The organism is Devosia sp. J20-27 (genome assembly GCF_055808595.1).
Genome location: NZ_CM147875.1, coordinates 2105532 through 2160306 on the forward strand (window position 1 = coordinate 2105532; position 54775 = coordinate 2160306).

Sequence of the window (54775 nt, forward strand, 5' to 3'; positions counted from 1 at the left end):
CCGGACTTCGACCTCATAGCTGGTTTCCACGCCGGTGCCGACGATCTCGCCGTCGCCCTGCACGGCATGGCAGTCACCCAGGAAGAACAGTGCACCCTCGGTGGCGACAGGGAACCACACGGTCGCCCCCGGTCCGAAGCCGCGATAGTCCATGTTGCCGCCATTCTCGGCGCTGGTGGCGGTCGAAAAAGCCTGACCGAGCGCCGGGGCAACGCCGAAACAGCCGATCATCGGTTCGAGCTGCAGCACGAAATTTTCGAGCCCCGCCGGCGCGTTCTGCAACTGCACGGTTCCGGCCTGCCGGTCGATCGCCCATGTCACCTTGTCGCGCGGCGGCAGCGTACCCACCGCCTCGGGATCGACGACGTTGCCGGCCAGCGAGCCGCGGGTCCAGCCAGTGGCCCGGTTGGGCGTCATGCGGACGATCTCTACCTTGAGGGCGTCGCCGGGCTCAGCGCCCTCGACAAAGATCGGGCCGTTCATCGGGTTGGGGCCGTGCGCGCGCTGCACGCCGTCCTTGTCGGCGCCATTGGCGTCGAGCGTCTCGGTGATGACGGTATCGCCCGAGGCGATGCGGAGGGCGGGGGGCACCGTGCCAAGCACGTTGTACCAGGTGTCGGGGAGAAAGCTGTGCGTTGTCATGGGCGAGATTAGTGACCCGGCACGATGGGCTTGGCAAGGGCACCGGGGTCGCCCGGCGTCCACCTACAGCTGCTGCAGCCAGTCGGCATAGGCGCTGTCGTGCCGTCCTTCAAAGTTGTCCATGCCGGGCTTTGTCAGCAGACCGCGCCGCGGCGGGATGAAGGAATGGATGCGGCGGCGGGGCGGTCCCTCGCGCCATTGCAGGTTGAAGGCGCAGAGTTTGGGGAAGAATTCCATGGTGTCGTAGGGCAGGTGGTCGTGCACCCACCAGGCCAGCGCCTCCCAGTGCCCGGTGCGCTCGTAATAGGGCAGGGCGGCGTGCACGACGATCGAGGCGGTAGCGCCCATGCGGCCTTCGGCATCGCGCCGGTCCCAGATATGGCCGGCGTAATTCTTCTCGTTCTGCGCGCAGTTCAGATCGTGCGTATTGCCGTAGTCGTTCACCGCGGCGCTGCGGAAGGCCGAGCGGATGGAGATGCGGCCGAAACGCTGCCACAGCGGTTCCAGCAGCTCCTCGCAGAGCTTCCTGCCGGCGGCGATGGCGAGATCGGGATCGTCGGGGATGCCGTAGAGGCTGGCGATCTCGGAGTGCAGGAAGTCACGCAGGAAGAAGTTTGCGCTGAGGCGCGTCCGGCCCAGGTCTTCGAGCCCTCGCATGGTTGTCGGCCGGCGCATCGGTTGCTCCTTGGTGCAAAACGCGAAAACGCGCTAACAATGCCGCCGAAGGCGCTGGGGTGCCACCCGTTTCCCACTGGAGCTGAAGTTGAAGATCTGGATCGCTGCCGTCACACTGGCCCTCGGCCTCGGGGCGTCGTCGTCGCAGGCCCAGGATGCCGGCGATGTCATCGGGCGCATCACCTCGCTGTTCGGCGATGCCGAGCCGTTCGTGACGGCTTACGAGGTGATCACCGAGTCCGTGGCCATGGAGGACGCCGAAACGCTGGCCGAGTACTTCCCCTATGGCGAACCGATCATGGTCAATGGCGAGCCGACCGTGCTCGAAAGCGAATTCGACCTCTACGAGCGCTATGACCAGTTGCTCACGCCGGCCATAGCGGCCGCCGTCGCCGGGCAGCCGTTCGAGACCCTCTTTGCCAATAGTGACGGCGTGATGTTCGGCGATGGAGCGATGTGGATATCGGCCGTCTGTCTCGACGACGCCTGCGAGGCGACCGACGTCAAAATCATCGCGCTCAACGAGCCGTGAGGAAAAGCGCCTGATGCTGCATGTTCTCTTCCTCGTCGCCATCACCGCCGAAGCCATGACGGCGGCGCTGGCGGCCGGGCGGCGCAAGATGGACTGGTTCGGGGTCTGCGTGCTGGCCTGTGTCACGGCGCTTGGTGGCGGCACGCTGCGCGACACCCTGCTGGGCCACTATCCGCTGACCTGGGTCGCCGATCCGTGGCTGCTGCTGATCTGCTGCGGCGCGGCGCTGTACACCATTGCGGCGGCGCGACTGATGGCGGCACTGCGCTGGCCGTTCCTGCTGCTCGATGCGCTGGGACTGGTGGTCTTCACCATCATCGGCTGCAACGTGGCGCTGGAAATGGGGCAGTCACCGATCATCGTCATCGTTGCCGGCATGATCACCGGCATCGCGGGCGGCATCCTGCGCGATGTGCTCTGCAATGACGTGCCGCTGGTGTTTTCGAGCGAGCTCTATGCCACCGTCTCGATCGTCACCGCCGGCATCTACTATGCCGGGCTGACCTTCGGCTTCCCGCAGGACTTCGTCATCGTCGCTGCCGCGTCGATCGGCTTTGCGCTGCGCGTGGTGGCGATCGTCTTCAAGCTCGAAATGCCGAAATTCGTCTACGACAAGGACTTGCGCTAGCGCCGGATCGGGGCGGGGATGGCTTTGGAAATGTCGGCGGCGGCCTTGATGACGGCAAGGCGGATGTCCTCCATGCGGTCCGGTTCGGTGCCGGCGAGAAACGGTACCGACAGCGCGGCAACCATGAGGTCGCGGCTGTCGAATATCGGCGCGGCATAGGCCTGCACGCTGGGAACGCCCTCGCCGCGGTCGAAGGCCCAGCCCTGCTTGCGGATGCGCGTCAGTTCGGCGCGCAGCTTCCTCGGATCGGTCAGGGTGCGCGACGTCAGGGCGGGCATCGGGCGGGCCAGCCAGTCGCGACGCGCATCGTCGGACAGAAAGGCCAGCAGCAGCTTGCCGGCGGCGCCCGCGTGCGCCAGAAGGCGCTGGCCGGGTGTCACCGACAGGGCGTATTCGCGGCGGCCGCTGGCGGCGGCCAGCACCAGCGTGCCGTCCTTGTCGAGCACCGACAGCTTGGCCCCCTCCTCGAGCTGCGCCGACAGCTGGTCGAGCAGCGGCTGGGCGATCGCCACCAGGTCGACATCGCTGGCGCCGGTGGCGACATGAGCGGCCAGCGTCAGCAGGCGGCTGCCGAGCTGGTAGGTGCCGCTGTCGGTGCGGTGTACCATGTCGTGCACTTGCAGGGTGTTGAGGATGCGATAGATGGTCGTCCGTGGCAGCTTGAGCGCCGCCACCAGATCGCGAATGGTGGCACCTGCCTCGCGGCGCTCGAGCTGGACCAGCACGTCCATCATGCGGTCTATCACCGGGATCCGGTGCTTGCTCGCGGCATCGGCAGTCGTCGCCATCCTCGATGACCTCGTTGACAGTGTCGGGGAGTCATCCCTACCATAACACCCTGAACAAGTTAAATTCAGATGTGAATAGCCGGTCAACCGGCACGGGAGACCTCTGAACGCCAGATATCGGATCGTTGCGGTGGCAGGGCGCGCTCGCGTCACGGCCAGCGCAGGGTCTTTATTGGCGGCCGCAGCCGATCCCGGAAAAGGAGACGTTCATGGCGCGCATAGCCTATCTCACCGCAATCGAGTTCGGACCCGGCTGCCTCGCCACGCTTGGCGATGCGACTGCCGAACTGGGCATGCACAAGCCGCTGCTGGTCGCCGACAAGGGCGTCATGGCCGCAGGTCTTGCCGACAAGGCGCTGGCGCTGCTGCCCGCGGGGACGCCGGTGTTTCTCGATACGCCGCCCAATCCGAGCGAGAGCGCGGTGAAGGCGGCGCTCGAGCTCTACCGGAGTGCGGGCTGCGACGGCGTGGTGGCGCTTGGCGGCGGGTCGCCGATCGATCTGGCCAAGGGCGTGGCGCTGCTGGCGACGCATGAGGGTACGCTGGAGAGCTTTGCCGTCATCTATGGCGGGCTCGACCGCATCACCGCCAAGGTGGCGCCGCTGATCGCCATTCCGACCACGGCCGGCACCGGAGCGGAGGTCGGGCGCGCCGCGTTGCTGACGCTGGACGATGGCCGCAAGCTCGGCATCATCTCGCCGCATCTGATCCCCAAGCGCGCCATCTGCGACCCCGAACTGACGCTCGGGCTGCCGCCCATGCTGACCGCAGCGACCGGCCTCGACGCGCTCAGCCACTGCATCGAGACATTTTCCTCGCCGCGGCTCAATCCGCCGGCCGATGCCATCGCGCTCGACGGCGCCGGACGCATCTGGCGCAATCTCGAAAAAGCCACCTCGAACGGCAGCGATATCGAGGCGCGCAGCGAGATGATGATGGGCGCCGTCATGGGTGGCCTCTCCTTCCAGAAAGGCCTCGGGGCGGTGCATTCGCTGAGCCACGCCCTCGGCGGCCTGCAGGACCTCAAGCTCCATCACGGGACGCTCAACGCCATCCTGATGCCGCTGGTGGTGCGGTTCAACGCCGGCGAGCTTGGCGAGGCAAGGATGACCCGCCTCAAGTCGGCTATGGGCCTGGCTGCAAACGCCATGCTGGCCGATGAACTCGATGCCCTCAACCGGCGCCTTGGCATCCCCAGGGGACTGGCCGAACTCGGTGTGACGCCTGATCATTTCGACTGGGTGATCGAACGCGCCCTTGCCGACCACAGCCACGCCACCAACCCGCGTGTTCCGAGTGCCGGCGACTACCGGGCCCTGCTGGTCGAGGCCATGGCATAGCCGTGTCGCGCCTGGCACGGTGCGATGACGCCACCGGACGGACGGTTTATTCCTTTCGGGGCTGGCGAGCGGAAGAATTTGAAGACGACACGGTCGAATCGATGCCGATTGTGGCAACTATCGTGGCACTGATCGTGGCGTTGCTGTTTCTGCCCGATATGGTGTTGTGGCTGCCGCGACCGCCCTTTGGCCGGCAGGCGGTCGAATTGGGAGAATAGGCAATGAAGCAAACCTGGCGCTGGTTCGGACCGGCAGATCTGGCAACCATCGATGACATCGTGCAGGCCGGCGTGGAGGGTGTCGTCACGGCCCTGCATCACGTGCCCAACGGCACGGTGTGGAGCGCCGAGGAGATCGCCAAGCGGCAGGATCTGGTGCGTCACCGCAGGGACGGTGCCGCCTCCGGAATCGAGTGGGACGTCATCGAGAGCCTGCCGGTGTCGGAAGACATCAAGAAGCAGAAGAACGAGTGGCGCACCCACATCGCCAACTACAAGACCAGCCTCGAGAACGTCGCCGCTGCCGGCATCGAGGTGATCTGCTACAATTTCATGCCGGTGCTCGACTGGACGCGCACGGCGCTGCGCTGGCAGCTGCCCAATGGCGGCTCGTGCATGCGCTTCGACATCAACGACTTTGCCGCCTTCGACATCCACATCCTGCAGCGTGCCGGCGCCGAGGGCGACTATACCAACGCCATCACCGACGAGGCGGCGCGGCGCTTTGCGGCGCTGGACGAGGACGGCAAGAAGCAACTGGCGCGCAATGTCACGATGGGGCTGCCGGGCTCGACCGAGAGCATGACCCTCGACGACGTGCGGGCACACCTGGCCGAATACGGCCACATCTCCGCCGAGCAGCTGCGCAAGCATTTCATTGATTTCCTCTCCGAGGTGGTGCCGGTGGCCGAGGATCTTGGTCTGCGGCTCTGCTGTCACCCGGACGATCCGCCGTTCTCTCTGCTCGGCCTGCCGCGCATCATGTCGACTGCTGCCGACTACAAGACCATCCTCGACGCCGTCGACAGCCCCGCCAACGGCATGACGCTCTGCTCGGGCTCGCTCGGCGCACGGCCGGACAATGACCTGCCGGCGATGATGCGCGAATTCGGCCCGAAGGTGCATTTCCTCCACCTGCGCAACGTCAAGCGCGATACGGCCGACGCCGTGGGCTCGTTCTTCGAGGCCGAGCATCTGGGTGGTGACACCGACATGGTCGCGCTGATTGCCGCCATCGTCGCCGAAGAGCGTCGCCGCAAGGATGCAGGCCGCGCCGACTGGCAGATCCCGATGCGGCCCGATCATGGCCAGGACATCCTTGATGACCTCAACCGCCGCTCGCAGCCGGGCTATCCGACCATCGGCCGGCTCAAGGGACTGGCCGAGTTGCGCGGTGTGATGACGGCGCTGGAGCACAGCCAGTTCGGGCTGCGCTGATGCCGATCCGCTTCGGACTGGTCGGCGGCGGCTGGCGCGCCGAGTTCTTCACCCGCGTGGCGCGCGAACTGCCGGAGACCTTCGAACTGGCGGGGGTGGTGCAGCGCGATTTCGCCAAGGCGCAGGGATTTGCGGCAAAGTGGGGGGCGCCGGCGTTCGAGAGCTATGCCGGGTTCAAGGATGCGGGCGTCGATTTCGTCGTCGTCTCGGTCAAGGCCGAGGCGCATCTCGATATTCTCACCGCCTTGCACAAGCTGGGGCTGCCGGTGCTCTGCGAAACCCCGGCGGCGCTCGATCTCGATACCATGATCGCCATCTGGAATCTGGTCGAGCAGGGCTTCAAGCTGCACATCGCCGAGCAGTACCTGTTCCAGCCCCTGCACGCGACGCGGCTCAGGCTGATCGCGGACGGCGCCCTTGGCCAGGTGAACTCGACCCGAGTCTCGGTGGCCCACGGCTATCATGGCGTCAGCCTGATGCGGCATTTCCTCGGCATCGGTTTTGAGGACGCGACTATTCGCGGCAAGAGCTTTGCCGCCCGCGCGCTGGAAGGGCCGAGCCGCTTCGGCTGGCCCGACAGCGAGCGCTTTGTCGCCACCGAACAATTGCTTGGCGAGTTCGATTTCGGCGACCGGCTGGGGCTCTTCGATTTCACTAATGTGCAATACCGCTCGCCGGTGCATTCGATGCACGTGCTGGTGCGCGGCGATCGCGGCGAACTCTCGGATTTCGAACTGCGCACCATGCCGATCTACGGGCAGCCGGTGACGCGGCCGATCACCCGGGCCGACAGCGGCCGCTACAGCGATCTCTACGGCTATGCCATCAAATCGATGTCCTGCGGCGACGACGTGATGTGGACCAATCCCTATCCGCAGGCGCGGCTGATGGACGACGAGATCGCCATCGCCGTTGCCATGCAGAAGATGACGGGCGAGGGGCCCTATCCATTCGCCTGGGGGGCGCAGGACCAGTATCTGGCGCTGCTCATGGCCGAGGCGGCACGCACCGGCGAAACCATCCGGTCGCAGCGCCAGCCCTGGGCTCAGTCCTCGAGCAGGTAGCCGCCCTTGCGCCCCGGCAGGGGCTGCGTGCCGACAATCTTGGCGATGGCCGTGCCGCGCGGCGCGTATTTCGAGCGGGCCCGGCTGAGGATGAAGCCGTCAGTACCGGCGAGGATCGGCGTGCGGGCCATGAAGGCTCCCGGCCCGTCGAGGGCGATCAGATCGGCAATCGGCTGGCCTTCGCGGACCTGTTCGCCCAGTTCGACGTGGTAGGCGACAAGTCCGGGCGCCGTGGTCCGCACCACTTCGGTTGCGTCGAACGGCGTCGCCGTCGGCGAGGCCGCCGGGCGGCCACCCGGATCATCGTCGATGAGATTGCGTTCGCAGAGGAAGCCGTAGAGCCGCCGCGCATCGTCGGCGCCGAACTGGTCGAAGGTATCGGCCTGGCCGCGATATTCCAGGGTCGCCGTGGCGCTGGCCATCGGCACGGGCTTGCCGGGATTGGTCATGGCCAGCTTGCGGTAGAGCTGCGGCAGCACCTCGTCGAACGAGCCGCCGCCGCTGTCGGCTGCGGTCAGTGTCGCCGCAGCGCCCATCCAGTCGGCCAGGTCCTGCAGTTCGGGCATCAGTTCGGGCGAGGTGAAGATATGCAGCAGCGAGTCGTCGTCGCAATGCAGGTCGAGGACGAACTCGGCGTCGTGCGCTTCCCGCAGGATCAGCAGGCGCAGCTGCTCGGCGGCGCTGCGCGGCTCCTGCGCGTCGATCCACTGCGCCACCGTGCGGCGGATCAGTGCCACGTTGAAGCGCTCGTCGTCCGACAGGCGTCCGGCCAGTTGCGTGCGGATCAGGGTGAACAGGTCGGGCCAGCGGCGATTGTAGTTGATGCCCGAATTGGGATCGTAGCGGCCGATGTGATGACGGAACGCGACATTGCCCATGCCCAGCGGATTGACCACCGGCATGACGGTGAACTTGGCCCGCAGCAGATTGCGTTCGTCGGCCAGCCGAAGCTTGGGCAGCAGATGGTGCAGCACCATGGTGCCGGGCAGTTCGTCGGCGTGCAGGGCGGCCTGCAGGTGCACCTTTTCGGGCGCGTCCTCGGGACCGATGACGTAGTAGTTGAACTCCGTGCTCTCGCCCGGGGTGTCACCGCGCAGGCGGACCGTCTTCAACTCAAAGCTCATCTGGTCACCCACCGTTGCAGCCCGAACCTGAGTGGCACGGCACCGGGCATGTGCCGCGTCAGATGGCGGTACACGAGTCCGAAGACGAAGAAAATGCAGAGCGATATGACGAGGAAGAACAGCGCCGCCACCGAGAAATGCAGGAAGGCGTTGTAGTCCTTCTCGAACAGCTCGCCGGCCATGTTCATGAGGTCTTTCTGGTCGTCGATCACCGGCAGGGTGAAATAGACCAGCGCCGTGGCGTGGAACAGAAACACCACTTCATTGGTGTAGGCCGGCCAGGCGATGCGGATCAGGTGCGGCCAGACCACGGAGCGAAACTGCTGGCTGCGGCTCATGCCATAGGCGCGGGCCGCCTCGACCTCGCCGGAGGGCACGGCACGAAGCGCTCCGTAGAAGATCTCGGCGGTATAGGCGGTGGTGTTGAGACAGAGAATGGCCGGCCCCAGGAACAGTGGGTGCAGCACGAAGCCATCGATGCCCAGCGGTTTCCAGAGGCTCAGGTTGAAGGCCAGCGCCAGCGAATAGAACATAAAGAGCTGGATGAAAAAGGGCGAGCCGCGGAAGGCGTAGATATAGCCGCGGCAGAGGTTGGACAGCACCGGGTTGGGGGAAGCCTTGCCCAGGGCCATGAACACGGCGAGCACGAAGCCGACGGGGATCGAGGCGAAGGCGAGATAGATATTGAACAGCGCCGGTCGCGCCAGGATGCCGATGTCATCGAGAATGGGCGAGAGAAAATCCATCACGCGGTTCCCGTCACGGCCATGCCGCGGCTGGACCATCTGCTCAAGGCGGCAAACACCTTTTCGGAAAGGAAGGTCAGCGCGATGTAGAAGATCAGCAGCACCAGATAATAGCCCCAGCGCCAGTCGCCATGCACCAGGCCGGCGGCGCGGCTGAAATTGGGGGCGCCAAGCCGGTCGGCCCACTGCACGATATCGGCGATCTGCAGCAGCGACAGCAGCGATGTCGCCTTGATGATCAGCATCCAGACATTGGACAGACCGGGCAGGGCGTAGATCCACATCTGCCGGATATGCACGCGCCAGAGCAACTGGGTGCGCGAGAACCCGAAGGCCCGGGCGGCCTCCAGCTGGCCGCGCGGCACCGCATTCATGGCGCCGGCAATGACGTTGGCGGCGAAAGCGCCATAGACGATCCCCAGCGAGACGCAGGCCAGTACCAGGTATTCGGGTGTGCCGAGAAACCAGTTGGCGGCGTCGCAGGGTGGCCATTGCCCGAGATTGTCGGCCAGCGTTTCCGGCGTGCACACCGACTGGGCCCGGATCAGTTCGACCAGCTGCTCGAACGCCAGCGGGAAAAACAGGAAGAACAGAACGTCGGGGACGCCACGCACCATGTTGATATAGAGCCCGCCGGCGAGGCGGGCGGGGCCGAAGCGGGAGTTCCTGAGGGCGGCACCGGCCAGGCCCATCAGCAATGCGGCCAGCCCGCCGAACAGCGCAGCCGTCAGCGTGTACTGGACACTGGCGAACCAGGCGAGGTGCTTGCCGTTGGTAAAATAGCCGAGCCAGAACAGCAGGTCGTCGCCAATTCCGTCCTTCATCCATTGAGGCAGGAATTCGAGCATGAAGCGGGGGTCCGGATACGGCTGGGGCAGGCCGCTGTGGCCTGCCCCGAAGGAATGATCAGCCCGGGAAGAACGGACCGGCGCCCTTTTCGGGGAACCACTTGGTGATCAGCGCGTCGAGCGAGCCATCGGCCTTCATCGACTTGATTGCGGCATTGATCTTGGTCTCGAGCTCATCGTCGGCCTTGCGCAGCCCGATGGCGACGCCGCCGCCGATGGGGACCTGCGGTCCGTCTGCCTTCAGGGCGCCGCCCGAGCCGGCGACAGTCTCGCCGATATAGCCGGAATCGGCGAGGATGATGTCGACATTGCCGGCGCTGAGGTCGGCCAGGGCTTGGTCGGCGCTCTCGAACGACAGCACGGTGTTGCCGTCGCTGAGGTTCTCATTGACGTAGGCGGCCTGGATCGTGGCACCCTGCACGCCGATCTTGAGCCCCTTGAGGTTGTCGAAATCGATGGTGCTGCTGGCCAGCGTCATGAAGGTCGACGGATCGGCCGGCGAATAGGGCTCGGAGAAGTCGATGGTCTGCTGGCGCTCCTCGGTCACCGACATGCCGGCGACGATGGCATCGTAGTTGCCCGCGATCAGGTTGGGGATGATCGAGTCCCACTCGTTGGTCAGGAAGGTGCATTCGAGCTCGGCGCGCTTGCAGACCTCGTTGCCGACGTCGATGTCGAAGCCGGCCGGCTTGCCGCTGTCATCAAGGAAGTTCCAGGGTGCGTAGGCGCCCTCGGTGGCGAGGCGAACCGTCTCGGCATTCGCGCCGGTGGCAAGCAGTGAGAAGGCCGCTGCCGCGAGTATTAGCTTGTTCATCGGGGTCTCCTGGTTGCCGTGTGCTGCACGGCATTGATATGTCCCGCCTTCGGCCGGACTTGCCACCCAAGCTAGCGATTATTACCGTTTGGTCAATAATCGGCTGCGGCCGCTGCGTGCCGGGGCGAAGCATCAATCCGGCTTGCCGGCGCTGAGAAACTGCTGCAGGCGCAAGCTTTTGGTCGCGCCGAAGACTTCGTCCACCGTGCCCTGTTCCTCGATGCGCCCCTGGTGCAGGAAAATCACCTGGTCGGCGATCGATCGGACCAGCCCCATGTCGTGGGTCACCAGCAGCATCGACCGGCCTTCGTCGGCCAAAAGCTTGATGACGCGCACCACCTCGACCTGCAGTTCCGGGTCGAGCGCGGAGGTCGGCTCGTCGAACAGCATGACCTTGGGGTTGATGCAGAGGGCCCGGGCAATGGCGGCGCGCTGCTGCTGGCCGCCCGACAGCTGGCCGGGATAGGCGTCGGCCTTGTCGAGAATGCCGACCTTGTCGAGCATCTGCAGCGCCTCGGCCTTGACCTCGTCGCGTTCGCGGCCCTGCACCCGGATCGGCGCCTCCATGACATTGTCGAGCACACACATGTGGCTCCACAGGTTGAACGACTGGAACACCATGCCCAGCCCGGAGCGGATGCGGCGGATTTGGCGTTCGTCGGCAATGTGGCGGTGCCCCGGCTTGCCGGCGAGCCGGATCTCTTCGCCGGCGATCCTGACCGAACCGCTGTCGGGGATTTCGAGCATGTTGATGCAGCGCAGCAGCGTCGACTTGCCCGAGCCGGACGAGCCGATCAGCACCAGCACCTGTCCCTGGCCGGCCGACACGGAAACGCCCTTGAGCACTTCCACCGGCCCGAAGGACTTGTGAAGGTCTTCGATCTCGATGATGGGGGTGCCGGCCGTACGGGCGACCGGCTCGGCGACGTCCAAGCTGTTCATCGCGCAAACAAACCATAGCGCGGGCGCTTGGCAAGCAGAAATGTCGGCCGGGGCGGTCCCCGGCCGGCAATCCGTTGTGGGCTCAGGCGGCGGTGCGAGAGTTCTCGTCGAAGAACAGCGCCTGGCTGATCAGGGCCTTGACCATGTCGGGGTTGAACGGCTTGGTCACGAGGAAGGTCGGCTCCGGGCGTTCGCCGGTCAGCAGGCGCTCCGGGAAGGCGGTGATGAAGATAACCGGGATGGGCTGGTCGGCGAGGATGTGATTGACCGCGTCGATGCCCGAGGACCCGTCGGCCAGCTGGATATCGGCCAGGATCATCTTGGGCTGCGTGCGTTCAAACAGCGCCACGGCTTCCTTGTGGGTGCGGGCGACGCCGGTGACCCGGTGGCCGAGGCTCTCCACCAGCTGCTCGATATCCATGGCGATCAGCGGCTCGTCCTCGATGATCATCACATCGGTGGCCACATGGCTGGAAATTTCGCGGGATGCTTCATCGAGCAGAGACGAGAATTCGCTTGTCGACACGTCGAGAATTTCGGCCGCTTCCTCCTGCGAGAAGCCTTCAACGGCGACAAGGAGGAAGGCCTGGCGCGGACGCGGCGCGAGGTTGGTCAGATTGGCGGCGGCACGCTTTTCCCAGGAGAAGCTGGAATTGGGCTCCGGAATACTGACAGCGGAGGAGGTGAACAGGCTGGAAAACAGCTTGTAGAGCGCAATGCGATCGCTGCTGGCCTCTGGAAAGATGGAGAGATCTGCGATCAACGCTTCCAGAGTGGCGGCCACATACGCATCACCCGATGTCTGGGAGCCGGTCGTCGCCCGCGAAAAGCGACGCAGATAGGGAAGATGCGGGGCGATCCGCATGGACAAAGTCATTCGACAACTCCTGTGACGCTTGTAGTAGCGCAGGACAAAACGGGGCATCTGCGAATAAGTTCCGAGCCTCGGGAACTTTTCTTGCAGACGTGCATTGGGGGACTGCGGCAGGATACACGGTGGGGTGTCAATTCCGGCAGCAGAAGGCGACGCAATGCGAGATAAAACCGATATGAATGAAATGAGCAGGCCCAGGAAGAGGCAAAATGACGACGGGCTTGGCCCAACCTCGGACATCGGAGCACGGCTGCGGGCGCTGTTCGGTGCCGTGCAGGACGAACCCGTGCCGGATCGTCTGCTCGACCTGCTGGAAAAACTCGACCAGGCGGAATCCAAATCCTCTTCGAAGGGGGACTAGCCCATGGGCGAAACCAGTCCGGCCAAGCAGAAGGCACCTGCTACTGAATCCAGTGCTTTCAAGCGCGAATTGCTTGCTACACTCCCCAGCCTGCGCGCCTTTGCCGTTTCGCTATCGCGGAAACAGGACAAGGCCGACGACCTCGTCCAGGATACCGTCATGAAGGCCTGGGCCAAGCAGTCCAGCTTCGAGATGGGCACCAATATCAAAGCCTGGCTCTTCACCATCCTGCGTAACGAGTTCTACAGCCAGATGCGCAAGCGTGGCCGGGAAATCCAGGACAGCGATGGCGCCTTTACCGAACGCCTGTCGATCCACCCCAGCCAGTATGGCGTGATGGACCTGGCCGATTTCAAGAAGGCGCTCGACGGTCTGCCCGACGATCAGCGCGAAGCCGTGATCCTGATCGGCGCCTCCGGCTTTTCCTATGAAGAAGCGGCCGAGATCTGTGATTGTGCCATCGGCACGATGAAGAGCCGTGTCAGCCGTGCCCGCACCCGTCTCCAGGAAGTCCTCAAGGTGTCCGGCGAGGGAGACTACGGTCCCGATGCCGTCTCCTCGCAGGTGACGACAGGACCGCATATCTAGCGCCGTCCGGCCGTATTCTGGCCCATCATCGCGGCTAGATATGGCGATGCAGAGCGTCCTGCCGATCGGAGCGCGGAAATCTGGTTCGAGTGAATAGGCCAATGACCGAAGTCGCCAGTGATCTCGGTGTGCTTGCCGCCCCGCGACGAGGAATCGGACGCAGGCTGAGCGTGATCCTGTGCCTGGCGCTCGTGCTGGGCGCAGGCACGGCGTCGCTGTTCCTCGTGCGCGGTGTCGACGGGCAGCTGGACGACATCTCCAATGTCTACGACGTGCGCCGCCAGGCGCACGAACTGATTCTGGCCATCGTCGATGCCGAAACCGGCCAGCGCGGGTTCCTGCTGACCCAGGACCCGCAATATCTGATGCCCTATCAGACGGCCAGCGCGACGATCGATGCGACCTATCGGGGTCTGCTCGACCGGGTCGCCGGCAGTGCCGAACAGACTGCGGCCATCGAGGCGCTTGCCGAGCCCATCGCTCGCAAGCGGGACGAGATGGCCACCACCATCGAACTGGTCGGCGACGGCAAACTCGGCGACGCACTAAGCCTGATTCGCACCGACGAGGGGCAGGACCTGATCACCAATCTGCGGTTCTCGCTGCGCAGCTTCATAGCGGCCGAGGATGCCAAGCTGGTCGAGCGCAATGGCATCGTGCAGTCCTACCGGCAATGGCTGGTGGCGGCCATTCTTGCGGCCCTCGCCAGTGCCGTTGCCCTCACCTATGTGCTGTTTGCCCGCACGCAACGGCAGTTCAGCAGCCTCAGGCGAGTCAGCTCGGCACTGCAGTCGCAGAAGGAAGAGCTGGAGGTGCATGTCCGGCAGCGAACGGCAGAGGTCGAGGAAGCGCGCGCGCATGCCGAGCGCGAGCGCGCCCGCGTCGAGACCCTGCTGCAGGATACCAATCACCGCATCGGCAATTCGCTCGCAACTGTGTCCTCGCTGCTCGGGCTGCAGGTGGCCCGCAGCAAATCGGAAGAGGTCCGTATGGCGCTGGATGCGGCGCAGGGACGGGTCCATGCCATTGCCTCATCGCATCGCCGTCTGCGGCTCGGGGCGGACCTCGAGACCATCAATGCAGACGAATTCCTCGAGTCCGTGCTGGAAGACCTGCGCACCACGCATGCGGTCGGCCGCGATGTGACGTTCAACGGCGCCTTCGAGCCGGTCGTCATCCAGGCGCGCGACGCAACCACTATCGGCATCGTGCTGGGCGAGCTGATCACCAATGCGCTCAAGCACGCTTTTCCGAACAATGGTGCCGGCACGATCTGGGCTAGCCTCGGGCACAACGACGACGGCGTCACGGTTCTCTCTGTCGAAGACGATGGCAAGGGCCTCGCCGCGGATGTCGACAAGGTCGATTCCGGTCTGGGCGCGATGATCGTCAAGCAGCTGGCGCGACAGTTCGGTGGTGAGCCCAGCTACGAGCCGCGACCCGGCGGCGGTACCAGGGTCTCTGTGACGCTGCCGGGGCTGGCGCCGTCCCGCGATCATCGCGACTAGGTCTTCCCAAAAGCCAACCGGCTTGGCTCGCGTACGAACCAGGCCGGGGCAGGGAGGCGGCGAGGGTTACTCGACCTAGATGTAGCCGAGCAGGACCAGAATGATCACGATCACGAGCACGGTGCCCAGGATACCTGAGGGGAATACACCCCAGGAGCGTGAATAGGGCCATGACGGGATGGCGCCGATCAGAAGCAGGATGAGGATGATGATGAGGATCGTGCCCATGGGGAGGTCCTTGATATTGGAGTGGCGGTGGAGCGACTAGAGAATGGCAAAGACGAGCGTGGCGGCCACGGCGAGGATGGCGACCGCAGGCACCACAGCGCCGAACAGGGCGTTGTAATGGGTCTTGCCGTCATAACCTTCAGGAACCCAGGCCATGGCCGACCGGCTGGCATGTTCGAGATTGGCGATATCGACGTGGGTCATCATTTCTTGATCTCCTGTGGCCGGTCACGGAGACTGTCGGCCAGTGAACGTCCGCGCGTCGTTGCGCTGATCCAATAATGCCGGGCGCGACATTTTGGTTCCGTGACACAGGCGGGAGATAACGGGCTATTCGACGAGGACGACGTCGACCGATTGCTTGGTCTTGTGGTCGCCACTGGTCCGCAGCACGCCGATGATGGGCGAGATGTCGGAATAGTCGCGACCATGGCCGATGGTGATGTGGTCGGCACCGGCGCGCATGGCGTTGGTGGGGTCGAACTCGAGCCAGCCCTGGTGCTTGCCGCACCAGACGCGCACCCAGGCATGCATGGCGTCGGCGCCTTCGAGCCGAGGCTCGCCCTTGGGCGGAATGGTGCGCAGAAAGCCGGACACATAGCCGGCCGGAATGCCGACGCCGCGCAGGCCGGCGACCATCACATGCACGAAATCCTGGCAGACGCCGCGCTTGAGGTTGAACGCCTCGATCGGTGAGGTGTCGACCTTGGTGGCGTCCTTGTCATAGGTAAAGTCGCGGTGGATCGCGAGACAGAAGTCCATTGCCGCTGCCTGCACCGAATTGGTGCGAGCCACGCTCTCGTGTGCATAGGCGGAAATCGGCCGGCTGAGCGGCACGCGTGGCGATGGTGCCAGGAAATGGTGCGGCGACTGCGCGTCGAGTGACCACAACCCGGCGATCTCGGCCCGCAGGCCATCGAGGGTGGGGGACAGGTCCGCCGGCTTGTCCAGATCCTCGACCTGCACGCGGGCGGTCAGCCGTACGTCCAGATGATCGTGATAGTCGTCATAGGCAATGGTGGTGACGTTGTTCTCGAAGAAATCGGTGAAGGTCGTCTCCAGCTTGGGGCGCGGATCGAACGTCAGCGACGAGGCGATGACCCGCTGCACGCCGGGGAGCGAGATCGGCGAGACGCGCACGAGGTGGCGGTCGCCATGCACGGAAGCGTCGTAGTCGTAGTGCAGCTCCAGTCTCACATCGTAGAGCATGCAGGTTTGCCCTTCACACGAAATAGCTTGCGGCGATGAGGTCGGCGAGGCGGCTGATGCCGACCGCCAGCGCGTCGAGCTTTTCGGTCGTCAGTTGCTCCGGTTCGACAATGCGCAGGTCAGTATAAAGTTCGAGGGCGGCCTTGGACGCGGCCGACAGGTGCCCATCGGTAACGCCGCCGGGCAGCTGCTCGATCTGCTCGCGCAACTCGGCAATCTGGAACCGCACCGAGCGCGGATTGAGCGGGTCGAGCACCAGCAGGTCGACATAGGAATTGCTACCGGCGCTGACCGAGTAGCGGCGCCGATGCGTCATGACGCTGTCGCCGATCTCGAGCAGCATGTCGAGCGCTCCGTCCGGCGCATCGGCACGGGTGAACCAGCTGACGATGTTGGCCAGTTGCAGACCGCGCTCGAGGCGGCGGCCGATCTCGAGGAAGCGCCAGCCGGCAAAGCGGTACATATTCTCGTGGACCAGACCCGAGAAGCCGGCCAGCTTGCGCAGCAGCACGGTCATCGCGCGCGTCGCATCGTCGCCCGGCTGCACACGGGCCGCGAAGTTGCGCGAGGTCTTGCGCAGGTCGGCAAGGGCCAGCCAGCCATCGGGCGAGAAGCGGTCGCGGATCTGGCTGGCGCTGTGTACGGCGCTGTCGATGGCCATCAGCAGGCCTGCCGGCATGCCTTCGGCCGGATCGACCCCCAGCGTTTCGAGATAATCGCGCGTATGGGTCAGGATCGGCAGGTCAGGGTTGGAGAGCTCGGCCAGCCGGGCATTGTAGGCGCGCAGGATGCGCACCGTGCCTTCGCAGCGCTCGGCATAGCGGCCGAGCCAGATGAGATTGTCGGCGGCGCGGCTCGGCAGGCTGCCGGCGCTGTTGCGGACCAGCCGTTCGCCTTCCTGCGGCAGCAGGGAAACGCGCTCCACCGGCTTGTCGCTGACCACCCAGACGTCGGCGGCCTGGCCGCCGCGCTGCATGGCAATGGCGGCGGTATCAGTGGTCGAGCCGACGCGGGCGAAGCCGCCGGGCATGATGATCCAGCCGTCGGCGGTGCGGGCGGCATAGACGCGCAGCGTGATTGGCCGCGGTTCGAGGCGGCCGTCGATATGCACCGGCGCGGTCGAGAGCCGCACCGGCTCCTGGCCCACGAGGCTGGCGCCTTCGGTCTCGATGCGGTGGATCATGGCGGCGCGCTCGTCCGGGCTCAGGGTCGAGCCGAGGAAGGTCGCCTTGTGATCGTCGATGGCGAGGCCCGTAGCAAAGGCGGGTCCGATCATCAGCTCGTCGAAATGTTCGGTGACGTGACGGCGCTCGGTGGTCTGCCCGCACCACCAGGTGGCAATGGTAGGCAAGGCAAGCGTCTCGCCCAGCAGCTCGCGCGACAGTCGCGGCAGGAAGGCGTTGAGGGCGCGAGTCTCGAGGATGCCCGAGCCCAGCGCATTGACCATCGAAATCGAGCCCTGGCGCAGCGCATCGGTCAGCCCGGGGGTGCCGATGCGGCTGTCCGACCGCAATTCGAGCGGGTCGGCAAAGCTGGCATCGAGACGCCGCCACAGGACGCTGATCGGCTTGAGGCCTGCCACGGTCCGCACCATGACCGTGCCGTTCTCGACCACAAGGTCCTCGCCCTCGAGCAGCATGAAGCCGAGATAGCGGGCGATATAGGCGTGCTCGAAATAGGTTTCGTTGTGCTGGCCGGGCGTCAGGATGCCGACCCGGCCGCCCTCGCGGTTGGCCTGGGCGTTCAGCGTATCGCGAAAGTCGCGGAAGAAGCCCGCCAGCCGGTGCACATTCATGCTGGCATAGATATCGGACAGGGCCCGGGTGGTGGCGACGCGGTTCTCCAGCGCGAAGCCGGCACCGGACGGTGCCTGCGTCCGGTCGCCCAGCACCCACCAGCCGCCATCCGGGCCACGCCCAAGTTCAAAGGCACAAAACGACAGGAAGTGGCCGCTGGCCGGTTTCACCCCGACCAGCGGACGCAGGAATTCGGCATTGCGGGCAATCAGTTCGGGCGGCAGCAGGCCGCGGCGCACCAGATCGCTCTTGCCGTAGATATCGGCGACGATCAGTTCGAGCAGTTCGGCGCGCTGCGTCAGGCCGGCGGTGATCTTGCTCCAGTCGGCCTCGCCGATGACCAGCGGCACATGGGCCAGCGGCCATGCGCGCTCCTTGCCTTCGGCGCCGTCATATTTGCGGTAGAACACCCCGGCATCGCGCAGATACTGGTCGGCGCGCTCGAAGCGTCTGCCCAGTTCCTCGGCGCCAAGGGCGTCGAACGCGGTGATCAGCTTGCGCCAGGCGGGCTTGACCTGTCCGTCGGGGGCGATCATCTCGTCGGGAATGCCGGGCAAAAGCGAATAGCCGGCGATGAGGCTTGGCCCCGCCGGTTTCCTGTTCTCCAGGCGTTCCTTGCGCTTTTCCATTGTCCCCGACGCTATCTCATGCCGGGGCAGTCGGACCGATTTCCCGAAGCAGAGTCAACAACATCTGTCCCATTGCAGGGCGGCGTTGCAAGCCCGGAACGGTCGGCAATGCACCAGAAACGCCGCGTCACGCCGGCTTGCCGGCCTCGAAGACGATCGCCTGGAGCCGCATGACGCCCGGATTGCTGCCGAATTCGGCGCGATAGGCGGTTACCAGCGCCTCGAAAACGGTTTCCGGATCGACGCCGCCGCGGTTCCGGATCTGGTCGATCAGCGGGCTGCCATAGACGATGCCGCGCGCCAGAATCGCGGGATCGGGGATGGGTTTGTCGATATGGAGCAGGCTGGCGCGAAAATCGCGGAAGCCCGCCGCCAGCAGGGCCTCCTTGGCCGGATCGATCTGGTGAAAGGAAAACGGTACCTGCTGGAACTGCGGCGGATCGGTCTTGAAAAAGCTCGTCGTCACCTCGTGCGAGATACGCCCGAAGGCATTGTGGCGATGCGAGTCCCAGGCGTTGAAGAGATACCGTCCGCCGGGGCTAAGGACCCGGAAGACCTCGGCAAAGGACTTGCCCTTGTCGGGAAAGAACATCACCCCGCACTGGCAGACGACGGCATCGAAACTGCCGTCTTCGAACGGCAGGGCCATGGCGTCCGCCGGTTGCAGCGTGACCTCTTCGCCACTGCTGAACTTGCGGGCCGCCACGGCCAGCATGGGCGGGTTGATGTCGGTGGCCGTGAGCCGGGTGGCAGCGGGCAGGGCATCACGCAGCGCGCGGGTGACGATGCCGGTGCCGGCGGCGATTTCGAGGACCCGCGCCGGGTTGCCGGCCGCGGTGCGGGCGGCGAGGTCGGCGGCGGTGTCGACGAAGATCATCGGGCCGAGGCCGCGATCGTACTGCTCGGGAATGCTTCCGACAAAGTCAGCGTCATTACCCATCGTCGCACCTCCGATGCAGAGGCTGCACCATATCCCTCTGCCGGGCCGCAGCAAGCGGTCTCTTTGCAGAGGCGATGGCGGCAGGCCTGCCGCCATCGGGTCGTTCAGAGCGGCATGCGCAGGTCCAGCGTCAGCGGGAACTCGCCCGACATCTCCTCGGGCGGCGGCACGAAACTGCCGGCGGTATGGCCATTGGGGATGAAACGGGCCAGGCGCCGCGCCTCGGCCTCGTTGCCGTTGACCGGGAAGGTCTCGTAGTTGCGGCCGCCCGGATGGGCCGTATGGTAGACGCAGCCGCCGATCGAGCGGGCCGACCAGGTGTCGTAGATATCGAACACCAGCGGCGCGTTCACCGGCAGGCGCGGATGCATGCCCGAGGCGGGCTGCCAGGCCTTGTAGCGGACGCCGGCCACGGCCGTTCCAGCCGTCTCGGTCATCTTCAAGGGCACCTTGCGGCCGTTGCAGGTGACCAGATAGCGGTCGGGGTTGAGGCCTTCCAGCTTGACCTGAAGCCGCTCGACCGATGAGTCGACAAAGCGCACGGTGCCACCGATGGCTCCCTGTTCGCCCATCACATGCCAGGGCTCGAGCGCCTGATTGAGCGTCAGCTTCATGCCGCCATATTCGACTTCGCCGCAGAACGGGAAGCGGAACTCGAGCTGCGCCGCGAACCACTCGGGATCGAGGTTGAAGCCGTGCAGGCGCAGGTCGTCGAGCACGTCGAGGAAGTCGGCCCACACATAGTGCGGCAGCATGAACCGGTCATGCAGCGTGGTGCCCCAGCGGATGAACTTGCCGTCCTTGTGCTCGGCCCAGTAGCGGGCGATGAGTGCCCGAACCAGCAATTGCTGAGCCAGGTTCATGCGCGAGTCGGGCGGCATCTCGAAGCCGCGGAACTCGACGAGACCCAGCCGTCCGGTCGGGCCGTCGGGCGAATAGAGCTTGTCGATGCAGATTTCCGAGCGGTGCGTATTGCCGGTGACGTCAACAAGCAGGTTACGGAACAGCCGGTCGACCAGCCAGGGCGTCGGCGTGTCGCTGCTGCCCGGCGGCGGCACCTGCTTGATAGCGATCTCCAGCTCGTAGAGGCTGTCGTGCCGGGCTTCATCGAAGCGCGGCGCCTGCGATGTCGGGCCGATGAACAAACCAGAGAACAGGTAGGACATCGAGGGATGGTGCTGCCAGTGCAGCACGAGACTCTTGAGCAGGTCGGGGCGGCGCAGGAAGGGGCTGTCGCTCGGGGTCGAGCCGCCGACCACGACGTGGTTGCCGCCGCCGGTGCCGACATGCTTGCCGTCGATCATGAACTTGTCGGCGCCCAGCCGGCATAGCCGGGCTTCCTCATAGACGGCCGTCGAGGTGGCGACGCAATCCGCCCAACTGGCGGCCGGGTGGATGTTGACCTCGATAACGCCCGGGTCGGGCGCCACGCGGATGACGTTGAGCCGGTGGTCGGCCGGCGGCGCATAGCCCTCGACATGGATCGGCAGGTTGACGGCCTTGGCCGCTTCCTCTGCCGCAGCGATCAGTTCGAGATAGTCCTCGAGCGCCTCGACCGGCGGCAGGAAGACGCAGAGATGGCCGTCGCGCACTTCGGCGGTGACCGCCGTCCGGACCTCGCCCTCGATCTCGGAGATCACCTGCTCGTTGCGTTCCTGCTGCTCGGTCGGATCAGCGGTAAAGGACGCAGCCTCCAGTTCACGCTCGGCCACGCCCGGCGTCCTGTTGGCGAGCGCCTCGGGATCGGGCAGCGGCCCACGGGGCGCCAGCGGGTCCATCGGCACCACGTGCGGATAGGCCGTGCCTTTGAGATGTTTCAAGGCGCTCAGCGGCAGGCGATAGCCGGCCGGCGAGTCCCCGGGCGACAGGAACAGCTTGCCGCGTCGGGTCTTCCACTTCTCGGTGACCCAGCCGGAGCTGCTTGCCCGGGAGTTCCAGCGCTGCACCGGCAGCACATAGCCCGTCGGCTTGGTCAGCCCGCGCTCGAACACCGTCTTCATGCGCGAGCGCGCTTCGGCGTCTTCCAGCTCGGAGTTTGCCGGGTCGACGTTCTCGGGCAGCTTGGCTTCCTTGAGCAGCCACTCGCCGGGGTCTTCGTAGGCGGCGTCGATGGTGTCGGTGCCGACCCCCAGCTTGCTGGCAATGGCGCCGAGCAGGGTCTTTGCATCATCGCCCGTCGCGTCGGTCTGCTGGTGCTCGCGGGCAATCAGCTTTTCATCGCGCCAGATCGGCTTGCCGTCGGCGCGCCAGTAGAGCGAAAAGGTCCAGCGTGGCAGCGTCTCGCCCGGGTACCATTTGCCCTGGCCGTAATGCAGCAGGCCGCCGGGGGCGAAGCGGTCGCGCAGGCGGCGGATCAGGGCGTCGGCCTTTTCCCGTTTGGTCGGACCGACGGCGTCGGTATTCCACTCGCCGCTTTCGAAATCGTCGATGGAAACGAATGTCGGTTCGCCGCCCATGGTGAGCCGCACGTCGCCCTCTTCGAGCGCCTTGTCGACCTCTGCGCCAAGCGCGTTCAGCCGGTCCCAGCTCTCGTCGGAGAACGGCTTGGTGATGCGCGGATGTTCGGCGACCCGCGTCACCTTCATGTCGAAATCGAAATCGACATTGGCGAAGCTGGCAAAGCCGGAGATCGGGGCGGCGTTGCGGTAATGCGGGGTGGCGGCCAGCGGCACGTGGCTTTCGCCGGTCAGCAGGCCAGATGTGGGATCGAGGCCGATCCAGCCGGCGCCGGGCAGGTAGACCTCGCACCAGGCGTGCAGGTCGGTGAAATCGACCGAAGTGCCCGACGGGCCATCGAGCGAGGCGAGGTCGGGCTTGAGCTGGATCAGGTAACCGGAAACGAAGCGGGCGGCAAAACCCAGGTGGCGCAGCGCCTGCACGAGCAACCAGCTGGAGTCGCGGCAGCTGCCCTGCGCCTTGCCGAGCGTTTCCTCGGGCTCGAAGACCCCGGTTTCCAGCCGGACGATATAGCCGACTTCCTGCTGGACGCGGGCATTGAGCGCGGTGACGAAGTTCACCGTGTTCATCGGCGTACGATCAACGCCATCGAGGAATTTCTGCAGCAGCGGACCGGCGGGCTCGGGCCGGCGGTAGATCACGAGGTCCTCGCGCAGTTCCTCGGGGTACTCGAAGGGCCAGATTTCGGCCCGTTCCTCGACGAAGAAGTCGAAGGGATTGTAGACCGTCATGTCGGCGACGAGGTCGACCTCGATCTTGAGCTCGTGCACGGGCTCGGGGAAGACGAAGCGCGACAGGTAGTTGCCGTAGGGGTCTTGCTGGACGTTTACGAAGTGGTTTTCGGGAAAGACCTTGAGCGAGTAGCTCAGGACCTTGGTCTTGGAGTGGGGCGCCGGCTGCAGACGGATGATCTGGGGTTGCAGGACGACCGGCCGGTCATACTTGTAGTGCGTCAGGTGATAGACGGCAGCTTTGATTGACATGCGGTCTGGCGCTCACTCGTTCACTGGAAGGGACGTGGTGAGGAACGATAGCACAGATGCTTGACGCGGCTACGCCTTGTCTGCGCAATGCCGCTGTGCGCGGACTCAGGTAACTTTTGATGATCGTTCTTCGGGCTTTGGCGCGGTTTGTCGTCACTGTGGCGGTGGTCATCTACACGCTGCTCGACGAGTTGCTGTTTCCGCTGGTCCGGCCACTGCTGCGCTGGCTGGGCGCGCTGCAGCTGTTTCAGCGGTTGGGCGTCCTGATCGCCCGGTTGCCGCCCTATCTGGTGCTGGTGTTGCTGGCGGTGCCGTTCGTCATCATCGAGCCGGCCAAGGTCTTTGCCGTCTACTGGACGGCTACCGGCCACGTTCTCGCCGGGCCGGTGCTGCTGGGCGTGGCGCATGTCGTTTCACTGCTGACCTGCGAGCGCATCTATCACGTCGGCCACGGCCAGCTGATGCAGATCGGCTGGTTCAGGCGCTTGATGACCTGGCTGTTCGGCCTGCGCGACAGGGCGCTGGCCTGGGCCCGCGCGACGAAGTTCTGGCAATCTGCCGCTGCAATGATCGGCGCAGTGCGCGCCTGGTTTCGCGGCTTTATCGCCTCGCTGCGCTAGAGCTTGTTGAGGCGGTTCTGCTCGAGCAGGAATTCCTCGCATTCCTCCAGCGTGGCGGAGAAGTCGTATTTCTCGTTGCCGTAGACGATCTTGAAGTCCTCGTCGCGCAGCATGTAGCCGCCATGTTCCTCGATCTTGGGGTTGCGCTTCTGCGCGATCAGGAGGCTCAGGTTGTAGGGCCGGCATAGCCGTCTGACCTGCCGCTCGCGTGCTGCCTGTGTATGTGCCCTGCTGCTCATTAAATGATCCCGCTCGAAACTCTGCTGGTCCCGCCCCTATAGCGATTGAGCGGCCGGGCTGCCAATGCTTAAGTGCGGCATGGCCTTCACCCTCCGGCAACTCCAGTATTTCATCGCCGCCGCGGAAGAGGGAACCATTTCCGGCGCTGCGCATAGCCTGTCGATCAGCCAGTCGGCCGTGACCGAGGCGATCAAGGATCTGGAAAAGGATCTGGGTGTGGCGCTGTTCGAGCGGCACCGCCGCGGCCTGACCATCACCCACAAGGGCCATCAGTTCTACCGGCACGCCAACCGCATTCTCGCCAGCGTTTCCGATGCGCGCCAGAGTTTCGGGCCGGAGCAGGCCGCTGCCCCCGGGTCGCTGCATCTGGGTGTCACGTCGCTGGTGGCCGGCTATGTGCTCTCCGACCTGCTGGCGCGCTACCGGCGGGCCTATCCCAATATCAATGTCTCGGCGATCGAGGACAATGGAGACTATCTTGAGCACCTGCTGGTGGGCGGCGAACTCGATGTCGCCGTGATGGTGATCTCCAACCTGCGCGACCGCGTGGCGTTGCAGGCCGAAATCTTCGAAACCTCACCCTACCGGCTGTGGCTGCCGCTCGGCCACCGGCTGGCCGATGCCGACATCATCTCGGTGTCCGACATTGTCCCCGAGCCGCTGATCATGCTGACGGTCGACGAAACCGAGGAGAACACCGGCAAGCTGCTCTCGGCCTTCTCTGCCCGTCCCAATGTTGCCTTCCGGACCCGCTCTGTGGAAGCGGTGCGCAGCCTGGTTGCCACTGGCGCCGGCATCGCGCTGCTGCCCGATCTCGTCTACCGCCCCTGGTCGCTGGAAGGCGACCGGATCGAGAGCCGCGATATTTCCGGGGCGCTGCCGGTAGTGCAGGTCGGCATGGTGTGGCGCCGCGGCAGCCAGCTGACGCAGGCGGCCCGCGACTTCATCGGACTGGCGCAGGGGCAGCACGGGCGGTGATCAGGCCCGCGTGGTGAGCCGGTCGAACCACGCGGGCGTGCGCTAGCCTATCCGTGGTTGATCATCACGTGGCGGACGGCGGTGTAGTCTTCCAGCGCGTAGATCGACATGTCCTTGCCATAGCCGGACTGCTTGAGCCCGCCATGCGGCATCTCGTTGACCAGCATGAAATGCGTGTTGATCCAGGTGCAGCCGTATTGCAGCCGGGCCGCCGTCTGCATGGCCTTGTCGATGTCCTTGGTCCAGACCGACGAGGCGAGGCCGTAATCGCTGTCATTGGCCCAGGCGATGGCCTCCTCGGGGTCGGTGAAGCGGGTGACCGACACCACCGGCCCGAATACCTCGCGGCGGACGATCTCGTCTTCCTGCAGCGCGCCGGCGATCACCGTCGGCTCATAGTAAAAGCCCTTGTCGCCGGACATATGGCCGCCGGTGGCGATCTTAATATGGGGCAGTTCGGAGGCCCGCTCGACAAAGCTGGCGACGCGGTCGCGCTGCCGCCGCGAGATCAGCGGGCCGATCTCGTTGGCCGTGTCGTCCTGCTGGTTGAAGCGGATGCTGCCCACGGCAGAGGCGAGGTCGGCAACCAGCTTGTCGTGGATCTTCGGGCCGGCATAGATGCGGCAGGCAGCAGTGCAGTCCTGCCCGGCATTGTAGAAGCCGAAGGCCCGCAATCCGTCGACTACCGCCTGCAGGTCGGCATCGTCATAGACGATGACCGGCGCCTTGCCGCCCAGTTCGAGATGCGTACGCTTGACTGACTTGGCCGCCGCCTGCAGCACCTTCTTGCCGGTGGCGACGTCGCCGGTGATCGAGATCATGTTGATCTTGGGGTGGTTGATCAGCGCGTTGCCGACGCTGTCGCCGCGGCCGAGAATGACGTTGACCACGCCCTCGGGCAGGATGTCGGCGAAGACCTTGGCCAGCTTGAGCGAGGTCAGCGGCGTCTGTTCGGAGGGCTTGAACACCACGGTGTTGCCGCCGGCGATGGCAGGGGCCAGCTTCCAGGCCATCATCATCAGCGGATAGTTCCACGGCGCGATCGAGCCGACGATGCCGATCGGGTCGCGGCGGATCATCGAGGTGTGGCCGGGAAGATACTCGCCGGCCACGGCGCCATGCATGTTGCGCACCGCGCCGGCAAAGAAGCGCCAGCAGTCGACAATGGCCGGGATTTCGTCATTGAGCACGGCATTGATCGGCTTGCCGCAGTTGAGTGCCTCGAGCGCCGCAAAGCCCTCGGCATCGTCCTCGATGGCCTGGGCGATGCGCAGCAGATAGGTCGAGCGCTGTGCCGGGGTGGTGCGCGACCAGGTGGCAAAGGCCTTTTCGGCAGCCAGCACCGCCGCATCGATCTGGCCGAGCGAGGCCTCGGCGATGGCCTCGATCAGCGCACCGGTGCGCGGGTTCAGCACCTCTTCGGCCGTTTCGGTGCCCGCTTCGAAGCGCGAGCCGATCAGCATCTGGGTATTCATGGTTTCTCTCTCCCGGAACTACTTGCCCATGCCGGCTGTGGACTGTTCCCCGCCGCGCGTCAGGTAGAAGGCGGCAAGGATCGGCAGGAAGGTAACGATGACGACAACCATCGCCACGACGTTGGTGACAGGCCGCTGGCGCGGCCGGATGAGTTCTTCCAGCATCCAGATCGGCAGCGTCTGCTGCTGACCGGCGGTGAAGGTGGTGACGATCACTTCGTCGAAACTGAGCGCGAAGGCGAGCATGCCGCCCGCCAGCAGCGCCGTGCCCAGGTTGGGCAGGATGACGTGGCGGAAGGTCTGGAAGCCGTCAGCGCCGAGATCCATGGCGGCCTCGACCAGCGAGCCGTGCAGGCGCCGGAAGCGCGCCACGGCATTGTTGTAGACCACCACCACGCAGAAGGTGGCGTGCCCGAGAATGATGGTCCAGAACGAGAACGGAATGTCCATCAGGTTGAAGGCCGAGCGCAGCGAGATGCCGGTAATGATGCCGGGCAGGGCGATGGGCAGGATGACCAGTAGCGAGATGGTCTCGCGGCCGAAGAATTTGGTCCCCGATACCGCCGCGGCGCAGAGCGTCCCCAGCACCAGCGCGATGGCAGTCGACACCGATGCCACCTGCACCGAGAGCGTCAGCGCCTGCCAGACATCGGGCCGGTTCCAGGCCGCCGCGAACCAGTTGAGCGTCAGCCCCGGCGGCGGCCATTGGTAGGTGCGGTCCTCGGTCGAGAAGGCATAGAGGAAGATCAGCGCCAGCGGCGCCAGCATGAACACGAAGCCGGCGAACGCCGCGACCTTGAGGCCAAGCGGGGCCTTCTGATCAGAGTGCATCGGTGCACCCCTCGTTCCGGTGCCGGACGCTCAGGCCTATCGCCTCCCTCCCCTGAGGGGGGAGGGATTGAGGGAGGGCGCGGCGCGGTTTGTCACTGTCGGACCCCCACCCCCCACCCCTCCCCTGAGGGGGGAGGGGGGCGCGACTGCGAGCTCTGTAGATGTCAAAGCGCATCGAAAGCCCCCGCGCGTTTGGCGAGCCAGAGATAGATGCCCATGATCAGGATCGGCACCACGGTAAAGGCCGCCGCCAGCGGGATGTTGCCGGCGGTGCCCTGGTGCGAGTAGACGGCCTGGCCGATGAAGAACTGCGAATTGCCGACGATCTGCGGGATGATGTAGTCGCCCAGGGTCAGCGAGAAGGTGAAGATCGAGCCGGCGATGATGCCGGGCAGGGCCAGCGGAAAGATCACTTTCCAGAAGGTCTGGCGCGGCGTGGCGCCGAGATCGGCCGAGGCGTCGATCAGGTTGACGGGGACGCGCTCGATCGAGGCCTGGATGGGCAGGATCATGAAGGGCATCCAGACATAAAGAAAGACGATGAAGGTGCCGGTGTAGCTGATCGACAGCGAGTTGCCGCCGATCACCGGCAGTGCCAGCCAGGCCTCGAGCAGCCAGGTCAGGCTCAGCTTGTCGAAAATCCAGTTGAGGATGCCTTCCTTGGCGAGGATCAGCTTCCAGGCATAGACCTTGACCAGGTAGCTGGCCCAGAGCGGCAGCATGATGCCCAGGTAGAACAGCGCCTTCCATTTGCCCCGCGCATAGCGCGCCGCCATATAGGCGATGGGGAAGGCGATCACCGCCGAGGCCAGGGTGACAACGGTCGCCATCGACACGGTGCGCACGATGATATCGAGGTTCTGGGCGCGGAACAGTTCGCCATAGGTCTTGAGCGTGAACTCGTGCCTGATCAGCCCCGAGAACTCGTCGATCGAGAAAAAGCTCTGGACCAGCAACGCCAGAAGCGAGCCGACATAGACGACGCCCAGCCAGAGCAGGGCGGGCAGCAGCATCAGGAAGATCAGCAGCCCCGGCCGGCGCCAGAAATGATCCGACAGCGCGCCGAGCCAGCCGCGCCGGTTGGCCAGGATGGCGCCGCCGCTTTCGGCCGTGGCTGTCACTCTCCCGACTCCATGAGATGGATGGCGTCCTTGGCAAAGCCGATGGTGACACGATCTCCCTGTTCCGGGACCTCACCCTGCGCCGGCAGCACGGCCGTGAGCCGCAGGTCCTTGAGATCGATGACCAGCCGGGTGGTCGAGCCCATATAGCTGCGGGAGGTCACCGTGCCGGTCAGTGCCGAGGCGCCGCCATTGCCACCGGCGCGGATGACGTGCAGCGCTTCGGGCCGCAGGCTCGCCCATTTCGACACGCCCAGCACGTTGTGCACGAATTCGGGCGGCAGGACATTGGACGAGCCGACAAAGTCGGCAACGAAGCGGGTGCGCGGCTGGCGGTAGATCTGTTCGGGCGTGCCGACCTGCATGATGCCGCCGGCATTGAACACCGCGACACGGTCGGCCATCGACAGCGCCTCACCCTGGTCGTGGGTGACGAAGATGAAGGTGATGCCCAGTTCCTTCTGCAGCACCTTGAGTTCGTCCTGCATCTGCTCGCGCAGCTTCAGGTCGAGCGCGCCGAGCGGTTCGTCGAGCAGCAGCACCTTGGGCCGGTTGACGATGGCGCGGGCCAGCGCCACGCGCTGCCGCTGGCCGCCGGACAATTGCCCCGGCCGGCGGTCGCCATAGCCGGAGAGCTTGACCATTTCGAGCGCCGCCTCGGCGGCCTGGTAGCGCTCGTCCTTGGCGACCTTGCGCAGCATCAGCGAGAAGGCAACATTGTCGCGCACATTCAGATGCGGGAACAGCGCATAGTCCTGGAACACGGTGTTGACGTTGCGCCGGTAGGGCGGCACGCCATCAACGGTTTCCCCGAAAATCTCGATATGCCCGGCGGTCGGCTGCTCGAAGCCGGCGATCAGGCGCAGGCAGGTGGTCTTGCCGGAACCCGAGGGGCCGAGCATGGCGAAGAACTCGCCGGCATGCACCTCGAGGTCGACGGCATCCATGGCCTTGACCGGCCCGAAATGGCGCGAAACGCCCTGCAGTGAAACGGCGGCGGTCATTGGCGTGCAACCCGGCGAGTGAGGTCTCCCTCCCCGTGACGGGGAGGGAGCAGGAAGCGGGCGTCAGCGCCCGCCGATGACGCCGACGTAGTCGGAGACCCAGCGATAATACGGCACGCATTCGCCGCTGGCACACTGGCTGGTCGGGGTGCGCCAGAAGCGGATCTGGTCGAAATTGTCGCCGCCATTGGCCGCGCAACCGGCATCGGTCAGCAGTTCGTTGCCGGTACAGGCTGCCGGCACGGACGGCACGGTGCCGAACCAGGCCGAAACGTCGCCCTGGACCTTGGGCGACAGCGAATGCTCCATCCACATATAGGCGCAATTGGGATGCTTGCTGTCGGTGCTGAGCATGGTGGTATCGGCCCAGCCGGTGATGCCTTCCTCGGGGAAGACTAAGTCCACCGGGGCGCCTTCGGCCTTCAGCACGTTGACCATGAACGGCCACGATGACGAAGCGACGATGCCTTCATTCTTGAAATCGTCCATCTGGATGAAGGCGTCGTGCCAGTAGCGGCCGACCAGGGTGCGCTGTACGCGCAGCAGATCAAGCGCAGCGGCGTACTGTTCCTCGTTGAGGGCGTAGGGGTCGGTAATGCCGAGTTCCGGCTTGTGCGCCATCAGATAGAGGGCGGCGTCGGCGACATAGATCGGGCCGTCATAGGCCTGAATGCGACCGCTGTTGGATTGCCCGTCGGGCAGAGTCATTTCCTCGAAGACGACGTTCCAGCTGGTCGGCGGGCCGTCCTTGAACACTTCGGTATTGTACATCAGCACATTGGCGCCCCAGACATACGGCGTGCCGTAGTGGACGCCGTCAACAGTGTGCCAGGCAGCATCCTGCAGGCGCGGGTCGATGGTCAACCAGCTCGGGATCAGCGAGGTGTTGATCGGCTGGACGCGCTTGCCGGCGATGAGGCGGAGCGAGGCGTCGCCCGAGGCGGTGACGAGGTCGAAGCCGCCTTCGTTCATCAGCGCCACCATTTCGTCGGAGGTGGCAGCCGTCTTGACGCTGACCTTGCAGCCCGTATCGGCCTCGAACTTGGTGACCCAGTCGAAGGCCTTGTCGGTTTCGCCGCGCTCGATATAGCCGGCCCAGGCGACGATCGACACTTCGCCCTCGCCGGCGCCCAGCTCCTGCAGCATGTCCTGTGCCATGACCTGGCCGCCAAGGGCGACAACCATGGTCAAGGCAGTGCACGACTTGAGAATGGATTTCATTGCGTTAGCTCCCTGCTCGGACAGGCGCCCCGAAGTCCACGGCCTGCCCCTGATGGGACATTAACGAGGGCGTTAACATTCGCAAACGCATTGTGACGTGGGGTGGTATCGGAATTTCCGATGGATTGAATGCACCCGATGCCGCGTCCTCCCGTCTCAGCAGCCGCCTGGTCGTCACAGCTCGACTGGCGCGTCCTCGCGGCCGCCCCATTCGGTCCAGGAGCCGTCATAGACGGCCACGTCTCTGGCGCCGGCAATTTCGAGGGCGAGAGCCAGCGTCGCGGCGGTGACGCCCGAGCCGCAGGAGGTGACAATCGGTTTGTTGAGGTCGATGCCCGCCTGCTCGAAAATGGCATTGAGCTCGTTGGCGGGTCGCATATGTCCGTCGACCGACAGGCTGCCCACTGGCACGTTGAGGCTGGTCGGAATATGTCCGGACTTCAGGCCGACGCGTGGCTCGGGGGCGGTGCCGGTGAAGCGATCGGCCGGCCGGGCGTCGATGATGGTCTTGGCGCCGGAGCTAGTAAAGCCCAGCACAGCATTGAAATCCTCCACCAGTTCAGGGCGGAACCCGGGCTGGAACAGCTTGGGGCGGCGCATGGTCTGCCCGGACTCGGTGGGTCGGCCTTCGGCCCGCCACTTCTTGCCGCCGCCATCGAGCACGCGCACGTCCCTTGCGCCCATGGCGTTCAGCGTCCACCAGACGCGCGGCGCCGAGAACAGGCCGACCTCGTCATAGACGATGACCGTGTCGTGATTGCCGATGCCCAGCGCGCCGACCGCGGCGCCGAACTCCTCGGGTCGCGGCAACATGTGCGGCAGGTCGGTCTTCTTGTCGGCAATGTCATCAATGCCGAAGAAGATAGCGCCGGGGATGTGGCTCGCCAGATACTCGTCGTGACCCTTGCGCCCCGTTGCCGGCATGTACCAGCTGGCATCGACCACCACGACGTTCTCGTCATTGAGGTGTTCAGCCAGCCATTCGGTTGAAACGAGGTAGTGGATCATGCGGAAACCCCTTGAACTGGGCGCAATCTAGCGCAGGCGAGCCGCATCACAAGTGCGTCCTCAGGACGCCTTCTGGCACCTAATGCGGGCGGCTCGCAAGTTGCTCAAAGATCTGATCCAGCTGTCCGTTCTCCGCTGCATGGCGCAGCGGCCTGCAGCGTTCGACGACCACCTCGCGGCTCTCCCCTGCCGCCAGCAGGTCAATCACTTCGGCGGTGAAGGCGTCCAGCGGCATGGCATTGGGGTCATTGGCCTGGCGTTCGCCCTGCAATCGGGTCCGCACATAGGGCGGGACAATCTCGATCACCTCGATGCCGGTCTCTCGCAGTTGATGGCGAAGCGCCATCGAGTAAGCGTGGATGGCAGCCTTGGTCGCCGAGTAGGTCGGCGCGGTGGCCAGCGGTACGAAGGCGAGACCGGATGAGACCGTCAGGATCGCCGCGTTCGGACGGGTCAGCAGATGCGGCAGCAGCGCTGCCGTCAGGCGGATCGGCCCGAGCAGGTTGGCGGCCACGGTTTCCTCGGCATCGGCGAGATAGTCGCCGTCGGCCAGCGTCTCGTTGCGCATGATGCCAGCATTGTGGACCACGGCGTTGAGATCCGGGTGGTTCGCCAGAACGGCTGCGGCGAGATCGTTGATCGAGCCATTGTCGGTCATGTCGACGGTGAAGACAGCCATGCCGGGATGGCGGACGGCCAAGGCTTCGAGCGCGCTCCGGTTGCGCCCGGCGATGATCACCTGGTTGCCGCGATCATGAAATGCCGCGGCGAGCGCAGCGCCGATGCCCGAGCCGCCGCCGGTGATAAGGATAGTGTTTCCGGAAATCTGCATGTCACGGTGTCCTTGCTGTTGCATGTCAGACAGCTAAGGCCGATGCTCTCCTTCCTGAAGTAGGCACCCGAAAGATTTATACTTACCATAGGGAGAGTGTAGGTGAGCCAAGCGCTTGAGCGGGACATGGTTTGGTTTCCGGATGTCGCCCGGCCGCCCGACGACCTTGATCCGGCATTGGGTCGTCTGGTCGAGGGCATCATCGGCAAGGTTGCCGACAAGTGGACCATGCTGCTGCTCGAAGTGCTGGAGCAGGGTGGCACCATGCGGTTCACGGCCATCGGTCGGGCGCTGCCGGGGATCAGCCAGAAGATGCTGACCAAGACATTGCGGCAGATGGAGTTCGATGGTCTCCTGACCCGCACCATCCACCCGGTGATCCCGCCGCATGTCGACTACCGGCTGACGCCGCTCGGCCACAGCCTCTCAGCGGCCTTCTGTCTCGTCTGGGTGTGGGCCGAGAAAAACCGGGCGGTGATCGAGAAGGCTCGCGCGGCCTATCGGGAACGCGAAGGCCATGATCCGGCCTAGCGACCGGAGGGTAAGTCGGGCCGCCGTGCCACGCCACCTGCTGTCAGTTCGGTCAGCGCCAGCGTCTGATCGAGGTGCTCCGCGCGCCAGCTGAGCAGCCGCTCGGCCATCGCCAACCGCGTCGACATATAAGCTGGGTCCTCGGCGACGTTGTCGAGACAATGCGGATCGCTCTTCAGGTCGAAGAGCAGCGGCGGCAACGCGGCGAAGTGGACATATTTCCAGTCCGCCGTGCGCATGACGGAGAGGTTGAGCTGGGTCGAGCTAAGGCCGAGTGCTTTTTCCGCGCCCTGTCCGGCGACGTCGCGGAAATCGAACTCCCAGTGCACGGCGTCACTACCGTCCCGGCCCAGCAGCGAGCGGCCGTCCGGGTGGTGCGTGGGTTCCACTCCCATCACCTCGAGCAGCGTCGGAAAGATATCCACGGCCTCGGTGAAGGCGGTTACCGTCCGGCCGCCGCTGCCCTGGCGCGGGTCACGGATGATCAGGGGGATGTGCTGGCTCTCGTCGAAATAGCCGCCTTTGCCCAGCGCATAGTGGTCGCCCATCATTTCGGCATGGTCGGAGGTGACGACGATCAGCGTCTCGTCCCATTCGCCGCGCGCCTTGATGGCGTCAAAGACGCGGCCGAGCTGCGCATCGACCTCGCTGATCATGCCGTAATAGGTCGCCTTGATTTGCCGGAACTCCGCTTCGGTCAGATCGCTCAGCCGGCCGGTGGCGCCGGGGACGAAATGCGAGGCTTCGGCAGCGTCCAGCACCAGCTTGAGCAGGGGGTGCTGTGCCGTTTCGGCGTCGAAGCTCGGCGCCCGGTGGAAGCCGTCAACCTCTTGGGGGTCGTACATGGTGTTGTACGGCACCGGCACCACGAAGGGCGGATGCGGCCGCAGATAGGAGACGTGGGCGAACCATTTCGTCTCCTGTTCGCCCAGCCAGCGGATGAATTCATTGCTGAGGAAGGCCGTCTGGGTCTGGTCCTTGTCATAGGCTGGCGCGGCATTGCTGACGCTGCCCGGCGCTGTGCCCACTGGCATGTGGGCCCGCGCATGGTCGAAGAGTTCCAGCCCCTGCGCACGCAACCACGACAGCCACGGCCTTTCGTGCTCGGGCAGCTTCACCCGCGTCGTGAAACCGGGCAGCACGCTTTCATAGGTCGTATTGTCCGGATCGTCCGGTGCCTTGCCGGTCGGATCGAGCGAGACGTCGGTATAGCCAAACAGCGTCGGGTCGTAGCCGGCGCGGCGGGCGGCCAGCGCGATATTGTCGAAACGCGCCGCCAGCGGGGTGCCGTTGCGGCAGACCCGGTTATTCATCTGGTAGAGGCCGGTATAGAGGCAGGCGCGCGCTGGCGAGCAGGGCGCGGCCTGCGAAAAATGCTTGAGATAGGCCGTGCCCTCGGCGGCGAGCGCATCAAGGTTGGGTGTCCTGATCAGCCGGTTGCCGCCATAGCCCGTTGCATCGCCGCGCCACTGGTCGGCAGTGATCAGAAGGATGTTCATGTGCCGTTCACCTATGTGGCGATTTTCAGGCGCCGAGCACCAGGATGTCGCTGGAGGCGATGCCGAGCTGGACCTGCGAGCCATGCGCCGGCGGCGGCGTGCGCTGGTCGTTGAAGGTGTCCAGGCTCACCAGATTGCCGCCCAGATCGACCTTGAGGCGGATCACCGAACCGAGGAACGACACTTCGGTCACCTTGCCCTCCAGCACGATATCCCTGCCATCTCCATGACTTAGCCGCACCGCCTCCGGCCGGACGGTCAACCCGATCTTGTCGCCGGCGCGAGCTCCGGCGGGCAGGTTGGTGATCGTCGCCGTGCTGCTGCCGATCCGCACCTGCTGTGCCGCCGGATCGGTGACGGTGGCATCGAGCGTATTCAGCGTCCCGACAAACGTCGCCACAAACCGCGTCGCCGGTTTGTTATAAACTTCAAACGGTTGCCCCACCTGCTCGACGCTGCCGGCGTTGAGCACGACGATGCGATCCGAGATCGACAGCGCCTCCTCCTGGTCGTGGGTCACGAAAACCGTTGTGATACCGAGCTCCCGCTGGATCTCGCGGATTTGCTCGCGCAGGCTGACACGAATCTTGGCGTCGAGCGCCGACAGCGGCTCGTCGAGCAGCAGCATGCTGGGGCTGGGGGCCAGCGCGCGGGCCAGTGCCACGCGCTGCTGCTGGCCGCCGGACAGCTCGAACGGGAAGCGCTTGCCCAGCCCGGCAAGGCCGATCAGCTTGAGCATTTCGTCGATGCGCGCCTCGCGCTCGGGCTTGGGCATGCCGGCAATCTTCAGGCCAAAGCCGATGTTGTTGCCGACATTCATGTTGGGAAACAGCGCGTATGCCTGGAATACCATGCCGATCTTGCGCTGGTTGGGTGCCAGCCCGGTAATATCGTTGCCAGCCACTATGATCGAGCCGCTGGTGGGCCGTTCGAAGCCGGCAATCATGCGCAGGATCGTGGTCTTGCCGCAGCCCGAAGGGCCGAGCAGGGTGACGAACTCGCCCTTGTCAAAGCTCAGGTCGACGCCCTTGACCACCTGGTTGGTGCCAAAGGCCTTGACGAGCTTGTCGATGCGGAGAAATTCCTCGGCCATGGTCTAGTCCTTGCGGGCAGTTTTCGGGGCGAAGCGGGCAAGCAGCTGGATCATGCCCATGGCGCCCCAGGTGATGACGAACGAGATGACGGCAAGGGCCGACGGCTCGTAGGCGCGGTTGGCACCGACATTCTGCATGTAGACGCCGAACACCTGCCGGTTGAGCAGGCTGGCAATGGTGAATTCGCCAATGACGATGGCCAGCGTCAGGAAGGCGCCTGACAGCACGGCGACGATGATGTTGGGAAAGATCACCTTGGCAATGATCTGCGCCTGGTTGGCCCCAAGAATATTGGCGGCTTCGGTCAGGGTCTGGACGTCGATGGTGCGCAGGCCGGTGTCGACGGCGCGGTACATATAGGGCATGGCCAGCGCCACATAGGCGAGTGTCAGCAGCACATCGGTCCCGAAGTTCGAGCCCAGCAGCGGCAGCAGGGAGGACGTATTGTACATCCGGATATAGCCGAACACGAGAATGATCGCTGGAATGATCAGCGGAAGCAAAGTGACGAACTCGATGATGGGCCGCAGATGCGGCGCGCGCAGCCGCACGTAGTAGGCGGCCGGTACGACAAGTACGAGGCCGACAATGATCGCTGCCGCACCGATGATCAGGGAATAACTGAACGCCGCCTGAAAACGGTCATCCGCAAAGACGTTGGCATAGGCGTCCAGGGTGATGGCGTTGCGGCGGATCTTCAGCGAGAAGTCAAACGTGGCGTAGAGCGGCACGATGAAATAAAGCGCGCCGAAGCCGAAGATGATCCAGGACCAGAGCTTGCCGGATTTCATTTGAGCCACCGCTCGGCGCGCGTCCGCACCACAAGATAGATGACGTTGGCGAAGGCCGTGATGACGATCATGCCGAGTGCCAGCGCGGCGCCAAGGCCGGGATTGTGCAACACGTCGCCGCGGATCTGCGCATAGAGCAGGATCGGCACGATATTGAGCGACGAGCCGGTCAGCGCATAGGCCGTGGCAATGGCGCCAAACGCATTGGCGAACAGCAGCGACAGGGTGCCCAGCAGGTTCGGCCACAGCACCGGCAGGCCGATATAGCGCCAGAATTGCCAGTTGGACGCGCCCAGCGTTGCCGCGGCCTCGCTCCACTCGGCCTTCAGCCCGTCAATCGCCGGCGCGATGATCAGGATCATCAGCGGGATCTGGAAATAGAGATAGGTGACCGTCAGGCCCCAGAAGCTGAGGATGTTGAACGAGCGGGTGAGGTCGAAGCCGAAGAGGGATTTCAGCACAATGGTGACCAGCCCTAGCCGGCCCAGCGTAGCGATGAAGGCAAAGGCCAGCGGAATACCGGCGAAATTTGAGGCAACGCCGGAAAAGGTCATCACCGTCGACCGGATGGCCCCGGGCAACCTGCCGCGGATGATGGCCAGGGCGATCAGCAGACCTATGGCGGCGCCGAGCAGGGACGAGGCGGCCGAGATCCGGATGGATATCCAGAACGACGCCGCGATCTGCGGGTCAGCAAGACCGGCGACATTGTCGAGCGTGAAGTTGCCGCTGGCATCCTGAAATGCGCCGACGATCAGGCCGAGGGTCGGTACAACGAGAAACAGCAGGGCGAAAATGATGAACGGCGCAACGGCGATGATGTCGCCGATGCGCAGGCCCTTGAGAAAGCTGAGGGGATTGCCCCCCGACGTTGCGACCGGCCCGGATACCGGGCCGGTCGCTTTGTCAGCGGTTGGGCTGACGTCGGCCATTACTGAACGTTGGCGCCGACGACACTGTCCCACTGGGTGGTGATCACGTCCTTGGCCGCACCCTGCTCTTCGAGCGTCGGGAACACGGCCTTTGCGTAGGCTTCAGCCGGCGGCAGCTTGTCGAGCAGATCCTGCGGGATCACGCCGCGGGCGGCCATGTCGTTGAAGCGGATCGGGTGGCAATAGCCGGCCAGCCAGCCGAGCTGGCCTTCGTCCGAATAGAGATACTCCATCCAGAGCTTGGCAGCATTGGGATGCGGCGCATAGGCCGAGATGGCCTGGATATAGACGCCGGCAACGACCGAGTCGCTGGGGACGATGACGGTGGCAGCCGGGTTGCCGGCAAAGCCGTCTTTCCAGGCGAGGGCATTGTAGTCCCAGGCGGCGACGATCGGCGTCGTGCCCTGAGCCACCGGAGCGGCCTTGCCGATAACCGGCACGAAGTTGCCGGCGGCATTGAGCTCGGAGAAGTACTTGAGACCGGCAGCGCCGGCATCAGCACCGGCGGCAGCGCCCGAGGCGAGGCCGGCAGCGTGCACAGCCGAAATGGCCTGGTTGGCAGCGCGCGGATCGCCGGCGAGCGCGAACGCGTTGGCGTATTCCGGCTTCATCAGGTCGGCCCAGCTGGTCGGGGGCGTGTCGACGAGGTCGGTGTTCACGAGGAACGAGAGCACGCCGTAATAGTCACCGTACCAGTAGCCGTCGGCGTCTTTGGCAGTGTCCGGGATGCTGTCCCAGGTCGCGACCTTGTAGGGCTGGATCAGGCCTTCGGCCTTGGACGAGGGACCGAACGACAGGCCGACGTCGATCACGTCGGGCGCCTGCGGGCCCATGTTGCCCTGGTTGGCCTTGATCGCCTCGATTTCGTCGGCAGAGCCGGCATCGGGGTTCAGTTCATTGATAGTGATGCCGGGATACTTCGCCTTGAAGGCATCGATTACAGCACCATAGCCACACCAGTCGTGGGGCAGGGCGATGGTGGTCAGCTGACCTTCGGCCTTGGCAGCCTCGTAGAGGGCGTTGATGTCGGTCTGTGCCATTGCGGCAGTCGCGGCCAGCATCGCAACGAGCGACACCGAGGTCCCGAACGCGTTCTTCATGTTCATACTGCGTCTCCCTGAAAAGTAGGCTGTTCATTCACGTGGAAGGATAAGTGTCGAAAGCCGCGTCTCAACTAAGTGCGGCGCATGACACCTGCATGACACGGTGCAACCCTCTGCGAGCGCCCGTTCTCAGGCGTCCGAAGGTGCAGACATACGCTTCAATTCTTCTCCCCGAGACCAATTGTGACAATTGTGACAGTGCCCCTTCTGCGAAACGGAGTCGAGATGGCAAAGACGCCGGTTAGCACCGCCAAAACATCCAGTTTAGAGCCGTTCCAGGCTACGCCGATATTTCTTGATCCTCGTTGTCCGGTTTGTTAGGCCGGTCAGGTTTTTTCAAGGAGCTGATTTATGATGAGATGCGTCCCGCACCTTCTTGCCGCTCTGGCAGTCACTGTGTCGAGCCATGCCGCGCTTGCTGCGGCACCTGCCCCGGAGGCGATTCTCGACACCTACGCCAATATTGCGCTCGCCGGATACGAGGATGCCTTGTCGACTGCCCGCGCGCTGGACGTTGCCGTCGACGCGTTGATTGCAAATCCGTCCGACGAGACGCTTGAGGCCGCACGGGACGCCTGGAAGGCGGCACGGATTCCCTACCAGCAGACCGAGGCATTCCGCTTCGGCAACGCCGTGGTCGATGCCTGGGAAGGTCGGGTGAATGCCTGGCCGCTTGATGAGGGCCTTATTGACTATGTCGATGCGTCCTATGGCTCCGAGAGCGACGCCAACGGTCTCTATACCGCCAATGTGGTCGCCAATTCGACACTGACCATCGATGGTGTCGAGGTCGACGCGTCCGATATCACCCCGGCCTTCCTGCAGGACACGCTGCAGGAAGCGGGCGGGATCGAGGCCAATGTGGCCACCGGCTACCATGCGATCGAGTTCATGCTCTGGGGGCAGGACCTGAATGGCACAGGCCCGGGCGCTGGCAATCGCCCGGCAAGCGACTATTCGACCGCCGAGCATGCCGACCGGCGTGCCGCCTACCTCCAGGCGGCCACCGACCTTTTGGTGGCCGATCTCGAGGAAATGGTCGGCAACTGGAAAGAGGGCGGCGCGGCGCGGGCTGCAACTGCCGAAGGCGGCGTGGCGGCCATCCTGACCGGCATGGGCTCATTGTCGTTTGGTGAAGTCGCCGGCGAACGCATGAAGCTCGGCCTGCTGCTGCATGATCCCGAAGAAGAGCACGACTGCTTCTCGGACAATACGCATATGTCGCATTTCAACGATGCGGTCGGCATCCAGAACGTCTACCTCGCCAGCTACAGGCGCGTTGGCGGGGAGAGCGTGACCGGTCCGTCCATCTCGGAACTGATCGCCGAGAAGGACCCCGCACTCGATCAGGAGATCAGGGCATTGCTGGCCGACACTGTGGCCAAGATGGATGCCATGAAAGTCCGGGCCGAGACGGTCGAGGCCTATGACCAGATGATCGGCGAAGGCAATGCAGACGGGAACGCTGTTGTTCAGGCGGCCATCGATGCGCTCATCGCGCAGACCCGCGGCATTGAGCGCGCCGTCGCCTTGCTTGAGCTCGGCGATGCCGTGACAATCGAGCAATCGGACAGCCTGGTGAACCCCGACGCTGTTTTCCAATAGTATTTTGGCGCGACGGGTTGCACGAATCCGTCGCGCTCTCTTTCATCCCGGCGTGGCCGGGATTTGCTGGAAGTGCTGACATGCACACGCACCTCACTGCGGTCCTGGCCGCCACGCTCATTGCCGGCATGGCTATTGCCGCGCCCATGCAACGCTCCGATCTGACCGACAAGGATCTTGCACGCGTTCGAGCCGTCACCGCATCAACCGCCGATTTCAGCAAGCCTGAGAACTTCGAGGCGTTGCCGGGCGGCAGCGCGACGGTCAAGAAGATCGTCAATCAGGATATCCTCTCGTTCAGCCAGGCCAATCTGACTTTCGAGCAGGAGGGTCAGTTCAAGCTGGGCAATGCCCTGTTTCGCAAGCTCTGGGTGGCTTCCCCTTCGTCCACCCAGGCGTCGGATGGGCTGGGGCCGTTCTTCAATGCGCGCGGCTGTCAGAACTGTCACATCAAGGACGGTCGCGGGCGCCCGCCTACTGGAGATGAGACCAATTCGGTCTCGATGTTCCTCCGATTGTCGGTGCCGGCCAAGGATGCGAGCGAGCAGAACCTGATCGATACGCGCGGCGAAAAACTGTTCCCCGAACCGACCTATGGCGAGCAACTGCAAGTCTTTGCAGTCACCGGCCTGCAGGCCGAAGGCCGCATGGTGGTCGACTATGTCGAACAGCCGGAGACGCTGGGCGACGGTACTGTGGTCATGCTGCGCAACCCGACCTATTCCGTCACCGACATGGCCTACGGCCCCATGAGCCCCGATGTCATGATGTCGCCTCGGGTGGCACCGCCGATGACGGGACTTGGGCTGCTGGAGCAGGTGCCGGAAGCCGATATCCTGGCGCAGGCCGATCCGGAGGATGTCAATGGCGACGGGATCTCCGGCAGGGCCAATTCCGTCCTTGATCCAGAGAGCGGGCGCGTCAGGCTGGGCCGGTTTGGCTGGAAGGCGGGCGCCGCGACCATTCGCTCGCAATCGGCAAGCGCGTTCGCTGGCGATATCGGAATCTCGACGCCGCTGGTCAACCGCCCCTTCGGCGACTGTACAGAGGCCCAGGCGAACTGCTTCGACGTGCCCACCGGAGAACAGGCGCGCCTCGGCGTGTCCGAGGCCCCGGACCCTGTGCTTGACCTCGTCACCTTCTATTCCCAGAATCTGGGGGTGCCGCAGCGCCGGGGCGTAGACGACCCGAGGGTGCTGGCAGGCAAGCAGGCATTCTACGGTGCCGGTTGCGCTTCGTGCCATACGCCCAAGTTCGTGACGTCGCGAGATGCGCCGGATGCGGAACACCAGTTCCAGTTGATCTGGCCCTACAGTGACCTGCTGCTGCACGACATGGGTGAGGGGCTTGCCGACCACCGGCCCGAAGGTGTCGCGGACGGCTATGAATGGCGCACGCCGCCACTTTGGGGGATCGGCCTTACAGAGATTGTATCGGGTCACACGTTCTTCCTGCACGACGGACGAGCGCGCAACCTGACTGAAGCCATCCTGTGGCGTGGTGGTGAAGCGCAGGCGGCGCGCGACGAGTTCGCACAGATGCCGGCATCCACCCGTGAAGACCTGCTGACGTTCCTGGAGTCTTTGTAATGCGCTTTGCTGCAGTCCTGCTCTGCCTGCTGGTGATACCTTCATCAATCGGTGCCGCGGAGATCTCGAAACAGGAGACACTTGCCCTCGCGGTCGACGGCTATATCCGTCCGGCCTTTGCGGAGCTGCATGAAAAGGCCCTCACGCTCGGCGAGGCCACGAGCTGGATGTGCGACGCGGCTGGGCCGGTCGAACTGGACGCGGCGCGCGTTGCCTTCAAGGAGGTCGTGCTCAGCTTCTCGCGGGTGGAGTTTCTCAGATTCGGGCCGCTGACCGAGGACAGTCGTATGGAACGGCTGCTGTTCTGGCCCGATCGCAAGGGGATTGCGTTGCGGCAGGTTCAAACCATCCTCGCAACCGAGGATGCGGCAGCCACGTCACTAGCGGACTTGCAGCAGAAGAGCATCGCCGTGCAGGGGCTCGGAGCTCTGGACTACGCTCTGTTTGGCGAGGGCTCCGAGGTATTGTCGTCTGGAAGGCCGAGTTTTCGCTGCGACTACGCAGACACGGTCGCGGCGGCCGTTGCCGAAACCACCGGAGACTTGAGCGAGGCCTGGGCGGCCGAGGACGGCATTGCGGCGCACATCGCCGCGCCAGAACCGGCCTATGTCGACTACCGGTCGTCGCGCGAGGCGCTCGAGGAACTGGTTGGATCGCTGGCGCATGGAATTGAAACCATCCGTGACACCCGGCTGCTGCCATTCATCGGTCGGGACGGTGAAAGGCCGAGGCCGAAATCCGCCCTGTTCTGGCGTTCCGACATGACCATGCCGGCGATCCGTGCAGGCTTTGCGGGTATCCGCGACATGCTGGTCGCCGCCCGCTTTGGTGACTCTGCCGATGCGGATGATCGTTGGGTGGGCAATAGTGCCACGTTTGAACTCGGCAACGCGCTACGTGCGGCCGACCGCGTCACTGCGCCGGTGGCCGAAGCGCTCGATGATCCCGATCAGCGCAAGGCGCTCAATTATCTGGTCATCCTGACTGGCTCGCTGCAGGACCTGCTGGGCGAGAGCCTGCCGGCCGCACTTGGTCTTTCGGTCGGTTTCTCGTCACTGGATGGCGACTGATGTGGCAGCGGAGAGCATTCCTCAAGGCCGCCGGCGCCAGTTTTGCGGCGTCCCTGATGCCGCGACAGGTCGAGGCCCTCGAGCGCAGCGAACTGGTCTTTGCGTCGTCGATTCAGCGCAAGGGCGGTGGCTACGCTGCTGCGCTGGTCAGCGAGGCGGGCAGCCTGATCACCAGTATCGACCTGCCCGACCGCGGCCACGACATCACCCATTGTTCGGTGACCGGGCGGGCCGTGGTGTTCGCACGGCAGCCCGGAACTTTCGCGGTGGTATTCGATCCGTCCGGCAGCCTGCCGCCACAGACGCTCACCAGCGTCGAAGGTCGCCATTTTTTCGGACATGGCGTGTTCTCGACCGACGGACGGCTGCTCTACGCCACCGAGAATGATTTCGACAACGCGCGTAGCGTCATCGGGCTGTTTGATGCCACTGAAGGCTTCCGGCGCATCGGCGAGTTCGATGCTCACGGCATTGGCGCCCATGAACTGCTGCTGACGCCGGACGGCTCCACGTTGGTGGTCGCCAATGGCGGCATCGAAACGCACCCGGACTACGGCCGGACGGAACTGAATCTGGAGACGATGGAGCCGTCGATCTCGTTCATCGACGTCCGGACGGGCGAGTTGATCGGACAGCTCAAGCTGAGCGCTGATCTCCACCAGTTGTCGATCCGGCACATGGCATTCGACGGTACCGGGCGGGCCTGGTTTGGTTGCCAGTTCCGGGGGGCGGATTCCGCTGCTCCGCAACTTGTCGGATACGCGACCCGTGAGGGGCAGATTCGTCTGGTCGAGCTACCGGCCGACACGCTGGGCCTCCTCCGGAACTATGTCGGCTCGGTCGCCGCCTCGACCGATGGCAGTCTGATTGCCGTATCCTCTCCCGAAGGCAACGCGATCCTTGCCATTGATGCAACGACCGGGCAACTGGTGCAGGCAACCACCTTTGAGGACGGTTGCGGTGTTGCTCCGGACGGACCCGGTTTCCTGGCCTCGAGCGGGCAGGGCGTTCTCCGGGGCGTTGCCGGCTCACATGCCGCCGCGGCCGAGACAGGCTTCCGCTTCGACAACCACCTGCGGCGGTTGTCCTAGCCGGGAACCGGGCCTGACGACTGACGGACGATCAGTTCGACCGGCCAGACTTCCTGAAGGGCTTGCGGATCGCTGCCGGCCAGAAGGTCGATTGCCATTTCCGCGATTTCTCGAACCGGCGGCGCGAATGGACGATCTAGTGGTCGACATGGTCGGTACCATCCGGTCGGAGTGAAGGTAGGGAAACACATCGTCATGGGCGATCATCGAGGTCTCCTCGCCAAGTGTCAGCCCTGCGGCACGAACGGCACGCGCAACGCCAAGCGCCGTCATCATGGAGCCGGCGAGGATCGCCGTCGGCCTCGGTGAGATGGCCAGGACCTCCTCGGCCAGACGGAAGCCGATCTCGTCGGAAAACATGCCGTGACGCATCAGTTCGCTCCGCACCTCAATGCCTGAGGCCTGCAGCGCGGCGCGATAGCCATCCTCGCGGTGAGCCGAGAACGTGAAACCGGTCGGCCCATTGATCAGGGCGATGTCGCGGTGGCCCATTCCGATGAGGTGCATGGCACCGCGATGCGTCACGGAAAAGTTGTCGATATCCAGAAAGGCGGCAGGCTTGCTGCTCCTGGTACGGCCATGCAGGACAAAGGGCAGACCCAGTTCGTTGAGCAGTTCGATGCGCGGATCGTCGAGACGCGGCGAATGGACAATGAAGCAGTCGACCTTTCTGGCCTGCAGAGCACGACGGTAGGCACTCAGTTCCTCGGTGAGCGACACAACGGTGGAGACCAGCACGTCGATTTCATCACGCGCCAGGCGTTCGCCAAGCCCGCCGAGGAATTCGCTGGTGTGCGGTCCATAGCCATCAATGGTGGAATAGACGATGCCAACCGCGCCGACGTGGCCGGTGGCGAGTCTGACGGCGTTGGCATTGGGTTGGTAGCCGAGCCGGAGTGCAGCATCCGTGACGCGCTGGCGGGTGCTCTCGTTGACTTCTGGAAAGCCGTTCAAGGCACGGCTGACGGTGGTCTGTGAAAGACCAAGGCTGGTCGCAAGTTCCTTCAGGTTCATTCGTGCCGATGTCCCAGACGGCGTGCAAACATCCCCCCTGGATCGCCCGCCTGACACCAGATTTACGACAGAGTGACAGTCGGCACCAGCGCGAGCTTGCCTGTTTTCTGTGCAGAGTGCCCGAATACTGGCGTCGAGATACCCGACTGACCCGCGAAATAAAGCCGAAGCCACGGATGACGGGCCTGATGACTGCCAGCCAGCCCGTGTTCATTTTGAAGGCTGTCGATCGTCCCAAAACGCGTTTGCAAGGCCCGATATTCGGCTGCACCGGGTTGTTTTTTGGGCTTCTCGGGTGCACTGAATCGATCCGGGTTTCAAAACGTTTTGGAATGGCGAGGCGGTCAAAAAGGATCGCTATCGCCAGCTAGCAGGAGGCATTCATGCCGATCAGAGCCACCGTTTGGGGTGAGAACGTCCACGAGCAGAAGAACAAGTCTGTGGCGGAGAACTACCCCAAGGGCATGCACGGGCAGATTGCGGCGCTGTTGTCGGAAGACAAGAACATCGTCGCCAGTACTGTCACGCTTCAGGATCCCGAACATGGGATGAGCGTGCAAAAGCTCGACGAGACCGATGTTCTGCTCTGGTGGGGGCACGCTGCCCACAAGGAGGTCGACGACGCAATCGTCGAACGTGTGGTCGAGCGCGTCTGGCAGGGAATGGGCCTTATCGTGCTGCATTCGGGCCACCATTCAAAGGTGTTCAGGCGGCTGATGGGGACACCTGCCAATCTGCATTGGCGTGAAGCCGGCGAACGCGAACGTCTCTGGGTGGTCAATCCGGGGCATCCGATCGCGAAAGGACTGCCGCCCTTCTTCGAGCTCGAGACCGAGGAGATGTATGGCGAACCGTTCAGTGTTCCGGAACCGCTGGAGACTGTGTTCGTCTCGTGGTTCCAGGGCGGGGAGGTGTTTCGCTCCGGACTGACCTATCGCCGCGGCGCCGGCAACATCTTCTACTTCCGACCCGGGCACGAGACCTATCCGACGTACCACGACAAGACCGTGGGACTGGTGCTGCGCAATGCGGTCAACTGGGCCTTCAATGCCACTCGGCATGCCGAGCTCATGGCGGCACCGAATACGCCTGTCGAGAAAGCGCTCGAAAAGATCGTCGAACGCGGAGCCAAGCTCACGAGCCATCCCGAGGCCTAAGTACCAACAGGACCCAGTTCCCGAAAATGCGTCTATTGATCCTCGGCACGGGTGGCATGGCCAACCAGCATGCCAAGCACTTTGCCGCCATACCTGGCGTCACTCTGGTGGGGGGCGTCGATGTCGATCCGAAACGGGTCGAAGCCTTCAATGCCACGCATGGTATTGAACGCGGCTTCGCCTCGCTTGAGGCGGCGGTAGAATGGGGTGAGTTCGATGCGGTGGCCAACGTCACGCCGGATGCGATCCACCACTCCACCTCGATCCAGGCGCTGAACGCGGGCAAGCATGTGTTTTGCGAGAAGCCGCTGGCGACGGATGCCGAGAAGGCCTTCGAGATGGTGGAGGTGGCCGAAAAGGCCGGGCTGATCAACATGGTCAACCTGACCTATCGCAATGTGGCGCAGCTGCAGAAGGCGCGCGACATCGTGACCTCGGGGCAGATCGGCGAGGTCAAGCATGTCGAGGCGAGCTATCTGCAGAGCTGGCTGGTATCAAAGGCGTGGGGCGACTGGCGTACCGAAAGCCAGTGGCTGTGGCGGCTCAGCCGCAGGCACGGCTCCAACGGCGTGCTGGGCGATATCGGCGTGCACATTCTCGACTTTGCCTCGTATGGTGCGGGGCAGGAAATCGAGCATGTCTTTGCCCGCCTCAAGACGTTCGACAAAGCACCGGGCAACAAGATCGGCGACTATGATCTCGACGCCAACGACAGCTTCACCATGGCGGTGGATTTCACCAATGGAGCGCTCGGTGTGATCCACGCCACACGCTGGGCTACCGGCCATTTCAACGAACTCCGCCTGCGCGTCTACGGCGAAAAGGGCGGCGTCGAAGTGCAGCATCGTCACGATGGCAGCCAGTTGCGCGTGGTGCAGGCCGACAATATCGAAACGGCGACTTGGCAAGACGTCGACGTCGACCCGGTGCCAACCAACTACGAGCGGTTCGTCGAGGCGGTACGCACCGGCGAGAACCATGAACCCAGTTTCCGCCACGCTGCAGAACTGCAGAAGGTTCTCGACCTGGCCACAGTCACCGAGACCGAGCGCCGCGAGATGCCGACACGCTGACGGCGCTCGCCAGCGAAGACTGAAGGCGGCGGTCTAGATGCCGCCGTACCAGTCATAGCCGTGGTCTTCCCAATAGCCGCCTTTACCCATGCCGAACTGGGCGAAACTTTCCACAAGTTCGATGGTGTGGACATATTTCGGTTGCTTGTAGCCAAGCGCCCGTTCGATGCGGATGCGGACCGGGGCGCCGTTGGCAATGGGCAGGGTCTTGTCGTTCAGGCCATAGGCCAGAATGGTCTGCGGGTGGTAGGCGTCGATGAGGTCCGAGCTCTCATAATAGTTCTCGGGAGCCGAGAGTCCGCCGCCCATCTGGTCATAGCAGTGGTAGACAACGAACCTGGCCGAGGCCTTGGGCTTGGCCTGATCAAGCACGGCGCCGAGCTGAGTGCCGCTCCACTTGGCAATGCAACTCCAGCCTTCCACGCAGTCGTGGCGGGTGATCTGGCTACGGGCCGGCATATTGCGCAGCTCGTCGAGCGTGAACGATAGCGGCGTTTCAACCAGCCCCGTGACCGACAGCCGGTAGTCGGCGAAATTGGTGGAGACGAGGTCGGCATATTCCTGCACATCGCGCGGGTCGGTCGAGCCGTTGGGACGTTGCCCCTGCCGGATCTCGCTTTCCGCGTATTCGCGCGCCAAAGCCTGGTCGGGAACCAGTGCCCGCTGCGCGGCATAGGTCAATTCGTTGGCACGCTCGAGGAAGTTGCGCACCGGATCGTCGCGCCGAGCGAGGAAGTCGAACTGATCGCAACCCGAGAGGATCAGCGACGAGGCGCCAGCCGCACCAAAGCCGAGCAGGCGGCGGCGATTGAGGATGAGCTTGCTCATTTGGAGGTCTCCTTGTCGTCGCCGTCGGTGCCCGGGCTGGTCCGGTAGTAGCCGGTAATCATCGAACGCAATTCGTTGAACGGGCCGGCAAGGACGACCATGGCGATGTGAACGACAAAGAACAGCACCAGCAGCACCATGACGACGAAATGGATGGTGCGCGCCGTCTGCCGTCCGCCAAATACATCAAGCAGCCAGGGCCAGGCAGCATCCATGCCGGGAGACATGGTGAGCCCGGTCAGAATGATCAGGGGAAACAGGATCACCAGCACGACGAAGTAGCTGAGTTTCTGCAGCGGCGAGTAGGTTCGTCCGTGGTGGAAGCGGAACAGAATGTGGGCAAGAAGATCCTTGGGCAGGGCGGCAAGATCGCGGGGCTTGAGGATGATATCGCGCCAGAGGTGGCGGTTGGCGATGCTGGCGATCAGCCAGGTAGCGAGCGCAGCGACGAGAATCCAGCCGAAGAAAAAGTGGACGACCCGTCCGGTGGCAAGATCGCGGATCGAGGGGATCGTCGCCCAGGCCGGAAAGCCGACGAAATTCTGGCGACCCTTGTTGTCGCTGACACCCAGGATACCTGTGGTGTCGAATTTCTGGCCGAAGATGGTGGTGACGCCGCGGATGCCGTCATCGGTGCGCTCGGCACCGATCTCGAGAATAGCGTTGTCGAACTCGAAACCGGACTGTTGCCCCACATAGAGCGCCGGATGGGCGTTCCAGATCTGCAGGCCACTCAGCAGCAGGAAGAACAGGGCGATGACCCAGATCCAGTGCGTGAGGCGCGTGAAGATCGATTGCCGGTAGATCAGCGGCCCTTTGGTTCCAGTCGCCTGAGGTGCTGGCATTGTCTCTGCCGTCTGGTCCGTCATTGCCGATTTCCTCCACAGCGCCAGTGTGCGCCGACTCCCCTAGCAACGGACAGACGACGCACAATTGTTAGTCTATCACGGCAATGTCATTGAGCCGGGGCCATTGCGTCGCTGGCCATGGCGTCGCCCGACATCGGGCCGTCGTGCATTGCCATTTCGTTGCAGGCCTTGGTTGCCTCGTCCATCTTCATGGCGTCGGTCTCCATTTCGGCCTTTGCCAGGCATTCGGCCAACATGTCTTCTGCGGACATGGCCATCGCATCGCCTTCCATGGCCATGCTGTCGGCAGCCATAGGTGCCACCCCCATGTCGGCAGCAACGGCGGATCCGGCAAAACCAAGCGCGGCGACGAGGGCAAGTATACAGATCTGGAACTTCATAGCGTCTCTCCTGCGGTGCCGCTGGGATGCGGCGTTACACAAGTGAGTTCGCGGAGCGTCTGCATTCGTTACGGGCTCACTCCAACGTGATGGAGCCGTGTACGAGAGGCGGACTGGTACTTTGCAGGCTGAGATCTGCTGGCCGGCGGCCGGATTGCCGCCGGGGCGTTGTCGGTCGCGCTATAGCGCAGGCGCAGCTATTCGCTGCGCGCTGCCCAATTGATGCCACGGCGCAGAATGGTTGCCATGTTGGGGTTCTCGAACTCGGCGGCGCGATGGCCGAGCGAGGAATAGAAGACGCGGCCCTGTCCATACATCTTCTTCCAGACCACGGGCATGACAACGCCTTTGATCCAGGGGGCGTGCAGGCCCGAGAAGGTGGTCGTCGCCAGCACTTCGTTGGCCGGATCGACATGCATGTAATACTGCTCGGAGGTGTAGGGGAACGACTTGATGCCCTGCATGATCGGATCGTCGGGGCGCGTTACGTCCACCTGATAGTCGATGATGTTGCCCGGATGGGACACCCACTGGCCGCCGGTAATGAACTGATAGACGGGCGAGTCGTGGAAGGCGTCGCCCATGGTGCCGTGGTGGCCGCCCATGCCCACGCCGCCCTCGATTGCGGCCGCCAGATTGTTGGCGGCATCCCGTGAAATCGTGCTCATGGTCGTGCAAGGCACGATGAGCGAAAGGTCCTTGATTTCGGGCTCGAGAAATACCTCAGGGTCGGTCTCGACCCGAACCGTGAAGCCATCCTCATGCAGCCAGCGGCGGTAGATGGCGGCACATTCCTCAGGGTCGTGTCCGCCCCATCCGCCCCAAACGATCAAAGCACTGCGCATACCAGACTTCTCCAATAGAAAACGGCGAGAGACTATCGCAATCGGCAAGCGATGCCAGCCCTGCCTGCCCGCATAATGTCAAAGCCGGGGCTTGCATCCTGAGCCGGAGAATTCTAGCGCGGCCGCGCAAAAACGAAAGGTTGAGGGCGATTGCCTGTGCGGAACCTGCGCGCTAGGTTTCGTGACCACTGAAGTTGCGGGTGGTGTTTTGAAAGGGGCACGCCGAGCGCTGTTATCGAGCCGTTGCAATGCAGTGACAAACAGGTCCGGCCCACGGACGAACAACAAAGGACAGGGAAATGAAGAGACACTGGTTAGGCCTTCCAATCCTCATGCTGGCGAGCACTGCCTTTTCGGCGCCTGCGCAAGCCGAGTTCTCCCTTACAATCCTGCACATCAACGATTTTCACTCGCGTTTCGAGTCGATCACCGGATCGGATTCAACCTGCAACGCCGAAGGCGAAGCGGAGGGCAAGTGCTTTGGCGGCATTGCACGACTCAAGACCGAAATCGACATAAAGCGCGACGAAGCCAAGGCGGCCGGCGAGAACGTTGTGCTGGTGTCGGCGGGTGACAATTTCCAGGGCTCCCTGTTTTACACCGAGTACAAGTCCAAGATTGTTGCCGACTTCATGAACGACATGGGTTTTGATGTCGTGGCGACTGGCAACCACGAGTTCGACGACGGCCCGGAGGAGTTTGCCAGGTTCATCGAAGCGGCTAATTTCCCGATCATCGGCGGCAATTTCGATACCACCAAGAATGCCGACCTCAAGGGCCGCCCGCCCGGCGTCTATGTGATGAATATCGGCGGCGACAAAGTCGCCTTCGTTGGCGCCACGACGGAAGACACGCCAGATATTTCTTCGGTGGGCGACGTTGAGTTCCAGAGCGTCACGGCCTACGTCAAGGGTGCCGTGGATGCCTTGCAGGATGCGGGCATCAACAAGATCGTGGTCATTTCCCACATCGGCTACAATGTCGACATGGACCTGGCGGCGGCCGTTCCCGGAATCGACGCCATCATCGGCGGGCACTCGCACACCTATCTCTCCTCCACAGACGAGGCAGCAGAGGGTCCCTATCCGACCATGGTTGGCGACGTGCCGGTTGTTCAGGCCTGGCAGTACGGCAAGGCACTGGGCGATCTCACCCTGACCTGGGATGACGAGGGCAAGGTGATTTCGGCCGAGGGTGAGCCGATCATCCTCGATGCCTCGGTAACGCCCGACCAGGGCTTCATCGATCGCGTTGCCGAAGCGGCAAAGCCGCTCGAAGAACTCAAGAACAAGGTCATCGGCACCGCCTCGGGCCCCATCGAAGGCGACCGCACGGTTTGCCGGGCGATGGAATGCTCGATGGGCGTGCTTGTTGCCGATGCCATGCTCGATCGCGTCAAAGGCGAGGGCGTGACGATTGCCATCCAGAACGGCGGCGGTCTGCGTGCGTCGATCGACGAAGGCGAGATCACCATGGGCGAAGTGCTCACCGTGCTGCCTTTCTCGAATACCCTGGCAACGTTCCAGCTGACCGGAGCTGATGTGGTGGCCTCGCTTGAAAACGGCGTGAGCGACATCGAGAACGGCGCAGGCCGGTTCCCGCAGGTTGCAGGTCTCAAGTACACTTTTGATGCGTCCAAAGCGGCTGGCTCGCGCATCAGCGATGTGATGGTCGACGAAGACGGAACGTGGACCCCAATCGATCCGGCCAAGACCTATGGCGTGGTAACCAACAATTTCATGCGCAATGGCGGCGACGGCTACGAGCTCTTCGCGTCCAACGGCATGAATGCGTATGATTTCGGACCGCCGCTCGAGAACGTCCTTGCTGACTATATCGCGGACCTGGGCGGTACCTATGCGCCTAAGACGGGTGGTCGCATCACCGATGCCACGCCGGCCGCGCCTGCCGAGGCCGAAGAACCTGCTGCAGACGCCATGGCTCCGGCCACGGACGCAATGGCGCCAGCAGCTGATGCAATGGCCCCCGCGGCTGATGCGATGGCTCCGGCCGCCGACGCAATGGCTCCCGCTGCCGACGCGATGGCACCTGCTGCCGATGCAATGGCACCGGCGGTTGATGCAATGGCTCCCAATGCCATGGCAGCGGACCCGGTCAAGCCAGCCAACTAGGCCACAACCAGAACGTGAAAAGGGCGCCTTCCGGGGCGCCCTTTTTCTATGGCCGTCGGACCAGGGTCATTCGGAGCGCGGTGCCAGTTGGCGCCAGAGCAGCAGGATAATGACCGCGCCGATAACGGCGCCCAGAAAGCCGGCACTGTCTCCGGGCCCGTAGAGGCCGATGGCCTCGCCAAGAAACTTGGCGACCACGGCCCCGACGACGCCAAGTACGGTGGTCAGGATGAATCCCTGCGGCTTGGGGTGGCCAGGGGTGACCAGTTTGGCAATGATTCCGGCGAGAAAGCCGATAATGATGGCGCCAAGAACTTCCATTGTGCCCTCCAGGAGTTGTGCTGACTAAATGTGCTGCGGCCCCTACCGTTGCAAGAGATTGCAGACCGAGAGGGGCGCGCGCATGGCACCCCTGCACGCTGTGGCAACGAATTTCCTTGCAATATAGGCCCTTCGCCATCATATGAGGCCTGTCACAGGCGCCATGTACCCTCTTGGGTGAGCGCCGATCATGTGACGGCTTCTCTTCTTATCGACCAATGCGGTGAGCGGCGAGGCTGTCCGGTGCGATTGAATCGGGCATTGCGCACGCGGCTGAGGCCGCCACTGCATTTGAATTCACCCGCCGCGCAGCTTTGCGAGGCGCGGGGATGCGCCGCGTTGGTTTGGCGTGTGTCCACATAAGAAAAGAAGAAGACTTTGACCCAGAATTTTACCGAACTCGGGCTTCCGAAGCAGATCGTCGAGGCCCTCGACAGTGCGGGCTTTACCGTGCCGACGCCGATCCAGGCCAAGGCCATTCCACACCAGCTCGCTGGCAAGGATATCCTCGGCATTGCCCAGACCGGCTCTGGCAAGACGGCGGCCTTCGGCCTGCCGATCATTGCCGGCATCATGGCCCTCAAGGGCCGTCCGAACCCGATGACCACGCGCGCGCTGATCCTTGCGCCGACCCGTGAACTGGCCGTGCAGATCGACGAAGTGCTACACAAACTTTCAGTCGGCGGCGGCGTGAAGCTCTCGACCGTGCTGGTGCTGGGCGGCGTTTCCCGCCACAGCCAGATTCAGAAGATCGCCAAAGGCGTCGACGTTGTCGTCGCTACGCCGGGCCGTCTCAAGGACCTGATCGATGATCGCAAGCTGCGCCTGAACGAGACGCGCTGGCTGGTGCTCGACGAGGCCGACCGCATGCTCGACATGGGCTTTATCGGCCCGGTCAAGGCGATTGCAGCGGCTATCGGCCCGCGCCGGCAGACGGCGCTGTTCTCGGCCACCATGGCGCCGGAAATCGCCGAACTCGCCAAGGGCCTGCTCAATGCGCCGGTGCGCGTCGAGGCCAGCCCGCCGGCGACTACAGTTACGACTATCGGTCAGCGGGTTATTCTCGCTGGCTCGAAGGCCAAGCGTGGAGTTCTCAACGAGCTTCTCGCTGATGAGGCGCTGTCGCGTGTCATCATCTTCTCGCGCACCAAGCATGGTGCCGATCGGGTGGTGAAGAACCTGACTATCGACGGCCACGAAGCGGCTGCGATCCACGGCAACAAGAGCCAGAACGCCCGGCAAGCGGCGCTCAAGGGCTTTTCGTCGGGTCGCGTTCGCATTCTCGTGGCCACCGATATTGCAGCTCGCGGTATCGACGTGCCGGATATATCGCACGTTATCAACTACGAGCTGCCGGACGATGCGGAGAACTATGTTCACCGCATCGGCCGCACGGGGCGCAACGGCGCTTCGGGTGAGGCGATCACGCTGTGCGATGGCACGGAGCGTTCCAAGCTCCGCGATGTCGAACGACTGATCCGCCGGACCCTGCCGACCACGGGTGATCTCCACCTCGCCAACGAAACCGGCGTTGTTGCCGCACCACGCGGTGCGCGTCCGGAAGCGCCGATCGATCGCAAGCCGCAGGGCCAGCGTCCGAACGGTCCGCGCAAGCATGCCAATGCGGGCAAGCATTTCTCGGGCGCCAAGAAGGCAGCGATCATGCAGGACCGGGCCCCGCACAATCATGCGGGACAGCCCAAGCTCGATCACGAGCTGCGGGCGACGCCTGGGGCCGCCAAGCCGGCCAACAAGCAGCGCTGGAACAAGGGACAGAAGGACGCGGGGCGCGCGCGCCGGGCCCAGTCCAACCGCGCTTCGGCCTGATCTGCCCAAGTTGAATAGCGAAAGGGCGGTCCTGCGGGGCCGCCCTTTTTCATTGCCCAGATGGGTTCAGGGGCGTGCACCCGCCGCAATTTGAACACCGAGATGAACGCGCTATGAACGGCGGACTCCGGAGCGGTTCAACCGGCTCGGGCTAGGTCTCCTGACTATCGACCCATCTTGATAGCCTCAGGGGGCACCCATGCTGAAAGTATCGCTCATCGCACTGTTCGTTGCCATCATGACCACGCTGGCCATCGCCGCCTCGGCCATGCCGGTGCCGCCGCCGGCAGGCGCTGCAGACATCCGCGTCGCCGGTTGAGTGATGTCGCAGATCCTGGTGCTGATCCTGTTTGGCGTGGTGCTCGCGGTTCTCGCCTTCTCGGCGGCGACGATGGTGATGATCTGACCTAGCTCAGCGGAATGCCCTTCTTGCCCTTGTCCTGCTGGTAGATGGCGGACATGTCGGCATAGAGGCCGGTGAGGTTGTCGACGCGGGCGATGAGGTCCTCCTTGTGGCCGCGGGCGAGGCCGGCGATCATGCG

The 54775-nt window shown here is 64.0% G+C and carries 55 protein-coding genes (2 of these 55 only partly in view); 20 read left to right on the forward strand and 35 right to left on the reverse strand.

Features of this window, described 5'->3' with window-relative positions:
* Both AC0L4C_RS10255 and AC0L4C_RS10260 read right to left on the reverse strand, forming a co-directional pair.
* On the reverse strand, positions 1 to 642 hold the 5' portion of the coding sequence (locus AC0L4C_RS10255; protein ID WP_473399440.1) for an acetamidase/formamidase family protein. Its footprint begins 270 nt before the window's first position; the window shows 642 of its 912 coding nt (coding positions 1–642); its start codon is at positions 640 to 642; the stop codon falls past the left edge of the window.
* A gap of 63 nt (positions 643 to 705) precedes the next feature.
* On the reverse strand, positions 706 to 1317 hold the full coding sequence (locus tag AC0L4C_RS10260) for a hypothetical protein (RefSeq protein WP_473399441.1): 612 nt from the start codon (positions 1315 to 1317) through the stop codon (positions 706 to 708).
* An 88-nt stretch (positions 1318 to 1405) separates the two neighbouring features.
* Between AC0L4C_RS10260 and AC0L4C_RS10265 the strand changes: the two genes are divergently transcribed.
* Both AC0L4C_RS10265 and AC0L4C_RS10270 read left to right on the forward strand, forming a co-directional pair.
* On the forward strand, positions 1406 to 1849 hold the full coding sequence (locus AC0L4C_RS10265) for a hypothetical protein (protein WP_473399442.1): 444 nt from the start codon (positions 1406 to 1408) through the stop codon (positions 1847 to 1849).
* A gap of 13 nt (positions 1850 to 1862) precedes the next feature.
* Positions 1863 to 2477 carry a trimeric intracellular cation channel family protein gene (locus tag AC0L4C_RS10270; protein WP_473399443.1) on the forward strand — a complete coding sequence of 205 codons (615 nt, stop codon included), beginning with the start codon at positions 1863 to 1865 and terminating at the stop codon, positions 2475 to 2477.
* Here the strand turns inward: AC0L4C_RS10270 and AC0L4C_RS10275 are convergent.
* On the reverse strand, positions 2474 to 3265 hold the full coding sequence (locus AC0L4C_RS10275) for an IclR family transcriptional regulator (protein ID WP_473399444.1): 792 nt from the start codon (positions 3263 to 3265) through the stop codon (positions 2474 to 2476). The two genes, AC0L4C_RS10270 and AC0L4C_RS10275, sit on opposite strands and share 4 nt — an antisense overlap.
* Positions 3266 to 3474: 209 nt before the next feature.
* On the opposite strand from AC0L4C_RS10275, the gene AC0L4C_RS10280 reads away from it, so the two are divergent.
* The 4 genes from AC0L4C_RS10280 to AC0L4C_RS10295 are packed head-to-tail and all read left to right on the forward strand — an operon-like array spanning position 3475 to position 7105.
* Entirely contained in the window at positions 3475 to 4605 is a 1131-nt protein-coding gene (locus AC0L4C_RS10280) for an iron-containing alcohol dehydrogenase (RefSeq protein WP_473399445.1), read from the forward strand.
* Between the two features lie 2 nt (positions 4606 to 4607).
* Complete coding sequence (locus AC0L4C_RS10285) at positions 4608 to 4823, forward strand: hypothetical protein (protein WP_473399446.1); 216 nt, start codon at positions 4608 to 4610, stop codon at positions 4821 to 4823.
* 3 nt (positions 4824 to 4826) lie between these two features.
* Complete coding sequence (uxuA, locus tag AC0L4C_RS10290) at positions 4827 to 6041, forward strand: mannonate dehydratase (RefSeq protein ID WP_473399447.1); 1215 nt, start codon at positions 4827 to 4829, stop codon at positions 6039 to 6041.
* On the forward strand, positions 6041 to 7105 hold the full coding sequence (locus AC0L4C_RS10295) for a Gfo/Idh/MocA family protein (protein ID WP_473399448.1): 1065 nt from the start codon (positions 6041 to 6043) through the stop codon (positions 7103 to 7105). Before uxuA ends, AC0L4C_RS10295 begins: the two co-directional genes overlap by 1 nt.
* Here the strand turns inward: AC0L4C_RS10295 and AC0L4C_RS10300 are convergent.
* The 6 genes from AC0L4C_RS10300 to AC0L4C_RS10325 all read right to left on the reverse strand — a co-directional run bounded on the left by AC0L4C_RS10300 (position 7087) and on the right by AC0L4C_RS10325 (position 12456).
* Complete coding sequence (locus tag AC0L4C_RS10300; protein ID WP_473399449.1) at positions 7087 to 8229, reverse strand: succinylglutamate desuccinylase/aspartoacylase family protein; 1143 nt, start codon at positions 8227 to 8229, stop codon at positions 7087 to 7089. The two genes, AC0L4C_RS10295 and AC0L4C_RS10300, sit on opposite strands and share 19 nt — an antisense overlap.
* Positions 8226 to 8975: an ABC transporter permease gene (locus AC0L4C_RS10305; protein ID WP_473399450.1), complete on the reverse strand. Its 750-nt coding sequence runs from the start codon at positions 8973 to 8975 to the stop codon at positions 8226 to 8228. Before AC0L4C_RS10305 ends, AC0L4C_RS10300 begins: the two co-directional genes overlap by 4 nt.
* A complete protein-coding gene (locus AC0L4C_RS10310; RefSeq protein ID WP_473399451.1) occupies positions 8975 to 9823 on the reverse strand; it encodes an ABC transporter permease subunit in 849 nt (282 codons plus the stop codon). Before AC0L4C_RS10310 ends, AC0L4C_RS10305 begins: the two co-directional genes overlap by 1 nt.
* A 58-nt stretch (positions 9824 to 9881) precedes the next feature.
* The gene (locus tag AC0L4C_RS10315; RefSeq protein ID WP_473399452.1) at positions 9882 to 10637 is read right to left on the reverse strand and encodes a transporter substrate-binding domain-containing protein; all 756 of its coding nucleotides are present in this window, start codon (positions 10635 to 10637) and stop codon (positions 9882 to 9884) included.
* 132 nt (positions 10638 to 10769) lie between these two features.
* Positions 10770 to 11579 (reverse strand): ABC transporter ATP-binding protein, encoded by an 810-nt coding sequence (locus AC0L4C_RS10320; protein ID WP_473399453.1) that lies wholly within the window; start codon positions 11577 to 11579, stop codon positions 10770 to 10772.
* Between the two features lie 82 nt (positions 11580 to 11661).
* Complete coding sequence (locus tag AC0L4C_RS10325; protein WP_473399454.1) at positions 11662 to 12456, reverse strand: response regulator; 795 nt, start codon at positions 12454 to 12456, stop codon at positions 11662 to 11664.
* Between the two features lie 154 nt (positions 12457 to 12610).
* Between AC0L4C_RS10325 and AC0L4C_RS10330 the strand changes: the two genes are divergently transcribed.
* The 3 genes from AC0L4C_RS10330 to AC0L4C_RS10340 all read left to right on the forward strand — a co-directional run bounded on the left by AC0L4C_RS10330 (position 12611) and on the right by AC0L4C_RS10340 (position 14910).
* Positions 12611 to 12814 carry a NepR family anti-sigma factor gene (locus tag AC0L4C_RS10330; RefSeq protein ID WP_473399455.1) on the forward strand — a complete coding sequence of 68 codons (204 nt, stop codon included), beginning with the start codon at positions 12611 to 12613 and terminating at the stop codon, positions 12812 to 12814.
* 3 nt (positions 12815 to 12817) lie between these two features.
* On the forward strand, positions 12818 to 13402 hold the full coding sequence (locus tag AC0L4C_RS10335) for an RNA polymerase sigma factor (RefSeq protein ID WP_473399456.1): 585 nt from the start codon (positions 12818 to 12820) through the stop codon (positions 13400 to 13402).
* A 101-nt stretch (positions 13403 to 13503) separates the two neighbouring features.
* The gene (locus AC0L4C_RS10340; protein WP_473399457.1) at positions 13504 to 14910 is read left to right on the forward strand and encodes a sensor histidine kinase; all 1407 of its coding nucleotides are present in this window, start codon (positions 13504 to 13506) and stop codon (positions 14908 to 14910) included.
* A 75-nt stretch (positions 14911 to 14985) separates the two neighbouring features.
* Here the strand turns inward: AC0L4C_RS10340 and AC0L4C_RS10345 are convergent, their stop codons facing one another.
* From AC0L4C_RS10345 to AC0L4C_RS10370, 6 genes are all read right to left on the reverse strand, one after another.
* Entirely contained in the window at positions 14986 to 15138 is a 153-nt protein-coding gene (locus AC0L4C_RS10345; protein WP_473399458.1) for a DUF3309 family protein, read from the reverse strand.
* A 36-nt stretch (positions 15139 to 15174) separates the two neighbouring features.
* Complete coding sequence (locus AC0L4C_RS10350) at positions 15175 to 15345, reverse strand: hypothetical protein (RefSeq protein ID WP_473399459.1); 171 nt, start codon at positions 15343 to 15345, stop codon at positions 15175 to 15177.
* A gap of 123 nt (positions 15346 to 15468) precedes the next feature.
* Entirely contained in the window at positions 15469 to 16347 is an 879-nt protein-coding gene (locus AC0L4C_RS10355) for a transglutaminase family protein (RefSeq protein WP_473399460.1), read from the reverse strand.
* A 13-nt stretch (positions 16348 to 16360) separates the two neighbouring features.
* Positions 16361 to 18772 carry a circularly permuted type 2 ATP-grasp protein gene (locus AC0L4C_RS10360; RefSeq protein ID WP_473399461.1) on the reverse strand — a complete coding sequence of 804 codons (2412 nt, stop codon included), beginning with the start codon at positions 18770 to 18772 and terminating at the stop codon, positions 16361 to 16363.
* Between the two features lie 127 nt (positions 18773 to 18899).
* The gene (locus AC0L4C_RS10365; protein WP_473399462.1) at positions 18900 to 19712 is read right to left on the reverse strand and encodes a class I SAM-dependent methyltransferase; all 813 of its coding nucleotides are present in this window, start codon (positions 19710 to 19712) and stop codon (positions 18900 to 18902) included.
* 104 nt (positions 19713 to 19816) lie between these two features.
* Positions 19817 to 23152 carry a transglutaminase family protein gene (locus AC0L4C_RS10370; RefSeq protein WP_473399463.1) on the reverse strand — a complete coding sequence of 1112 codons (3336 nt, stop codon included), beginning with the start codon at positions 23150 to 23152 and terminating at the stop codon, positions 19817 to 19819.
* Between the two features lie 119 nt (positions 23153 to 23271).
* Between AC0L4C_RS10370 and AC0L4C_RS10375 the strand changes: the two genes are divergently transcribed.
* The gene (locus AC0L4C_RS10375; protein WP_473399464.1) at positions 23272 to 23772 is read left to right on the forward strand and encodes a hypothetical protein; all 501 of its coding nucleotides are present in this window, start codon (positions 23272 to 23274) and stop codon (positions 23770 to 23772) included.
* On the opposite strand, the gene AC0L4C_RS10380 is transcribed toward AC0L4C_RS10375, so the two are convergent.
* The gene (locus tag AC0L4C_RS10380) at positions 23769 to 24011 is read right to left on the reverse strand and encodes a hypothetical protein (RefSeq protein WP_473399465.1); all 243 of its coding nucleotides are present in this window, start codon (positions 24009 to 24011) and stop codon (positions 23769 to 23771) included. The genes AC0L4C_RS10375 and AC0L4C_RS10380 overlap by 4 nt on opposite strands.
* 79 nt (positions 24012 to 24090) lie before the next feature.
* Between AC0L4C_RS10380 and AC0L4C_RS10385 the strand changes: the two genes are divergently transcribed.
* Positions 24091 to 24990 (forward strand): LysR family transcriptional regulator, encoded by a 900-nt coding sequence (locus AC0L4C_RS10385; RefSeq protein WP_473399466.1) that lies wholly within the window; start codon positions 24091 to 24093, stop codon positions 24988 to 24990.
* A gap of 47 nt (positions 24991 to 25037) precedes the next feature.
* Here AC0L4C_RS10385 and AC0L4C_RS10390 read toward each other — a convergent pair whose 3' ends face one another.
* From AC0L4C_RS10390 to AC0L4C_RS10420, 7 genes are all read right to left on the reverse strand, one after another.
* Complete coding sequence (locus tag AC0L4C_RS10390; protein ID WP_473399467.1) at positions 25038 to 26465, reverse strand: gamma-aminobutyraldehyde dehydrogenase; 1428 nt, start codon at positions 26463 to 26465, stop codon at positions 25038 to 25040.
* Between the two features lie 18 nt (positions 26466 to 26483).
* The gene (locus AC0L4C_RS10395) at positions 26484 to 27296 is read right to left on the reverse strand and encodes an ABC transporter permease (RefSeq protein ID WP_473399468.1); all 813 of its coding nucleotides are present in this window, start codon (positions 27294 to 27296) and stop codon (positions 26484 to 26486) included.
* Between the two features lie 164 nt (positions 27297 to 27460).
* Positions 27461 to 28417, reverse strand: a complete 957-nt coding sequence (locus tag AC0L4C_RS10400) for an ABC transporter permease (RefSeq protein ID WP_473399469.1) — start codon at positions 28415 to 28417, stop codon at positions 27461 to 27463.
* On the reverse strand, positions 28414 to 29421 hold the full coding sequence (locus tag AC0L4C_RS10405; protein ID WP_473399470.1) for an ABC transporter ATP-binding protein: 1008 nt from the start codon (positions 29419 to 29421) through the stop codon (positions 28414 to 28416). Before AC0L4C_RS10405 ends, AC0L4C_RS10400 begins: the two co-directional genes overlap by 4 nt.
* 63 nt (positions 29422 to 29484) lie before the next feature.
* A complete protein-coding gene (locus AC0L4C_RS10410; protein WP_473399471.1) occupies positions 29485 to 30642 on the reverse strand; it encodes an ABC transporter substrate-binding protein in 1158 nt (385 codons plus the stop codon).
* Between the two features lie 174 nt (positions 30643 to 30816).
* Complete coding sequence (sseA, locus tag AC0L4C_RS10415) at positions 30817 to 31650, reverse strand: 3-mercaptopyruvate sulfurtransferase (protein WP_473399472.1); 834 nt, start codon at positions 31648 to 31650, stop codon at positions 30817 to 30819.
* A 79-nt stretch (positions 31651 to 31729) separates the two neighbouring features.
* On the reverse strand, positions 31730 to 32482 hold the full coding sequence (locus tag AC0L4C_RS10420; protein WP_473399473.1) for an SDR family oxidoreductase: 753 nt from the start codon (positions 32480 to 32482) through the stop codon (positions 31730 to 31732).
* A gap of 126 nt (positions 32483 to 32608) precedes the next feature.
* Between AC0L4C_RS10420 and AC0L4C_RS10425 the strand changes: the two genes are divergently transcribed.
* On the forward strand, positions 32609 to 33013 hold the full coding sequence (locus AC0L4C_RS10425) for a winged helix-turn-helix transcriptional regulator (RefSeq protein ID WP_473403498.1): 405 nt from the start codon (positions 32609 to 32611) through the stop codon (positions 33011 to 33013).
* On the opposite strand, the gene AC0L4C_RS10430 is transcribed toward AC0L4C_RS10425, so the two are convergent.
* Genes AC0L4C_RS10430 through AC0L4C_RS10450 form a run of 5 tightly spaced genes read right to left on the reverse strand, consistent with a single transcriptional unit; the run spans position 33010 to position 38390 of the window.
* A complete protein-coding gene (locus AC0L4C_RS10430; RefSeq protein WP_473399474.1) occupies positions 33010 to 34512 on the reverse strand; it encodes an alkaline phosphatase family protein in 1503 nt (500 codons plus the stop codon). The two genes, AC0L4C_RS10425 and AC0L4C_RS10430, sit on opposite strands and share 4 nt — an antisense overlap.
* A gap of 25 nt (positions 34513 to 34537) precedes the next feature.
* Positions 34538 to 35605: an ABC transporter ATP-binding protein gene (locus tag AC0L4C_RS10435; RefSeq protein WP_473399475.1), complete on the reverse strand. Its 1068-nt coding sequence runs from the start codon at positions 35603 to 35605 to the stop codon at positions 34538 to 34540.
* 3 nt (positions 35606 to 35608) lie between these two features.
* Positions 35609 to 36397, reverse strand: a complete 789-nt coding sequence (locus AC0L4C_RS10440) for an ABC transporter permease (RefSeq protein WP_473399477.1) — start codon at positions 36395 to 36397, stop codon at positions 35609 to 35611.
* On the reverse strand, positions 36394 to 37329 hold the full coding sequence (locus AC0L4C_RS10445; protein ID WP_473399478.1) for an ABC transporter permease: 936 nt from the start codon (positions 37327 to 37329) through the stop codon (positions 36394 to 36396). Before AC0L4C_RS10445 ends, AC0L4C_RS10440 begins: the two co-directional genes overlap by 4 nt.
* Positions 37329 to 38390: an ABC transporter substrate-binding protein gene (locus tag AC0L4C_RS10450; RefSeq protein ID WP_473403499.1), complete on the reverse strand. Its 1062-nt coding sequence runs from the start codon at positions 38388 to 38390 to the stop codon at positions 37329 to 37331. The genes AC0L4C_RS10445 and AC0L4C_RS10450 overlap by 1 nt, the downstream gene beginning before the upstream one ends.
* Positions 38391 to 38786: 396 nt before the next feature.
* On the opposite strand from AC0L4C_RS10450, the gene AC0L4C_RS10455 reads away from it, so the two are divergent.
* The 4 genes from AC0L4C_RS10455 to AC0L4C_RS10470 all read left to right on the forward strand — a co-directional run bounded on the left by AC0L4C_RS10455 (position 38787) and on the right by AC0L4C_RS10470 (position 43787).
* On the forward strand, positions 38787 to 40037 hold the full coding sequence (locus AC0L4C_RS10455; RefSeq protein ID WP_473403500.1) for an imelysin family protein: 1251 nt from the start codon (positions 38787 to 38789) through the stop codon (positions 40035 to 40037).
* Between the two features lie 80 nt (positions 40038 to 40117).
* Positions 40118 to 41626, forward strand: a complete 1509-nt coding sequence (locus tag AC0L4C_RS10460) for a di-heme oxidoreductase family protein (RefSeq protein ID WP_473399479.1) — start codon at positions 40118 to 40120, stop codon at positions 41624 to 41626.
* Positions 41626 to 42696 carry an imelysin family protein gene (locus AC0L4C_RS10465; protein WP_473399480.1) on the forward strand — a complete coding sequence of 357 codons (1071 nt, stop codon included), beginning with the start codon at positions 41626 to 41628 and terminating at the stop codon, positions 42694 to 42696. The genes AC0L4C_RS10460 and AC0L4C_RS10465 overlap by 1 nt, the downstream gene beginning before the upstream one ends.
* Entirely contained in the window at positions 42696 to 43787 is a 1092-nt protein-coding gene (locus tag AC0L4C_RS10470; protein WP_473399481.1) for a DUF1513 domain-containing protein, read from the forward strand. Before AC0L4C_RS10465 ends, AC0L4C_RS10470 begins: the two co-directional genes overlap by 1 nt.
* On the opposite strand, the gene AC0L4C_RS10475 is transcribed toward AC0L4C_RS10470, so the two are convergent.
* Positions 43725 to 44801, reverse strand: coding sequence for a substrate-binding domain-containing protein (locus AC0L4C_RS10475; RefSeq protein ID WP_473399482.1), 1077 nt, complete (start codon positions 44799 to 44801; stop codon positions 43725 to 43727). The genes AC0L4C_RS10470 and AC0L4C_RS10475 overlap by 63 nt on opposite strands.
* 383 nt (positions 44802 to 45184) lie before the next feature.
* On the opposite strand from AC0L4C_RS10475, the gene AC0L4C_RS10480 reads away from it, so the two are divergent.
* Positions 45185 to 45958: a ThuA domain-containing protein gene (locus tag AC0L4C_RS10480; RefSeq protein WP_473399483.1), complete on the forward strand. Its 774-nt coding sequence runs from the start codon at positions 45185 to 45187 to the stop codon at positions 45956 to 45958.
* A gap of 26 nt (positions 45959 to 45984) precedes the next feature.
* Positions 45985 to 47031, forward strand: a complete 1047-nt coding sequence (locus AC0L4C_RS10485) for a Gfo/Idh/MocA family protein (protein WP_473399484.1) — start codon at positions 45985 to 45987, stop codon at positions 47029 to 47031.
* Positions 47032 to 47064: 33 nt separating this feature from the next.
* Here the strand turns inward: AC0L4C_RS10485 and AC0L4C_RS10490 are convergent, their stop codons facing one another.
* The 4 genes from AC0L4C_RS10490 to AC0L4C_RS10505 form a co-directional block, all read right to left on the reverse strand.
* Entirely contained in the window at positions 47065 to 47859 is a 795-nt protein-coding gene (locus AC0L4C_RS10490; RefSeq protein ID WP_473399485.1) for a molybdopterin-dependent oxidoreductase, read from the reverse strand.
* Positions 47856 to 48728 (reverse strand): cytochrome b/b6 domain-containing protein, encoded by an 873-nt coding sequence (locus AC0L4C_RS10495; RefSeq protein ID WP_473399486.1) that lies wholly within the window; start codon positions 48726 to 48728, stop codon positions 47856 to 47858. The genes AC0L4C_RS10490 and AC0L4C_RS10495 overlap by 4 nt, the downstream gene beginning before the upstream one ends.
* Before the next feature lie 86 nt (positions 48729 to 48814).
* Positions 48815 to 49108: a hypothetical protein gene (locus AC0L4C_RS10500; protein WP_473399487.1), complete on the reverse strand. Its 294-nt coding sequence runs from the start codon at positions 49106 to 49108 to the stop codon at positions 48815 to 48817.
* 197 nt (positions 49109 to 49305) lie between these two features.
* Positions 49306 to 49953, reverse strand: coding sequence for a ThuA domain-containing protein (locus AC0L4C_RS10505; protein WP_473399488.1), 648 nt, complete (start codon positions 49951 to 49953; stop codon positions 49306 to 49308).
* A gap of 299 nt (positions 49954 to 50252) precedes the next feature.
* Here AC0L4C_RS10505 and AC0L4C_RS10510 point away from each other — a divergent pair, with 299 nt between their 5' ends.
* Positions 50253 to 52085 (forward strand): bifunctional metallophosphatase/5'-nucleotidase, encoded by a 1833-nt coding sequence (locus tag AC0L4C_RS10510; RefSeq protein ID WP_473399490.1) that lies wholly within the window; start codon positions 50253 to 50255, stop codon positions 52083 to 52085.
* A gap of 66 nt (positions 52086 to 52151) precedes the next feature.
* Here the strand turns inward: AC0L4C_RS10510 and AC0L4C_RS10515 are convergent, their stop codons facing one another.
* Positions 52152 to 52406 carry a GlsB/YeaQ/YmgE family stress response membrane protein gene (locus AC0L4C_RS10515; RefSeq protein ID WP_473399491.1) on the reverse strand — a complete coding sequence of 85 codons (255 nt, stop codon included), beginning with the start codon at positions 52404 to 52406 and terminating at the stop codon, positions 52152 to 52154.
* A gap of 378 nt (positions 52407 to 52784) precedes the next feature.
* Here AC0L4C_RS10515 and AC0L4C_RS10520 point away from each other — a divergent pair, with 378 nt between their 5' ends.
* On the forward strand, positions 52785 to 54233 hold the full coding sequence (locus AC0L4C_RS10520; RefSeq protein ID WP_473399492.1) for a DEAD/DEAH box helicase: 1449 nt from the start codon (positions 52785 to 52787) through the stop codon (positions 54231 to 54233).
* Positions 54234 to 54640: 407 nt separating this feature from the next.
* Here the strand turns inward: AC0L4C_RS10520 and AC0L4C_RS10525 are convergent, their stop codons facing one another.
* Positions 54641 to 54775, reverse strand: partial view of a nucleoside deaminase gene (locus AC0L4C_RS10525; RefSeq protein ID WP_473399493.1) — the final stretch only. It continues 489 nt past the right edge of the window; the window shows 135 of its 624 coding nt (coding positions 490–624); the start codon falls outside the window, past its right edge; its stop codon occupies positions 54641 to 54643.

Coding starts and splice junctions, on each gene's coding strand:
- AC0L4C_RS10260 (WP_473399441.1), bottom strand. CDS start 1,317: ATGCGCCGGCCGACAACCATGCGAGGGCTCGAAGACCTGGGCCGGACG.
- AC0L4C_RS10270 (WP_473399443.1), top strand. CDS start 1,863: ATGCTGCATGTTCTCTTCCTCGTCGCCATCACCGCCGAAGCCATGACG.
- AC0L4C_RS10275 (WP_473399444.1), bottom strand. CDS start 3,265: ATGGCGACGACTGCCGATGCCGCGAGCAAGCACCGGATCCCGGTGATA.
- AC0L4C_RS10280 (WP_473399445.1), top strand. CDS start 3,475: ATGGCGCGCATAGCCTATCTCACCGCAATCGAGTTCGGACCCGGCTGC.
- uxuA (WP_473399447.1), top strand. CDS start 4,827: ATGAAGCAAACCTGGCGCTGGTTCGGACCGGCAGATCTGGCAACCATC.
- AC0L4C_RS10295 (WP_473399448.1), top strand. CDS start 6,041: ATGCCGATCCGCTTCGGACTGGTCGGCGGCGGCTGGCGCGCCGAGTTC.
- AC0L4C_RS10300 (WP_473399449.1), bottom strand. CDS start 8,229: ATGAGCTTTGAGTTGAAGACGGTCCGCCTGCGCGGTGACACCCCGGGC.
- AC0L4C_RS10305 (WP_473399450.1), bottom strand. CDS start 8,975: ATGGATTTTCTCTCGCCCATTCTCGATGACATCGGCATCCTGGCGCGA.
- AC0L4C_RS10310 (WP_473399451.1), bottom strand. CDS start 9,823: ATGCTCGAATTCCTGCCTCAATGGATGAAGGACGGAATTGGCGACGAC.
- AC0L4C_RS10315 (WP_473399452.1), bottom strand. CDS start 10,637: ATGAACAAGCTAATACTCGCGGCAGCGGCCTTCTCACTGCTTGCCACC.
- AC0L4C_RS10320 (WP_473399453.1), bottom strand. CDS start 11,579: ATGAACAGCTTGGACGTCGCCGAGCCGGTCGCCCGTACGGCCGGCACC.
- AC0L4C_RS10325 (WP_473399454.1), bottom strand. CDS start 12,456: ATGACTTTGTCCATGCGGATCGCCCCGCATCTTCCCTATCTGCGTCGC.
- AC0L4C_RS10330 (WP_473399455.1), top strand. CDS start 12,611: ATGCGAGATAAAACCGATATGAATGAAATGAGCAGGCCCAGGAAGAGG.
- AC0L4C_RS10335 (WP_473399456.1), top strand. CDS start 12,818: ATGGGCGAAACCAGTCCGGCCAAGCAGAAGGCACCTGCTACTGAATCC.
- AC0L4C_RS10340 (WP_473399457.1), top strand. CDS start 13,504: ATGACCGAAGTCGCCAGTGATCTCGGTGTGCTTGCCGCCCCGCGACGA.
- AC0L4C_RS10345 (WP_473399458.1), bottom strand. CDS start 15,138: ATGGGCACGATCCTCATCATCATCCTCATCCTGCTTCTGATCGGCGCC.
- AC0L4C_RS10350 (WP_473399459.1), bottom strand. CDS start 15,345: ATGATGACCCACGTCGATATCGCCAATCTCGAACATGCCAGCCGGTCG.
- AC0L4C_RS10355 (WP_473399460.1), bottom strand. CDS start 16,347: ATGCTCTACGATGTGAGACTGGAGCTGCACTACGACTACGACGCTTCC.
- AC0L4C_RS10360 (WP_473399461.1), bottom strand. CDS start 18,772: ATGGAAAAGCGCAAGGAACGCCTGGAGAACAGGAAACCGGCGGGGCCA.
- AC0L4C_RS10365 (WP_473399462.1), bottom strand. CDS start 19,712: ATGGGTAATGACGCTGACTTTGTCGGAAGCATTCCCGAGCAGTACGAT.
- AC0L4C_RS10370 (WP_473399463.1), bottom strand. CDS start 23,152: ATGTCAATCAAAGCTGCCGTCTATCACCTGACGCACTACAAGTATGAC.
- AC0L4C_RS10375 (WP_473399464.1), top strand. CDS start 23,272: ATGATCGTTCTTCGGGCTTTGGCGCGGTTTGTCGTCACTGTGGCGGTG.
- AC0L4C_RS10380 (WP_473399465.1), bottom strand. CDS start 24,011: ATGAGCAGCAGGGCACATACACAGGCAGCACGCGAGCGGCAGGTCAGA.
- AC0L4C_RS10385 (WP_473399466.1), top strand. CDS start 24,091: ATGGCCTTCACCCTCCGGCAACTCCAGTATTTCATCGCCGCCGCGGAA.
- AC0L4C_RS10390 (WP_473399467.1), bottom strand. CDS start 26,465: ATGAATACCCAGATGCTGATCGGCTCGCGCTTCGAAGCGGGCACCGAA.
- AC0L4C_RS10395 (WP_473399468.1), bottom strand. CDS start 27,296: ATGCACTCTGATCAGAAGGCCCCGCTTGGCCTCAAGGTCGCGGCGTTC.
- AC0L4C_RS10405 (WP_473399470.1), bottom strand. CDS start 29,421: ATGACCGCCGCCGTTTCACTGCAGGGCGTTTCGCGCCATTTCGGGCCG.
- AC0L4C_RS10410 (WP_473399471.1), bottom strand. CDS start 30,642: ATGAAATCCATTCTCAAGTCGTGCACTGCCTTGACCATGGTTGTCGCC.
- sseA (WP_473399472.1), bottom strand. CDS start 31,650: ATGATCCACTACCTCGTTTCAACCGAATGGCTGGCTGAACACCTCAAT.
- AC0L4C_RS10420 (WP_473399473.1), bottom strand. CDS start 32,482: ATGCAGATTTCCGGAAACACTATCCTTATCACCGGCGGCGGCTCGGGC.
- AC0L4C_RS10425 (WP_473403498.1), top strand. CDS start 32,609: ATGGTTTGGTTTCCGGATGTCGCCCGGCCGCCCGACGACCTTGATCCG.
- AC0L4C_RS10430 (WP_473399474.1), bottom strand. CDS start 34,512: ATGAACATCCTTCTGATCACTGCCGACCAGTGGCGCGGCGATGCAACG.
- AC0L4C_RS10435 (WP_473399475.1), bottom strand. CDS start 35,605: ATGGCCGAGGAATTTCTCCGCATCGACAAGCTCGTCAAGGCCTTTGGC.
- AC0L4C_RS10440 (WP_473399477.1), bottom strand. CDS start 36,397: ATGAAATCCGGCAAGCTCTGGTCCTGGATCATCTTCGGCTTCGGCGCG.
- AC0L4C_RS10445 (WP_473399478.1), bottom strand. CDS start 37,329: ATGGCCGACGTCAGCCCAACCGCTGACAAAGCGACCGGCCCGGTATCC.
- AC0L4C_RS10450 (WP_473403499.1), bottom strand. CDS start 38,390: ATGCTGGCCGCGACTGCCGCAATGGCACAGACCGACATCAACGCCCTC.
- AC0L4C_RS10455 (WP_473403500.1), top strand. CDS start 38,787: ATGAGATGCGTCCCGCACCTTCTTGCCGCTCTGGCAGTCACTGTGTCG.
- AC0L4C_RS10460 (WP_473399479.1), top strand. CDS start 40,118: ATGCACACGCACCTCACTGCGGTCCTGGCCGCCACGCTCATTGCCGGC.
- AC0L4C_RS10465 (WP_473399480.1), top strand. CDS start 41,626: ATGCGCTTTGCTGCAGTCCTGCTCTGCCTGCTGGTGATACCTTCATCA.
- AC0L4C_RS10470 (WP_473399481.1), top strand. CDS start 42,696: ATGTGGCAGCGGAGAGCATTCCTCAAGGCCGCCGGCGCCAGTTTTGCG.
- AC0L4C_RS10475 (WP_473399482.1), bottom strand. CDS start 44,801: ATGAACCTGAAGGAACTTGCGACCAGCCTTGGTCTTTCACAGACCACC.
- AC0L4C_RS10480 (WP_473399483.1), top strand. CDS start 45,185: ATGCCGATCAGAGCCACCGTTTGGGGTGAGAACGTCCACGAGCAGAAG.
- AC0L4C_RS10485 (WP_473399484.1), top strand. CDS start 45,985: ATGCGTCTATTGATCCTCGGCACGGGTGGCATGGCCAACCAGCATGCC.
- AC0L4C_RS10490 (WP_473399485.1), bottom strand. CDS start 47,859: ATGAGCAAGCTCATCCTCAATCGCCGCCGCCTGCTCGGCTTTGGTGCG.
- AC0L4C_RS10495 (WP_473399486.1), bottom strand. CDS start 48,728: ATGACGGACCAGACGGCAGAGACAATGCCAGCACCTCAGGCGACTGGA.
- AC0L4C_RS10500 (WP_473399487.1), bottom strand. CDS start 49,108: ATGAAGTTCCAGATCTGTATACTTGCCCTCGTCGCCGCGCTTGGTTTT.
- AC0L4C_RS10505 (WP_473399488.1), bottom strand. CDS start 49,953: ATGCGCAGTGCTTTGATCGTTTGGGGCGGATGGGGCGGACACGACCCT.
- AC0L4C_RS10510 (WP_473399490.1), top strand. CDS start 50,253: ATGAAGAGACACTGGTTAGGCCTTCCAATCCTCATGCTGGCGAGCACT.
- AC0L4C_RS10515 (WP_473399491.1), bottom strand. CDS start 52,406: ATGGAAGTTCTTGGCGCCATCATTATCGGCTTTCTCGCCGGAATCATT.